Below are 57671 nucleotides of genomic sequence, written 5' to 3'. Positions count from 1 at the left end.
TTCCGATTAACATGATTAAATATTTGTATTGTCTTACTGATTCTATAACTTCTTTTTTCAAGTATGCTTTAAATGTTTCCATTTTCTTTCACCATCCTTATAAATATGTCTTCAAGATTGCTTTCTCTTATTTGAAATGATATTACTGGTATTTTAAGTTTTGATATTTCATCAATAATATTTCTTTTTGCTACCTCAATGTCATTAACATAAATACTCACCTTATCATTGTATATTTTAATACCTTCGATCCATTCTATGTTATTAAATTTTTCTTTGATATTTTGGGGAAATGTCTCAAAAGTAATATCGTATATTGGTTGAATATATTTTTGTTTTAATTCTCTAAGTTCTCCTGAAAAGATGATTATACCGTTATCAAGTATACCTATATAATCACAAACTCTCTCAGCATCGCTCAAGATATGGGTGGATAAAAAAATGGTTTTCCCATTTTTCTTCATATCTAAAATTAAATTAAGTATATCATGTCTACTTTCCGGGTCGAGAGCAGATGTAGGTTCATCTAAAAAGATTATTTCAGGATTATTAAAAAGTGCTACTGCAAGTCCTAACTTTTGTTTCATTCCTCTTGAATATTCTTTAATTTTTTTCTTTGCATAATCTCTTAATCTTACCGTTTCAAGAAGCTCTTCTACCCGCATTTTGACTTTTTTATAGGGTATGCCACTTATTTCCCCTATAAAATAAAGATATTCATATGCGGTCATGTAGTTATAAAAAGAAGGGTTTTCTGGAAGATATCCTATCTTATTCAATGTTTTTCTATTATTTCTCTTTAGCATTTTTCCATCAATGTATATTTCACCCTCATCATAATCGATAAGTCCTGTTAGAATATTCATTGTCGTAGTTTTACCTGCTCCATTTCGTCCTAACAATCCGTAAATTACGCTTTTTCTAACTTCAAAGCTTATTACTTTCAAAACTTCGTGGTTACCATATTTTTTTGTTAAATTAATAACTTTTATCATGATTTATTCCCTCTCTCTACCTATTATTAAAAATATTAAGCATCCGAGTATTTCTCCAAAAACTATAATTAAAAACCATACCCATTTGGGAAAATATTTAACTTTATCCTTTGAAAGCCTGTAAATTGAAAAAACAACAAGCCCCAATTGAATTATAATTAAAGGAAAAAGTAGTTTGATGAATTCAAAAGCACTTAATTTATCAACCATAATTTAATTCCCCCTAAAATTCTTTTAATTTTCTTGAACATTCCGGGCAATATCTCCAATCTTCTTCTATTTCTACACCGCAAGTTGGACATATTTTTTTTAAAGCATTACCACAATAAGGACAATATTTATAATTATTTTTTACTGTTTTGCCGCAGTTTGGGCATTTCAGATATCCATGCCTTGTTACAATAAGGTATATGATTAGAGAGGTGGGGAAATTTAGGAGTCCAAGAAGTCCCCATGCCCAATAATATTTTTCGCCTCTTTTTCTTGCATCCGTAAAAATCCAAGTTGCTTGAAGAAGTAGAAGAGGTATTACAACTATTAAGCTTTGTGCTATTTTTGACATTTTATCATCTCCTTGAAAGTCTTAATTTATAAAGTGGTATTAAAACCAATGGCAAATTAAAATAGAGAAAAATTTGTATATATACTAATAATTTAATGTCTAGATTTACAACAAATAATATTGAGGATAAGGAAAATATTAATGAAGTAGTTATAAATAGAAGGAGTTCAAGTTTGTTTTTGCGTTTGTTTTTTAGTTCATTTGCCCTTTCTATTAGTTCAGTAATATTTATTTGTAATTCACGTATATCAGATATAGTATCCAAGGTATCCATGTAATTTAAAGATAGCTCTAATTTTTTCCTGAAAGTACTGCAAGCAGAACAATTTTGAATATGGGAATTTAGTGTTGCATTGTCATCGGTAAATTCGTTATAATACATATCAATTATTTTATTTTTGATTTGACTACATTCCCTTTTCAAAACGCATTCCTTCTTTCTAATTCTGACATAATTTCTTTTATGGCGTTATGCAATCGTGAACGTACTGTTCCCACAGGACAATTCATTATTTTTGCAATTTCTTGATATTTGTAGCCATAATAGTGTTTCAAAATAAATACTGCTCGTTTTTCATAAGACAATTTCATTAAAATATCCATTACTTCGCTGTATTGAATATTTGTAATAGCTGTTTTTTCTATATCTTCCTCTTTATTTGCAATTATTTCTTCAATAAAATCAATGTTTTTGTATTTTCTTAAATAGTCTTTGTAGTTGTTAGTTGCGATTTTTAAAAGCCACGTAGAAAATTTTACTTCAGGATTAAATTTGCTTATATTCAAAATGGCTTTAAGTATTGTGTCGTGTGCCATGTCTTGGGCAAGTGCTGGATTGCCTGTCATTTTAATACAATATCCCACTAATATATTATAGTTTTGTACCAGTAATTCATTTAGAGCCTGTTTATTGCCATTTTTAGCTTTTTGTATTAATTCTTTTTCTTCCATCACCTGCCCACCCTTCTGCAAATTTAACGTATCGAAAACTAAAAAGTTCATGATTTTATTTTATCAAAAATTGGATATGTATTTTATGAAAATTATGATTTAATAGACCAAGATTAGATTATTATTTTTAAAAGATTGACAATTGCAACTACTTGCATAAAAATAGATATAGTGTATAATCGTGTTGAATAATAAAAAGTGAAGTTTTTAAAGGTTGAAAACAGTGGAGATTAATTAAATTTGTAAGGATGAGAACTTGGAGGAAATTAATGTGAAAATGATTTTAAAAATTGTGTGGCTTTTACTAGTGCTTTTTATAATCATAGGTATAATATTGGAATGGCAGATTATTTCTTTTGCATATAATGAAAAGCCAAAAAAATCGGATGTAATTATAGTTTTAGGTTGTGCTGTATATGGAGACATACCAAGCCCTTTTTTTAAAGCAAGGCTTGAGGAAGCCTTAAGGCTTTATAATGAAGGATATGGTAGATATATAATAGTCTCTGGTGGGAAAGGACCAGGAGAAAATATTTCTGAAGCGGAGGCAGGGAAAGGATATCTTTTGAAAAAGGGTATACCTGAAAAAGCTATACTCATTGATGACAAATCTTTTTCTACTTATGAAAATTTGCAGTTTTCCAAGGAAATTATGGATAAAAAATCTTTAAAGAGGGCAGTAATCATATCAAATAAATTTCATTTAAAAAGAGCAAGTGTAATAGCAAAAAGAGTTGGAATAGAAGCAAGTTTCTCAGGAGTATTTGTAAGAAGGTATATAAATGAAGAAATTTATGGTTTTTTACGTGAAGTAGTTGCGCTTTGGTATATATATTTAAAAAGGTAAGGGGATATATATGATTGTATCTTATTGTAAAATATATTTACGTGCAAATTGGGTTCATTCTTTAAAAGAAAAAAGAATGATTGTAAGAAGTATTGTAGGTAAAGTAAAAAGTCATTATAATGTTTCTATATGCGAAATAGAAAATCAAGATTTACACAAATCAATTGTCATAGGTTTTTCGGTGTGTGGCAGTGATGCTGTTTTAACAAATAAAATAGTTCAAGAGGTTGTAGATTATATTGAAGAAAATACAGATGCTTATATAGAAAATATAGAAATGGATACAATAAATGTGTGACTCCAAATGAATATGCTCATTTGGAGCTTTTATTTTGTGATTTTTATCACAGATTCTTTTGAGTTTTTAGCTTATCATAATTTGTGGGCAAAAACTTAGAAAAAGGAGGAAGTAAAATGAGTATGTTTTGTTATCAATGTCAAGAAGCCTCTCAGGGCATAGGGTGTACAGTGAGAGGTGTATGCGGTAAGACAGACGACGTTGCAAATCTGCAAGATTTGTTGATTTTTACATTAAAAGGCATATCTTTTTTAAATTTAAAAGCAAGAGAGGCAGGAGTAAATAAAGAGAAGACGGACAGATTCCTTTTTGAGGGATTATTTTCCACAATAACTAACGTTAATTTTGACAGAAACTTCTTTATTAACAAAATAAAAGAAGCTGTTGCATTAAGAGAAGAAATAAAAGAAGACCTCAAAAAGGCAGGAATTGAAGTAGACGAATCCTGTGAGGCAATAAGCTGGGTTTATGATACAGATGAAGATATAGAAGCAATAGCAGCTGAAGTAGGAGTTTTATCTACGAAAGACGAAGATATAAGGTCTTTGAGAGAGCTTATCACTTATGGTGTAAAAGGTATGGCGGCTTATGCATATCACGCATATCAGCTAGGATACAAAGATGATAATATATTTAGGTTTATGGAAAAGGCTTTAGCTAAAGTTTTAGATGACAGCTTAACTGCAGATGATTATGTGGCTCTTGCACTCGAGGCAGGAAAATATGGTGTTGATACAATGGCGCTCCTTGACAAAGCAAATACCTCGACTTATGGCCATCCTGAGATAACAAAAGTTAATATCGGTGTGAGAAATAATCCTGGAATATTGATAAGCGGTCATGATTTGAAAGACTTAGAGCAATTGTTAGAGCAAACTGCTGGTACAGGTGTAGATGTTTATACACATGGAGAAATGCTTCCTGCTCATTATTATCCAGCTTTTAAGAAATATCCGCATTTTGTTGGTAACTATGGAAATGCATGGTGGCAGCAAGATAGAGAGTTTGAGCTATTTAACGGACCAATTTTAATGACTACAAACTGCCTTGTGCCTCCAAAGGATTCCTACAAGGATAGAGTTTACACTACAGGTGTTGTAGGCTTTGAGGGAGTAAAATACATTCCAGAAGGTCCCGACGGAAAGAAGGACTTTTCAGAAATAATTGAACATGCAAAGAGATGCAAGCCACCTGTGGAGATTGAAAGAGGGGAAATAATTGGTGGTTTTGCTCACAACCAAGTTTTAGAGCTGGCGGATAAAATTGTAGAAGCGGTAAAGACAGGAGCTATAAAGAGATTTTTCGTAATGGCAGGCTGTGATGGCAGAATGAAGAGCAGAACCTATTATACCGAATTTGCTAAAGCTCTTCCTAAAGATACAGTCATTTTAACTGCAGGCTGTGCAAAATACAGGTACAACAAGTTAAACCTTGGAGACATAAACGGAATTCCAAGAGTTTTAGACGCAGGACAGTGCAATGACTCTTACTCATTAGCTGTGATAGCCATGAAGCTTAAAGAAGTCTTTGGTTTAAATGACATAAACAAGCTTCCTATTTCTTACAACATTGCGTGGTATGAACAGAAGGCTGTTATAGTGCTTTTGGCACTTTTATACCTCGGAGTAAAAAATATTCATTTAGGACCTACGCTTCCTGCTTTCTTATCACCAAATGTCACAAAAGTATTAGTTGACAAATTTGGCATTGGTGGTATCACAAACGTAGAAGATGATATGAAAATGTTCATGGGTGAGTAAAGATTACGGCTGCAAAATGCAGCCGTAATCTTTTGTCATTATGATTAATAATTAATCATAATGGTTAAAATTATACTTTCTTTTCTTTTTTAATGAACTCTTCTAAATCAGTAGTATTCAAACTCACTTTTATGTATCCTTCTATATCTCTCTTTCTTTCCTCAGGCAATGTTTCAAAGGCTTTAAAAATTATTTTATCCTTTTCACTGATGCTTTCAAACTCTTCTCTCGATAAGTATTTTTCCTCTTCTTCTTTTACATATTCTATTTGTTGGCCAGTAAGAAGCCAATCTATTGAAACATTAAGGGCGTTTTTTAACTTTATCAAAGCATTGGAAGAAGGCATTGATTTGTTGTTTTCAAGGTCACTTAAATTTCCAACAGATAATCCTGTGAGTTTGCTCAAAGCTGTTATAGTCAAATTATTTTTTTTACGAGCATATTTTATGCGTTCGCCAACTGTATCCATAACACTCCTCCTTTGTTTTTTCTGAATTACGATATTAGTATTGACATTTTCGTAATTCAGATATATATTTAAAATAGTTAATTTTTAATCATTATCTATTTTAACACAAATATTTTATTATTCCTACTGAATAAATATGCTAACTTTTGTTTGTAGGAAAAAACAAGGGGGTGCTTTGATGAAGAAAAGAAAGTTAACAGATTTTGGGAAATTAGTGAATGACAGATTGGCGGAACTGAATATGACACAAAAAGAATTGTCGCGATTGATAGGTACCAGTGAGCCATATTTAAGCATGATTTTACATGGTGAAAGGTCAGGGAAAAAATATATGGATAAAATAAAGGAGATATTAAAACTTTAAAAAAGAGTTTTCGTATTTTGTGAAATTTTTTTGATAGAAATTTTTTATAAATTTTTTTCGACAATTATAGTTCTAATATTGAACATAGACAGAATAATTTACAATTTTCGATATCGCAAAAAACACCAAATAGTTTTACATAGACTTGTTAAATGTTTGTTAAAGTAAAAAAAGTGTCTTTTCTGTCGATAAAAAATTTTCAAAAAAATAAAGGATTTTTTAGAAAAAAATAGAATATATTAATATGTATTGTAAGTTAATAATTAATCTTAAAAAATAAATTGGAGGGGATAGTAAGATGTATTACAGGAAAGTGAGCGAGTACATATCGACAAGGGAGGAAGAAAGGAGAAACATAACTACTCACTACACAGTGGTCATGTCAGAAATAAGTGTTTTTAACGGAAAAGAGGAAGTAAAATTGCCGTCGTATGGGATCAAAATTCTTCAAGAAATTTTTGATGGAGAAAAGGAGAAAATTGAAATAATAGAAGAAAAAGTGACAAATATAAGTCCTTACTTTGAAAAAGTGGACAAGCTAGCACAATTCTTTAAAGAAATGACGGTATCGCCTGTTCATCTGTATGAAGTAATTGACGATATGTGTGAAGATTATATAAGTGACTATGATAGACAAGCTAAATTGTGTAAGGTTGCTATTTAAGAAGGTGTCATGCCTTCTTTTATTTTTTTGAAGGATTTTGTGAATTAATAGAGAAATAATATAATGTAATTAGGATAATTGGAGGAACTGTATATATGGAACTGTTTGTGGGAACGGATATTGTAGAAGTTGAAAGGATAAAAAAAGCTTTTGATGCAAATTCTAAATTTTTGGAACGGTTATTTACTCAAAAAGAGATAGAGTATTTTAACAGTAAAAGGATGAAATTACCTCATATAGCGGGTTTTTTTTCAGCAAAAGAAAGCATATCAAAAGTCTTAGGAACAGGTATCAGTGGTTTTAGCTGGAAAGATATTGAAATATGTCACGATGAAAAAGGAGCCCCTGCCGTAATTTTAAAGGGGAAGGCTAAAAATATTGCAGACAAAAAGGGAATAAGGGATATAAAGCTGTCTATTTCTCATACGAAGACCTATGCTATAAGCTGTGCTATTGCTATTGGAGGTGAAAAAAATGATAGTGCTGACATCAAAACAGATGAGAGGAGTTGAAAAAATAGCTATAGAAAAAATAGGAATTCCTTCTATAGGTTTAATGGAGAATGCGGGAAGAGAAACAGCGCTAGAGGTGAAAAAGATTTTAGAGGAAGAGAATTTAAACTCTGTAATAGTCATATCTGGAAAAGGGAATAATGGTGGAGATGGCTATGTAGTGGCTAGAAATCTTCATAATTGGGGAGTCGATGTAAAAGTATTTTTAACTACAAGTTTAGGTGCTATTTCAGGGGATGCAAAAGTAAATTTAGATGCAATCCTAAATATGGGGATTTATGTAGCGGAAATTACTCAAAGAGAACATCTAAAATTTTTGGAAAAAACTATTAAAGACAGCGATGTGATTGTGGACGCAATTTACGGAATTGGGCTTAAAGGAGAAATAAGCGGCATAACAAAAGAGATTATAGAAATGATAAACCAAGCCAATAAAATTGTGGTATCTGTCGATATTCCTTCTGGATTAAATGCTGATACAGGTAAAGTAGAAGGATGCGCTGTTAGGGCTACTAAAACAGTTACTATGCAATTTCTAAAGCCAGGCTTATTAGTGTATCCGGGTGCCGATTATGCAGGAGAAGTTCGTGTTGCTGAAATAGGGATTCCTTACCGGTTAGCAGCAGAGGTAGGTTATAATTATAACCTTGTGACTTCAGAGGATGTAAAGCTTCCAAAAAGGCATGGAAATACTCATAAAGGAGATTATGGTAAAGCTTTGATTATAGCTGGTTCTAAAAATATGACAGGAGCAGCATATCTGTGTGCTAAAAGCGCTATTAAGGCAGGTTGCGGATTGGTGAAATTAGCAGTTCCCCAAAGTGTGCAATCAGTAATTCAGGGGGGACTTTATGAGGTTATAACCTATGGATTAGAGGAACAAAATGGTATTTTATCCCATAATGCTTTAAGTAGTGTACTAGAGTTAATAGAGGAAAGTGATGTTATTGCTATAGGACCAGGATTGACTCATGATAGAGATATTTCACAATTGGTATATGACATTGTAAAAAATACGGATAAGCCTGTAGTTTTAGATGCTGATGCTCTCAATGCTTTGGTAGGAAGATTGGAAGTTATACAAGGTAAAAAAATTATTCTAACTCCCCATTATGGGGAAATGTCAAGATTGACAGGCCTAGAGATTGATGAGATTAAGAATAATCTTTTTGAAGTAGCAAAAACTTTTATTGATAGGTACAAAGTGACACTTGTACTTAAAGGTGCTAAAACTGTAATAGCGACAAAAGAAGGAAGCATATATATAAATAGCACAGGCAATCCCGGGATGGCAACTGCTGGTAGTGGAGATGTTTTGACAGGAATGATTACAGCTTTTTTGGCTCAAGGGTTTAGCGAAGAAAAAGCGGCAATTTATGGGGTATTTTATCATGGGAAGGCAGGAGATATTGCTAAAGAATATGTGGGAGAGTATGGAATGACAGCGATGGATATCCTTGAGAACATTCCAGAGGCTCTTAAATGTGGTTTGTAAGAGGGTGAGAGTTGTTGAAAAAGAGTTTTTTTGTAATTGTTTTTGTGCTTATATTTCTTCTTTCAGGGTGTGGAGTAAAAACAAAAAAAGTTAAAGATCCTTTTATTTCTATTAAAGAACAATTAGACAAATTAGAAAGTTATACTGCCACAGCAATTGTAGAGCTTTATAACAACAAGATAGATAACAAATTTGCAGTTGTGCAATTTTACAAAAAAGGTAAATTTCGATTAGAAGTTTTAAAAGAAAGTGGGAGTCCGGATAAAATTATTGTATATGACGGCAAAAGAAGTTATGTGTATTTTGCAAAGGTGAATCAAGTTTTTGTAGCAGAAAATACAGAAGAGATTCCTTTGTATTCGATGATTACTTCTTTTATAAAAAACTATATTAATTCAGGTGGAGAGATAGAAAAAAGAGAGATGGATAAATTTTATTTAATAACAGTTCCTATTTTAGATAAAAATATTTTCATGTACAAAGAACAAATGGCTTTTTCTAAAGAGGATTTGACACCTAAAGAATTGACAATTTTTGATATTAATAATGAAATTTTTTCAAAAATTACTTATAAGGATTATAAATATAACCCTGAAATAAATGACAAGTTGTTTACTAAGGATAGCGTAACGACGTTAGCGGGAAATCTTTTAGATTCTCCAGTAATAGAAATAGATACAAAAGAGGTTTATAAATATTGCGGCATAAATCCTGTAATGCCTGTGTATTTACCACAAGGCTTTAAACTTTTAAATGTATTAGTGAATGTTAATGAAAATAATGGAGTTACTTTTGTGTATACTTCGGGTGGGGAGTTGATAGAAATTTTTGAGACTGTGGTTGACCAAAACGAAATAGTTAATGAAAAAGGATTTCTTTTGAGCGAAGGAGTGTATTATAAAGAAAAAGACAATGGGGAAAAGGAATATACTACGATGGTAAATGGTATGCAAGTAAAAATTACAGTAACCGGGGATTTGAATGAAGAGGAGATACTTAAAGTGATAAAATCCTTGAGGTGAAAAACAAGGGGGATTTTTAATGTTTGATAATATAAGGCCAACAAGAGCAGAAATATATTTGGATAATATAGTGCATAATTTAAGTGAAGTAAAGCGATGGGTGGGCAAGAAAGTAAAAATAATGGGGGTAGTGAAAGCCAATGCTTATGGTCATGGAGCTTGTCAAGTAGCAAAGGTTTTAATAGAAAATGGGGTTTCTTATTTGGCAGTAGCTACAATAGAAGAGGCGTTAGAATTAAGGGAATGCGGAATTAATATTCCCATACTCGTTATTGGATATACTCCTTTAACTCAGGCCAAAGAATTAATTGTGCACAATATAACTCAAACTGTTTTTGATATAAACTATGTTAAAGACTTAGAAAGAATTGCCTTAAATGTGGGTAAGAAGGCTAAAGTTCATGTAAAAATTGATACAGGTATGGGACGGATAGGATATACAGATTTAAAGGTAGCTGAAAAAGAGATAGAAAAAATGATGGAAATGGAAGGGGTAGAGGTAGAAGGCATATTTAGTCATTTTGCTACTTCTGATGAAAAAAATAAAACATATGCTGAAAAACAGTTTGATATGTTCAAAAAATTGTTGGAAAGGTTAAAAGAAAAAGGGATAAATATTCCTTTAAAGCATATAGCTAACAGTGGAGCAATTATTGACCTTAAATATACTTATTTAGACATGGTAAGGCCAGGAATAGTTTTATACGGCAGTTATCCTTCAGAAGAAGTCGAAAGACCATTGGATTTAAAACAAACTATGGGCTTTAAAACTAAAATAGTGCATATAAAAGAGGTACCTGAAGGTACTTCCATTAGTTATGGAAGGACATTTATAACTAAAAGAAAAAGCAAAATTGCCACATTGCCTGTAGGATATGCTGATGGTTTTAATAGATTACTCTCTAATAATCATCATGTCTTAGTAAAAGGGAAATATGCTCCTGTAATTGGGAGAATTTGTATGGACCAAACGATGATAGATGTCACCGATATAGAAGGAGTAGAACTAGGTGATGATGTAGTTATTTTTGGAAATCAAGAGGGAGAAAAAATAACAGCGGAGGAGATTGCTAAAAAATTAAATACTATACCTTATGAAGTATATTGTGGAATATCTAGAAGGGTGCCTCGAATATATATTTACAAAGGAGAGGTAGTTGAAGTAAAAAATTAATTAAAAATTTGACTTTTATAGTATAAAATTTACAAATGATTGACATCATTATATATAGTAATATATAATAAATTATATAAGTGCGTAAGGAGGTCCTAAAAGTGGGCGAAACAAAGCGAATACTTGTGAGCTTACCTCAGAGTTTATTAGAAGAGGTCGACGTTCTTGCCGCTATGGAAAACAGAAATCGCAGTGAATTTATAAGAGAAGCGATGAAATTATATATACGCGAGAGGAAAAAAGTTCAAATACGCGAGAGCATGAAAAAAGGATATCTCGAGATGGCAGCAATCAACAGTGAACTTGCGGAAATGGGCCTAACCGCAGAAAACGAATGTTTTACAGGATATGAAATGAAATTGAAAAAGTGTGATTGACTATGGTGATAAAGAGAGGAGATATCTTTTATGCCGATTTAAGCCCTGTAATAGGCTCTGAACAGGGTGGAATTCGGCCTGTACTTATAATTCAAAATGATATTGGTAATAAATATAGTCCAACAGTAATAGTAGCGGCAATTACATCTCAGATCAACAAAGCTAAATTGCCCACTCATGTTGAAATAAATGGGGCAGAATATGGACTTAACAAAGATTCTGTAGTATTGTTAGAACAAATCAGGACTATTGACAAAAAACGTTTAAGAGAAAAAATTGGCCATTTTGACCAGGAAATGATGGAGAAAGTCAATGAAGCTTTGCAAATAAGTTTAGGGTTGATTGATTTTTAAGGACTTATTTTAAGATAAGTTCTTATTTTTTGTGTGCGCCCGGCATGGGCGATAGCTAGGCGGTGAAAGTCCGCTGTGGGCTTGGTAGTGGGAACCACTAGCCGAGAGCAAGGGTGTCCATCGTGAGGTGGAATCTGAAGGAAGCTTAAGGCAAAATCTCGGTCTGATGAACAAGAACCAGATAAGAGGCTGAATTGGGATGGATGAGTTTGCACATCAAAACAAAGTCCAACACTACCCGAATCCCATACAGTAAATCTGGCAGATATATGAGATGAAAGCAATCGTTCTTACCCGAGGAGGTCTCAAGGATAAGTCATGGAAGTAAAATATGAAGTGACAACCCATACAGTGATGTATGGCTGAACCTTGAGAAGTCAGCAGAGGTCATAGTACTTATCTAGACATGAATAGATAAGGAAGGACTGAACATTAGGAGGTTTCGGAAATCTTATGAACTCGAGAGATATGCGAAGACTGCAGACAACTCAACAAAGAGGCTATCCGTTGGATAGAGAAAGGGAATTTCAAAAGACAACGGAAGTGCATAGTATATCATCGGCGTCAAGGGATGGAAGAAACGATGTACTAAGAATTGTACATAATTCCTAATGAACCGCCGTATACCGAACGGTACGTACGGTGGTGTGAGAGGACGCTGAATAAAATAATTATTCAGCTCCTACTCGATTGAAATATCATTTATTTTTTTATAAAATAGAGGTGGAAGAGGGGAATTATAGGAGGAAGAACAAATGAAAAAAGCTTATGCGCTTATATTGGTTTTTGTTGTGATTTTAGTGGCTTTGAGTGTTGGTTATGCTGATCAAAATCCTGAACCAGGAAGTCAGCAAGACCCCCTTGTCAGCAAAAGCTATGTTGATTCGCAATATAATCAGGTAAAAGCTTATGTTGATGATAAGCTAAAAGAGGCAAAGACAGGGGCAAGCTATGAAGTAGTTGAACTAAATGCAGGAGAGGTTTTGACAATGGAGGGCGGTACCCAAGCGATAGTTAGAATTGCAAATTCAGCAGTAATTGTTACAAAAACTGATGGAGTAGCGGACCTTACTGCAGGTACAAATTTGAAAGATAATGACCTTATACCTGCTAATCACCTTTTGCTTTTTCCACGCTCTGATGGCAGAGGCATAAAAGCGACAAAACACACATACATAGTTGTGATGGGGAAATATACAAAAAATTAACAGCGCTTTGCGCTGTTTTTTTATGCTCTAAAGAAATTTTTGTGATATAATATGAATAGTTACCCACCTTAAATGTTGATGTGTTACAAAAGCGAATGCAAAGGAGAGATTAATTTGAAGCTAAGAAAAATACTTGTAATATTTATTGCTATTTCTTTAGTAGTATCTATTTTCGTAGACATAAACAGAATAAGAGTAGAAAACAACTATGATACAGTAGAAATTGTAGGAGATTTAAAAAGCTTCAAATACCTTGCTTCTGCAACAGGCAAAGATTTGGTTTCTGTACTTTCTGACATGAAATCAGCTGGTCTTATAGGTGTTGCTGTAAATGAGGTTACTCTTGAAAGCCTTCAACAGTCTGGTAAAATTTCTTTGAGCCTTTTAAAAGACGTAGGAAATCTTTATTTGTTGTCTTCAAACTTAGGGAATGTAGCATTGGAAGACTACTTAAAGAGTCTTACAGATAAGGAAAGGGAGCAGTATGGAAACTACATAGTTGTTACAACAAAAGATGTAAAGATATTCAATTTTCTTAAAGAGGCTTTAACAAGAAGAGTACCTGAAGACGAATTAAAAGTGCTTGAAAAGAGAGGTAGCTATGCCTTTGTTATCAATAAACCCAAAGATGCTTTTATAACAAAGGGGTTGGGATTTGATGAAAGTGATTTAGAACTGGTAAAGTCTTTAGGCTTTGATGTGATACCGCGAATTGAGAATTTTACTGGGATAAAGGATAAAGATATAAAAGACTATGTTGATATATTGAAGAAATTTGATGTAAAAACTGTAATTTTTAATGGTACTGATGTCTTAGGAAATCCGGAAAAAATATCTTATGCTGCTTCTTTATTTAAGAAAAATGGCATAAACGTAGGAATTATAGATGTGCCTATGGGGAAAAAACTTCAAGATGGAATGAATAAATTTGCTAAGTTCGATGATTATAGGGGGATAAAAGTCTTTGGAGTTTCAGAAGCAGAAACTCAAAAATACGATACTTCTGAAATAGTAAATAGATGGTACAGAGGAATAATAGAGCGAAATGTGAGAATTATTTATATGAGAGCAAAAATAGATAATTCCAAAAGTGCAGCTTACAACATACAACAAAATCAATCTATGATTGAAGATATGACAAAATACATAAAAAAAGCTGGATTAAAAGCTGGCATTGCAAAACCTCTTCAACAAATTCATCAATCAAAACTTACAGAAATACTCATAAGTTTGGGAGTTATCGCTGGTGGCTTGTTGCTTTTACAGATGTTAGGAATTGGAGAATATGTGTTAATTTTATTAGGATTGTTGGGAGCTGTACTGACTTCTTCAGTGCTAGTAAGCAGATTTAACGATTTAGGGGTCAAAGCAGTAGCATTAGCTTCTTCTATAATTTTTCCTTCTCTTGGAATAGGATATTTTATAGACAAAATGAAAGAAATATTGGATAAAAAGAAAAATCTCAGTTTCAAATATACTTCTTTAAAAATATTTATTAATTCACTACTGATTTCTTTTATAGGAGCTCTTAGTATAGCGGCTATAATGGCTGATAGTAAATATATGTTAAAAATTGACTATTTTAGGGGTGTAAAAGTTTCTTTTGTACTACCTTTAGTGTTTTATGTTTTGTATTATATTATAAAGATATACAATGCTAATCACTGGAAGACTTTTATGGAGAGAATAAAGGAATTTTTAAATATAGATATAAAAGTATGGCATTTAGTAGCTATTGCTATAGCAGGGATTATCGGAATTATATACATTTCAAGGACGGGCAATGAACCTATTGTTAAGCCGACAGAGCTAGAGCTTAAATTTAGAGATTTTCTTGAACACACTCTTGTAGCAAGACCTCGGACGAAGGAATTTTTAATAGGTGACCCTGCGATTATATTGGGAATTTATGCTGCTTTTAAACGCTCAAAAGCGTGGACATTTATTATGGGGATATTTGCTTCGATAGGTATATTGTCGATTGTCAATACTTTTAGCCATATCGAAAGCGTGCTTACGATTGCGATAGAGCGCACGGTAATTGCATGGGTATTGGGGGCTTTAATTGGCATGATTGCTGTATTTATAGTGGACAAGATCTTAAAAAATATAAAAAGGGAGTATTGATATGAAAACAGTCATATCCGGCTATTACGGATTTGATAATATTGGGGATGAAGCTGTTCTAAAATGTCTGGTAGAAGGTTTAAAAGAAAGAGGTATAACAGATATAACAGTTCTTTCTAATAAACCTGATGAAACTTCTAAAAAGTACAACGTAAAAGCAGTAAATAGGAACTCTTTCAAAGAAATATACAAAGCGCTAAAACAGTCAGATGTACTGTTAAGTGGCGGGGGGAGTCTTATACAAGATAAGACCAGTAGTAAGAGTTTGTGGTATTATCTCGGAATAATGCTTATGGGGAAATTCCTTAGGAAAAAAGTGTATGTTATGGGACAAGGTATTGGTCCAGTTGATAAAAAGTTTAACAGATGGCTTACTGCAAGAATTTTAAATAAAGTTGACGGAATAGCTGTAAGAGACGAATTATCCAAAGAGTATTTGAAACAGCTAAATGTCAAAAAAGATGTGGTAGTAGCGGCAGACCTTGTATTAAATTTTTCTGGTGGTAATAATAGAGAAATTTTTGGCAAAATCCTCGAAAAAGAAGGGATTGATTTAAATTCTGCAGAATATGTTCTGATTTGCACGAGAGAATGGGGAAATTCTGAATTATCAAGGGTTGAGTTGGCAAGGGCTGCAGATTTTATTGCGCAGGATTATGGATATAAGATTGTTTTTCTTCCTTTTTATCATGAGGATATAGAAGAGAGCGATAGGGTTGCTACTTATATGAAAATGCCTTATGAAATTTTAACTGGAAAATACGAAATAGAAGAGATATTGAGTATTATTAGAAGCAGCAGCTTATTAATAGGTGTAAGACTGCATTCTTTGATTTTTGCGTTTATATCTTTGGTTCCATTTATTGGTATATCTTATGACCCTAAGGTGGAGGGTTTTCTAAAGTCTGTTGATGAAAGCAGTGCAGGAGATATTAATTCTTTTACTGCCGAAGACATTCTAAAAAAAGTAAGTTCAATTTTACAGCAAAAAGAAGAGTATATAAATAATATGTCTAAGCATTTAAATGAATTAAAAGAAAGAGCAAAAAAGAATTTTGACATATTATTTGAACATAATAAATTTGAGGTGTGAAGATGGAAAGATTGGATATATTTGGAGTGCCAATAGATCGAGTGACAATGAGACAAGCAGTAGAGATTTTAAACAATTTTTTACAAGAAGACAGACTGCACATTGTTGCAACACCTAATGCGGAAATTGTAATGATGGCGCAAAAGGATAAAGAATATATGGAAATATTAAATAATACTGACTTAAATGTTCCAGATGGAAACGGCATTGTTTTTGCTTCAAAAGTTTTTAAAAAGCCGATGCCTGAAAGAGTAGCAGGTTTTGACCTCATGATGGAATTTATAAAAGATATATCTTCTAAAAATACAAAAATTTATCTATTAGGAGCAGCTCCTCAAGTTGCAGAACAAGCTCGTGTCAATTTAGAAAAGTTATATCCGAGGGTCAAAATAGTAGGAACTCATCATGGCTATTTTACTCAAGAGGAAGAAAATAAAATCATAGAAGAGATAAATAATAAGGGTGCAGAAGTTCTTTTTGTGGCTTTAGGTGCTCCTAAACAAGAGAAATGGATATATAAAAACAGAGACAAATTAAAAGTAAAAATAGCAATGGGGGTAGGAGGAAGTTTTGATGTAATAGCTGGAAAAGTTAAGAGAGCACCTTACATTTATAGAAAATTAGGCTTAGAGTGGCTATACAGGTTAATTAAAGAGCCTTGGAGATATAAAAGGATGATGGCACTTCCTAAATTTGCTCTTAAAGTTTTGCTACACAAAGGAAAAGTTGACATGCGATAAGGGGATGTATTATGAAAGTTTCACTTAAGAAAATAATAATAGACTTTTTCTGGGTTACGATAGGTACCTTACTTGTTAGTTTGTCTCTTGACCTATTTTTGGCACCTAACAAAATTGCTCCTGGTGGAGTAAGTGGACTTGCAGTTGTTCTACAACATTTGTTTGGATGGCCAATTGGAGCAGTTACATTGGCAATAAATATTCCACTTTTTATCATTTCGACTAAAGCTTTAGGAACAGGTTTTGGAGCTAAAACACTTTATTCAACTATTTTATTAGGTGTTTCTATTGATGCATTAGCTTTTTTAAAACCTCTTACCCATGATACTATGTTAGCAGCAGTATATGGTGGTATAATAATGGGTGTAGGGTTAGGTATTGTGATAAAATATGGTGCAACAACTGGTGGAACAGACATGGCTGCTATGACTTTGCATAAATACATACACTTTTTAAGTGTGGGCAGAATATTGCTTATAATAGACTTTGTAATAATAACTTTAGCAGGCATAGTTTTTAGCCCGGAACTTGCCCTTTATGCTTTAGCTACTGAATTTATTTCTATCAAAGTTATTGACCTCATACAAGAAGGTAGTGGCGATGAGAGAATTGCTATAATTATTTCTGATAAGTATGAAGAAATTAGTAAGTCAATATTGGAGGGAATGGAAAGGGGGGTAACAGAACTAAAAGGAAGAGGGGGTTATTCAAAAAAGGACAAAAATGTTTTATTGTGTGTTGTAACTCGTAGGGAAGTTACAACCTTAAGAAGCCTTGTGAAAAGAATAGACCCCAACGCCTTCGTGATATTATCAACAGCTCATGAAGTTTTAGGAGAAGGATTTAAAAACATGTGAAATGGAGGTATTGGTATGGACAAAGAATTTTTGAAGCAAAAGGCAAAAGAAGTGAGAATAGACATTATAAATATGTTAGCAGAAGCAGGATCTGGCCATCCTGGGGGGTCATTATCTTGCGCAGATATTTTAACCTTGCTCTATTTTGATAAAATGAATGTAAAGCCTGACAACCCCAAATGGGAAGATAGGGATAGACTCGTTTTATCAAAAGGTCATGCAGCTCCTGCTCTGTATGCGGTTTTAGCTGAAAAAGGATTTTTCCCAAAAGAAGAGTTAAAAACTTTAAGAAAGCTCGGTTCAATACTTCAGGGTCATCCCGATATGAAATCCACACCGGGACTTGATATGACCACAGGGTCGTTAGGTCAAGGACTTTCCGCTGCAAATGGAATGGCATTAGCAGGTAAATTAGATAAAAAGGGCTATAGAGTCTATGCAATATTAGGAGATGGAGAATTACAAGAAGGGCAAATATGGGAAGCAGCTATGACAGCAGCCCATTACAAACTCGACAACTTGACTGCAATACTTGACTTTAACGGTTTACAAATAGATGGCCCAAACAGAGAAGTAAAAAACATAGAACCAGTAAATGAAAAATTCAAAGCTTTTGGATGGCACGTAATAGAAATAGACGGCCACGACTTTGAACAAATAGACAAAGCCATAGAAGAAGCAAAAGCTACAAAAGGAAAACCTACATTGATAATAGCTCATACAATAAAAGGGAAAGGCGTATCCTTTATGGAAAATCAAGTAGGATGGCATGGCAGTGCGCCTAATGAAGAACAAAGACAAAAAGCTATACAAGAACTTGAAGGGGGTGGAGTATAAATGGCTATGGCGACAAGAGAAGCCTATGGGAAAGCCTTAGTAGAATTAGGCGCAAAAAATAAAAATGTAGTGGTATTAGACGCAGACTTATCAAAATCTACAAAGACGGCAGATTTTCAAAAAGTATATCCAGATAGATTTTTTAACATGGGAATATCAGAGCAAGACATGATGGTAACAGCAGCAGGACTTGCTACCTGTGGGAAAATTCCTTTTGCCAGCACTTTTGCCATATTTGCAACAGGAAGAGCATACGAACAAGTGAGAAACTCCATAGGTTATCCACACTTAAATGTAAAAATAGCGGCAACCCATGCTGGTATAACAGTAGGAGAAGACGGGGCAACACACCAATCAATAGAGGATATATCCCTTATGAGAGGAATACCTGGGATGGTGGTAATAAACCCAGCCGATGCAGAAGAGACGAGACAAGCCATATTTGCGGCTGCAGAACACTATGGGCCAGTATACATAAGGTTGGGGAGGATGGCAGTACCAGATATACACGATCAAAACTACAAATTTGAATTAGGAAAAGGTGAAGTAATAAGAGAAGGGAAAGACGTAGCGATAATAGCGACAGGGATAATGGTAGCCATAGCGATTGAAGCAGCAGATAAACTAAAAGAAGAGGGAATAGAAGCGACAGTTGTCAATATCCACACAATAAAGCCGATAGACAAAGATTTAATAGTAGAAGTAGCTAAAAAGACGGGCAAAGTTATAACAGCAGAAGAGCACAGCATAATAGGTGGGCTTGGTTCGGTGGTAGCAGAGGTTCTTTCAGAGGAATATCCAGTGAAGATAAAGAGAATTGGAATAAGAGATGAGTTTGGACAATCCGGTTCACCTAAAGAGCTTTTAAAACATTATGGTTTGACAGCGGAGGATATTGTAAAAGCAGCTAAGTCATTTTAAAAAATGCCAGGATTTAACCTGGCATTTTTTATCTATCAAAGTATATGTTTTTGCCTGTAGCAGAAAGAGGAATGCCTATAACAATTTCTCCTTCAATTAATTTTAACCTTCTTGCACTTACACCTATTCTATACATAACTCGATTATCCACATTCAAGAGACTGGCGGTTTTAACTGCAGACCCTACTGCTATTCCTAAGTCGATGAGCCTCCAGGCACATATGGGACCTGCGAATTCTGTACCTTCTCTAAAATCCCTTAGACTAGTGCAAAGATTATAACCGCAGGCGCCGCAATTTAGTCCAACTTTTTCTGGTTTATTTAATGAAATTAAAAGTACTGCACTGGAGTTAGCGACGTTTTTTGCATCCCTGTCAAAATTTTTCTTTCCGGATTCTTCGCCATATTTCATCATATCCTCTTTTAACCTTACGAGGTCTTCACCTGTAATTACTTTTGTTTCTATAAAGTCTTTTCCAGTTGCTTTAGGTGCTGTTCTCGCTGATAATGCCATCAAATGAGCAGCTAATTCAATTACATCCATAATGTCTCCCTCCGTATTTTTAAGATGAATGCGTTATTTATTATAATTTTGCTATATTTTTTTGCTTTTTGCAAGAAGGGTTGATAAAATTTTATCAAAAATTATTATTATATTTCTTTTTGTGATATAATATATCTGAATTACTTTACAATTTATAATAGAATATCACAATGGGGGTATATTATGTATACTAAAAGCAATTGTCTTATAGCACAATCAGGTGGTCCTACAGCTGTTATTAATTCCAGTCTGTATGGAGCTATAATGGAAGCTTCACGCTCGGAGAAAATTGGTAAAGTTTATGGTGGGATAAACGGCATAGAAGGTATAATAAAAGGCAATATTATTGACATATTTGATATTCCCTATGAAAGAATAAAACAAATGAGATTTAGCCCTGCGGCTGCATTAGGGTCGTGCCGATATAGGTTAAAAGACTATTTAGAGGATGAAGAGGAATACAAAAAGTTAATAGAAATTTTTAAGAAATACAACATTAAATATTTTTTCTACATAGGTGGCAATGATTCTATGGATGCCGTTGACAAAATCAGTAAATATGCAAGAGAAATAGGTTTTGAAATAAATGTAATTGGAATTCCTAAGACTATTGATAACGATTTGATGTTTACAGATCATTCTCCTGGTTTTGGAAGTGCGGCAAAATATATAGCCACAACTACTTTAGAACTTGCTTTAGATGCGGAAGTGTATGAGACTAAGACAATTAACGTACTCGAAGTGATGGGCAGAAATGCAGGTTGGCTTACCGCTTCTTCTGCTTTGGTTAAAGAAAGATTGCCCCATTTGAAACAACTTATTTATCTTCCTGAGATACCTTTTAATGAGGAAAGATTTTTAGAGGATGTAAATAAAGCTTATAAGGAATATGGCAATGTCTTTATAACTGTATCAGAAGGACTTATGGATGAAAAAGGGAATTACATTGGAAGAAAAGAAAATGCTTATCATAAAGATGCTTTTGGTCATCCTCAACTGGGAGGAGTAGGAGACTATATAGAAAAGCTTGTAAAAGAGAAAATATATAAACGTGTCAAAATGACCAGACTTGGTGTAACGCAAAGATGTGCAATGCACTTGGCATCTAAAGTGGATTTTGAAGAAGCTGAAATGTTGGGGAGGGAAGCAGTAAAGTATGCGTTATGTGGTGAAACCGGGAAAATGATAAGCCTTGTAAGAGAAAGAAATTACCAATACACTGTTAAAACGGATATTGTAGATGTTGATAAAGTGTGTAACAAGGAGAAAAAAGTGCCTTTAAATTGGATAAATGAAGAAGGTAATTATGTCACTGAAGAATTTTTTGATTATGCAAGACCCCTTATACAAGGAGAAGTGAAGGTCCCTATGGTAGGAGGGCTACCTTATTATACAAACTTAAAATATGCGATATAAAAGCAGGAATAAAATCCTGCTTTTTAAAATTCTTCTGTTGTAGCATTGCTATATTGTTTATTACTTTCTATAAACACGATAAGTATTGATAATATAGGGAATAATAGATTTAAATAAGCATAGGGAAGGTAATCAATGACTTTTACTCCTAAAACTGCAGAAGGAAGCATTGCTGCTAAATTCCAGGGTATTATGCCGGCAAGTATCATGCCTGAATCTGCTATTGCTCTTACCATCATATCACTTTTCACGTTAAGATTTTTAAAGACTTCCAGCATTATGCGGGAAGGTAAAATTACAGAAAGGGCTTGATTACAAGTTATTACTGCCATTAAAGTGCTTAATAACATTGTGACCAAATAGGCAATTTTAGGGTTTTTAATTTTTTGGGCTTTTCTAAAAACTGCTTTTATAATTCCTGTTCCTTCTAATATTCCAGAAAGAGCGGTAGCAAAGGTTACTACTCCTATCATTGGGAAGATTGAAATCATACCTCCTCCTGAAAAGATAGATTTAAATTCTGGAATATTAGATATATTTCCCAACATAATGACTTTTAAAGAATCTATAGGGTTATAACCATTTAGTAAAGAGACAAAGTAGGAGAGAAGGACAGCAATTGAAAGATTTATCTTTGTAGAAATCCTGAAAAAAGCCAACGTTATAATCATTATAGGAGCTAAAAACAAGAAAAAGTTTATTTTATAATTTTTCAAAATTATAGCTGCAAGATTGTCAAAGGTGTGCGGCGAAGAAATATTAATGTGAAGACTTAAAAGATAGTACAATAAACCAGTTAATACAAAAGTAGGAATCGTGGTTTTAAAAAGAGATTTAAGTACATTGTATTGTTCAATTTCTCCCATATCTGACAGAAGAATAACATTTCCTGCAAGGGGAGAAGTCCTATCTCCTATAAAAGAACCGGATATTACTGCACCAGCAACTATTGGAGGAGAATAGCCAAAGCCATGGGCTAGTCCCATTATTACTATTCCAATAGTACTAGCGGTTCCTACAGCTGTACCTAAAATCATTGAGATAATAGAGGTTGTGATAAAAGACACCAACAAAAAAGCTTGTGGTTTTAAAAAGTGGGAGGCGTAGTAAATAAGAGCAGGAAGGGTTCCATTCTGTTTCCACAAGGCAACGAGGGCTCCTATCAAAAGGAGTATAATCATCACATTTATACCTTTTTTAATTCCTTTAATTGACATATTGATAAGTTCTTGAGGCGAAAAACCGTTTATCAAAACAATAGCAAAGGTTATTATATAGCTTATAAAAAGCGGTATATAGGGAGGTTGGTGAAAAACTAATACCATTGTCATGGTTATGGCTAAAATTAACAAAAAAGTTATAAGTGAGATTCTAAATTTGTTTTCCATTTTTCACTGCTCCTTTTAGTAATGAAGAAGTTATTTATAAGGTATTACGTGAATTTCTATATTTTTTGCTTTTTTAATTAACTTTATAACAGTAGAACCTCTAAAAAAGGTTTGTAGTCTTGACCTTTGAGAATGCCCTATTATTATTTGTGTAATGTGCATTTGCTTTGCAAATTTTAAAAGCTCATCAGACACGCTTTTTCCTGTCAATGTGTAGACTTCTGCCCCTAATTGTTTTGCTAACATAAAATGGCTTTCTAAAACTTCTTTATCTTTTTCAGTAAGTTTAGGTGCAAGAAAATGTGTACAGTTTACATACACTACTACCCAATCACATTTGAATCTTCTTGCTCTCCTTGCACCCCTTCTTATAAGCTTTTTAGATAGTGGATTTGGTGTTATACACACCATTATTTTTTCATTTGTTTCCCATGTATCAGTTATTCCATGCTCTTTCATATATTCTTCTAATTCTATATCTACTTCTTCGGCGGTAAGTCTTAGCATTAACTCTCTTAAAGCATTTAAATTTCCTTTTCTAAAAAAGTTAGATAGACACTCATCGACTTTGCTTACTGGATAAATATCTCCTCTTTTTAATCGATTAAGCAAAGCATCAGGAGTCAAATCTACAGCAACAATTTCATCTGCGTTATCGACTATGCTGTCAGGGATTGTTTCTCTTACAGCAACACCTGTGATTTGCTGAATAACGTCATTTAAACTTTCTAAATGTTGGATGTTAAGTGTTGTAATTACATTTATTCCATGGCGTAAAATTTCTTCCACATCTTCATATCTTTTTTTGTGCTTAGAGCCAGGCGCATTTGTATGTGCCAATTCATCTATTAAAACTACTTCTGGTTTACGAGCAATTATGGCGTCGGTATCCATTTCTTCTAATATCATGCCGTGGTATTCAATTTTTTTTCGCGGGATTATTTCTAAATTTCCTATTTGTGCTTCTGTCTCTTTTCTTCCATGAGTTTCCACATAACCTATTACTACATCTTGACCTCTTTTAAGACGCCTGTTGCCTTCATTGAGCATTGCATAAGTTTTTCCAACACCAGGAGCATATCCTAAGAATATTTTTAATTTTCCTCGCTGTTGCTTTTTTATAATTTCTAAAGCTTCTTCAGGAGTTAACCTCCTAAAACCTTCACTCATTAAATTTACACGCCCTCCACAGTTTGATTATATCTTTGTTTGAGCATAATGATTTTATACAACTATAATAATATGAATCTTATTAAAAATCAATAAAAAGAGAGAGCAATTGCTCCCTCACATTTTTTCAAACATATCTTTTCCTACTCCACAGTCTGGACAAACCCAATCATCAGGCAATTCTTCAAAAGGCGTTCCTGGTGCAATTCCTTGGGATGGGTCTCCTTCTTCTGGATCGTATATGTACCCGCATACTGTGCACTGCCACTTTTCCATAAAAAATACCCCCTTGATGTTTTCCTTTATTATAGCAGAAATTAGTAAAGAAAATCAAGGGGGAGTGTAAATATGGCAAATATACTAGCAGGTCATAGAGGGAGTTCCAAGGTACTCACTGACAATTTTCATAGCGCAGAATTTTCCGCACATACTGCAAGTTTTGGCTGTAGATATGTTTTTATTGACGCGATATTTAAAAGCTTTATCAGGGTCTATAGAAAGCTTTATTTGGTCATCCCAGTTTAAGGCTTTTCTAGCTCTAGCCATAGTTAAATCTTTTTCTTTAGCACCTTTTACGCCTTTTGCGATATCTGCAGCATGGGCAGCTATTTTTGCTGCAATAACGCCTTCTTTGACATCTTCTTTGTCTGGAAGTCCGAGATGTTCAGCGGGTGTAACATAGCAAAGGAAATCAGCACCAGAAGCTGCTGCAATTGCTCCTCCGATTGCTGAAGTTATGTGGTCATAACCAGGAGCTATATCAGTCACAATAGGGCCAAGCACATAAAAAGGGGCGTTGTGACAAAGCTGTTTTTGAAGTTTTACATTTGCTTCAATTTGGTCAATTGGCACATGCCCAGGTCCCTCTACCATAACTTGGACTCCTGCTTCGCGAGCCCTTTTGACAAGCTCACCAAGGATTATAAGTTCTTGAATTTGTGCTGCGTCTGTAGCATCTTCAAGACAACCTGGACGCAGTCCATCTCCTAAGCTTAGAGTTATGTCATATTTTTTAGCAATATCAAGGAGCCTATCAAAATGTTTATACAAAGGATTTTCTTTGTCATTATGGAGCATCCAAGCAATTGTAAAGGAGCCACCGCGGCTTACTATATCCATCACTCGGCCGTTGTCTTTAAGCTTTTTCAATGATTCAAATGTTAAACCACAGTGGACTGTAATAAAATCAACCCCGTCTTTTGCTTGTTCTTCTATAATTTCAAAAATGAATTCTTCAGGCATAGCTACAATGCTACCGTATTTGGATATAGATTCTACAGCTGCTTGATACATGGGGACAGTGCCTACAGGGACAGGGGAATTTTCAAGTATTTTTCTACGAGATTGGTTAATGTCGCCCCCTGTGCTTAAATCCATTACCGCATCTGCTCCAGCTTTTACGGCAACATTTAATTTTTCAATTTCTTTTTCAACTTCAGGGTATGCATCAGAGGTTCCTATATTGGCATTTACTTTTGTCGATAAACCCTTTCCTATGCCTCTGGGAATAAGATTTTTGTGATTGACATTTGAGGGTATGACTATCTCGCCTTTTTTGACTCCTTCTAAAATAAATTCTTCGTCAACTCCTTCATACTCTGCAACTATTTTCATCTCTTTTGTGACAATGCCTGAAAGGGCGTATTCCAATTGTGTCATAATAAAAACCTCCTTAAAAAAATAAATAAACCATGGGATTGCAGCCATGGCAGTTGACCACATCCCTACGCAGGTACTAACCTAACAGGTTCGATGGGTTAAAAGGCGACACCTTTTTCTCAGCCGGTTACGCCGGCACCCCATGTGGCAAATATTAAATTTTTATAATCGATAGGGTATAAATATTATACAATATTATTATACCACTAAAAAAAATCGGCGTATATTAAAATTTAGAAAAAATTTAAGGTTAGTTGTATAATTAAATGCAACAGATAAAAAAATAGAAACCATAGTGAAAATCATGTATGATATAGGTGTCAAATCAACATCATACAAGGAGGATTTTCACTATGGTTCATAATAATTGTACCACAAAAAAGCGTTCTTTTAAACACTTAAGTAGCTATGAACGAGGAGAAATCTATGCATTACTCAAGGAAGGAAGGAGTATTCGGTATATTGCTAAAAAACTTAATCGATCTCCAAGTACCATAAGCCGTGAAATTAAACGTGGAACTACTACACCCTAGTTTTGCAGCAAATTTTGAATTAATGTAACCCGAAACCATTTATATTACTAATGATTTCGGGTAAAATTTTTTTAAATTTTCGTCAAATTTTACTAGCGTTTTCTGGCGAATTGTGGTATAATAAAAATATAATCCTTCGTATTACAAGATTGTTGAGGTGTTTAAACTTGTATCTTAAAAAAAGTACGAACCGTAAAACAGGCAGAACTTATTTGTCAATTGTTAATAGTTATTATGATAAGCAAACTAAGCAATCTCGTACGTCCACAGTCCGCTCTCTTGGTTATCTGGATGAACTTCTAAAAGAATATGATGATCCAATTGCTTTTTTTACTGAAGAAGTTCGTAAGATGAATGAGAAGAATAATAACGAGAAGCTTTCTATTAATCTCCAGCTTTCTTTAAATGAATCTATGGATTCTAATTATAATGCTCGCAAGAATTTTGGCTATACTGCTTTGAGTAAAATTTATCATGAACTTGGAATAGATAAATTTATAAGAAACAGGCAACGACATTCAAATGAAAAATATGATGCAAATGCCATCATGAAACTACTGGTATTCTCCCGCTTGCTTTATCCTGCTTCTAAGAAAAAAACTTATGAAAACAAAGATATGTTCTTTGAAAAATTTGATTTTTCTTTGGATGATATATATAGAAGCCTTTCTCTGTTTAGTAAACACAGTGATGCTCTTCAGCTTTGGCTTCATGAACGTATTAAATCTTTGTATAATCGCAATACGGAGCTTGTTTATTATGATGTTACAAATTATTATTTTGAAATTGATAAGCAGGATAACCTTAGGAAAAAAGGTGTTTCAAAAGAACATCGTCCTGACCCTATTGTACAGATGGGATTATTTATGGACACAAATGGTATACCCATTACATATAAGCTTTTTCCTGGGAATGCTCCGGATAAAACTACTTTGATTCCCGCCTTAAGTAGAATTCAACGTGAGTATTCTTTAGGCAGAATTATTGTAGTAGCAGACAAAGGGTTAACTACTGGAGATAATATTTGGTACATTCTATCAGCTAAAAATGGTTATGTATTAAGCTATTCTATTCGTAGTGCAGACAAGGATTTTCAAGACTATGTTCTTGATGAAAATGGATATATCGACAAAGGTGATGGTTTTAAAATTAAATCAAGGCTTTATCCAAGAGAAATACAAGTAACTGCAACAAACGGGAAAAAGATAAAAAGGTAGTGGATGAAAGACAGGTTATTTTCTATAGTCCTAAATATGCAGCAAAAGCTAAGCAAGATCGTGAAGCTGCATTAATTAAAGCGATGGATTTGATTAAAAATCCTGCAAAATACAATAAATCAACAGCATATGGTGCTTTAAAATACGTAAAAAACCTTGCATTTGACCCTAATACCGGTGAAATATTGGAAAGTGTTCGTCAACATTTAGTTTTCGATGAAGAAAGATTACGTGAAGAGGAAAAGTTTGACGGTTACTATGCTATTGTTACCAGTGAATACAAAGAACCCCCTGAGAAAATCATTGAAATGTACCGTGGGCTTTGGAAGATAGAAGAATCTTTCAAGGTAACGAAAAGTGATTTTGAGAGTAGACCGGTTTATTTATCATTAAAGGATCACATTGATGCTCATTTTCTGACATGTTTTATATCACTTGTAATTGCAAGGATACTGGAGCATAGATTAAAGGGAAAATATTCTGTATCAGAGATACTTGAGAGCTTGAGAAGAGCATCTTGTAGTCATATTAAGGAGAATTATTATCTTTTTGACTTTTATAATGATGTTCTTGAGGATATAGGTAAAGAGTTAAGTATTGATTTTAGTAAAAAATTTATGAGAGCTGGGAGAGATATTACAATCTATAGGATATGCCCCAATTACTTATTATTTTCTTGGAAACTCCCAAGTTTGCCGTTTCCTCTTTACATATTATATTAAAACATGGCTGCGATGTATTTACTGTTTTTGCTGCACCTGATAAGTATTATACAATATTATTATACCACTAAAAAAAATCGGCGTATATTAAAATTTAGAAAAAATTTAAGGTTAGTTGTATAATTAAATGCAACAGATAAAAAAATAGAAACCATAGTGAAAATCATGTATGATATAGGTGTCAAATCAACATCATACAAGGAGGATTTTCACTATGGTTCATAATAATTGTACCACAAAAAAGCGTTCTTTTAAACACTTAAGTAGCTATGAACGAGGAGAAATCTATGCATTACTCAAGGAAGGAAGGAGTATTCGGTATATTGCTAAAAAACTTAATCGATCTCCAAGTACCATAAGCCGTGAAATTAAACGTGGAACTACTACACAACTTAGAAGTGATTTGTCTTCTTATACAAGCTATTTCCCTGAAACTGGTCAGGCTGTCTACGAAAAAAATCGTTCAAATTGTGGAGCTAAATTTAAAGCAGCTAAAGCAGAAGATTTTTTGAAATATGCTGAAAATAAAATATTACATGAAAAATGGTCGCCGGATGCAGTTGTAGGTTATTGTAAGAAGGACCCAAGCTGGAATAATAAAACCATTGTTTGTACTAAAACACTCTACAACTATATAGATAGAGGATTATTAAAAGTTAAAAACATTGATTTACCTTTAAAACTACGTTTAAAACCAAGGAAGAAGCAAAACCGTAAAAATAAACGTATTATGGGTAAAAGTATTGATTTTAGGCCTAAAGAAGTTGAAAGCCGTGAAGTTTTTGGACATTGGGAAATAGATACGTTAATTGGCAAGAAGTCTAATGACAAGGTCCTTTTGACATTAACAGAGCGTAAGACTCGCCATGAAATAATACTTCTTTTAGATGCAAAAGACAGCAAATCTGTTAAAGATGCACTATCAAAATTAAAAGATATATTTGGTGATAATTTAAACAAAGTATTTAAAACCATAACATCTGATAATGGTACAGAGTTTAGTGATTTAGAAAGTACTCTTTTAGAATATGGGGTAGAAGTATATTATACACATCCATATTCATCTTGGGAAAGAGCTACGAATGAACGACATAATGGTCTTATACGACGTTTTATCCCTAAAGGAAAAAGTATTAAAGATTTATCTATAGATACGATAAAGAGAGTAGAAAATTGGCTTAATAACCTTCCACGAAAATTGTTAAATTATAAAACACCTAAAGAATGCTTTTATGAGGAACTGGCAAAAATCTGTTAAGCCCATCTCTTATAAAGTATAGAGCTCGCTCGTGATTTGTCAAGGGGCAGGCTTCGCCTGACTTAAACCCTTGACAAATCACGACCTTCGCTCAATTTGTTAACTAAGATGGGCTTAAGGTTATATATGATTTGTCCCAAATCCTATATCTACATGATTTTCATTAAGTGTTGCATTTAATATTGCAATTTATAAAGAAAAAATTTAAGAAAGAGTACAAAAAAAGTTCTTGACTTTACAGTTTCAAAGTGATAACATAGATTACAACATGCAAAATTGAATATATTACACACAAACCTCTTATCAAGAGTGGTGGAGGGACTGGCCCGATGAAACCCGGCAACCGGCATTTATATGCGTCTGGTGCCAAATCCTGCAGGTTAGGGTGTCTAACCTGAGAGATGAGAGGAGTGGCGGATTATTAGGCCCTCTTCTCATTGAGAAGAGGGCCTAAAAATTTATTTGGAGGTGTGACATGAAAATAAAAATCGGATTATTAGGACTTGGAACAGTAGGAACAGGAGTATATAAATTGATAACTTCAAGAGGAGGTCATATAAGGGAGAGTACAGGGGTTTATCCTGAGATAAAGAAGATACTCGTGAAAAATCTCAATAAGCCAAGGAAAGTGAAGGTAGAAGGACTACTTACCCAAAATGCTGAAGAAATTTTGAAAGATAAAGAGATAAAAATAGTCATTGAAGCAATAGGAGGTATTTCTCCAGCTTACGAATATGTGAAGGAGGCTTTGTCTTCAGGGAAGCATGTAATCACTGCAAATAAAGAATTGATAGCTAAGCATGGAGAAGAATTAAATGAAATAGCAGAAAAGAATAGAGTATTTCTAAAATGTGAGGCAAGTGTAGGTGGGGCTATACCTATACTGCATCAAATTGATAGATTAAAAATTACAGATGAAATAGATTTTGTAGGCGGTATAATAAATGGCACTACTAATTATATTCTCACCAAAATGACTACTGAAGGTAGAAGTTATAAAGAAGCACTTAAAGAAGCCCAGCAATTAGGATATGCAGAAGCAAATCCCGATTATGACGTAAAAGGCTTTGATGCCCTTTATAAACTTGCTATATTAATGAGGAAAGTGTTCAATATAAACGTGCCAGTAAATTCTATAACCAGAAAAGGAATAGACGAAATCACGACTCAAGATTTAAATTACATCAATAAGTGGGGATATAAAATAAAATTATTTGCCTGGGGCCAAAAAGTCAAAGATGGCATCTTTGCAGGAGTGGAACCAGTTTTAGTCGAAGAAAATAATATTTTGTCAAGGATAAACGACGTAAATAATGCTATCATACTTAGAGGGGATAGTTTTGGTGAATATGTTTTTGCAGGAAAAGGTGCTGGAGAACTTCCTACAGGGGATGCTGTAGTGGCAGATTTAATTGATATATTGTTAAACTATGATATCAAAGATAATAAGAGGATAAACTTTCTTCCAATTCGTCAGGGAAGTTTTACAGATACTTTTTATATAAGGCTTGAAACTCATAAAGAAAATATTTTAGGTTTGAAAAAAGTTTTAAAGTTTTTAAAAGAACAAAAAGTATCAATTGTGGAATCTTCCTATGAAAACGGCACATTTACAGCTATTGTTAAAATGAAGAAAAGTGTTGAGACATTTACAGAAAAATTAGAAAAAATAACCGAGATAAAAACTATTTTTAAAGTTTTGCAAGAGGATATAACAGAAGAAGTAAGTAAATTTGAGGATTTTGTAGAAGTGATTTAAAAAAATTTTGTGAAAGGAGTTAAAAGTATGTCTAAAAAATATGGTTTTTCAACTTTGGCAATTCATGAAGGGTGGGAGCCTGACCCAACTACGGGAGCTGTAGCCCTTCCTATATATCAAACTTCTTCCTTTGCTTTTAAAAGTACACAACATGCTGCAGACCTCTTTGCCTTAAAAGAAGAAGGGTATATATATACTCGAATGATGAACCCCACAGTTGACGTTTTTGAAAAGAGAATAGCTGCATTAGAAGGTGGGGTAGGTGCCCTTGCTGTATCTTCAGGTCAAGCAGCTATAACGCTGGCAGTTACTAATATCGCAGGAGTAGGAGAGGAGATTGTATCTTCTACCAATCTTTATGGAGGGACTTATAATCTTTTTGCGACTACTTTGAAAAAGTTTGGTATAAATTTTAAGTTTGTGGACCCCAGTAATCCTGAAAACTTTAAAAGTCAAATAACAGATAACACAAAAGCTTTGTACGTTGAGACTATTGGCAATCCAAAGATTGACGTGGCTGACATTGAAAAAATAGCAGAAATTGCCCACACTGCAGGAATTCCTCTCATTGTAGATAATACTTTTGCAACTCCTTACCTTGCACGGCCTATCGAGTTTGGGGCTGATATAGTGGTACATTCGGCGACTAAATTTATAGGTGGACATGGGACTTCTATAGGTGGAGTTATAGTAGATTCTGGAAAATTTAATTGGGACAATGGAAAGTTTCCAGAACTTACAGAACCAGATCCAAGTTATCATGGTATAAGGTATGTAAAAGATGTAGGCGAAGCAGCTTATATTGTAAAAGCGAGGGTGCAGCTTTTAAGGGATTTGGGTACTGCTTTGAGTCCATTTAATGCATTTTTATTCGCACAAGGATTAGAGACTCTATCTCTTAGGATGGAAAGGCACAGTCAAAATGCTTTAAAAGTTGCAGAGTTTTTAGCTTCTCATCCCTACGTTTCGTGGGTGAATTATCCAGGACTTAAATCAAGTCCCTATTATGCTTTGGCACAAAAGTATTTGCCAAGAGGGCAAGGAGGAGTTTTGACTTTTGGCATAAAAGGTGGATTAAAAGCAGGCATTAAGTTTATAGAGAGTTTAAAATTATTTACTCATCTTGCTAATATAGGGGATGCAAAGTCTTTGGTTATACATCCAGCCAGCACGACCCATCAGCAGTTATCAAAAGAAGAACAGTTAGCTTCTGGTGTTACGGAGGATATGATAAGACTTTCTGTAGGGCTTGAAGACATAGAAGATATATTAGAAGACCTTGATAATGCCCTTTATGCATCGCAAGAATAGATAAGGAAAGGTTGATGTAAATGATAGTTGAGGAAAAAAAGGTTACACTAAAAGGGAAAAATATATTCACTACAGAAAGTGGATATAGCTTTGATGAACTTACTATTGTTTATGAAACTTATGGAAAATTAAATAAAGAAAAAAATAACGTGATACTTGTGGAACACGCTTTAAGTGGCAGTGCACATGCAGCAGGTATGCATCCTGGGAAAAATAACGTGGGCTGGTGGGACCCTTTAATTGGTCCGGGCAAGTATATTGATACAGATAAGTATTTTGTCATATGCTCTAACTTTCTTGGCAGTTGTTATGGAACGACAGGCCCTTCTTCTATAGACCCTAAAACAGGAAAACCTTACGGTTTAAGGTTTCCAAAAATTAATATAAGAGACATGGTGAGAGTGCAGAAACTTCTTCTAGATTATCTTGGCATAGACCGAATAAAAGTCGCTATTGGAGGGTCTATGGGAGGAATGCAGGCTTTAGAGTTGGCAGTGACATACCCGGATTTAGTGGATAAATCTATTGTCATAGCTGCTGATTATAAGCTTACTCCTCTTAATATTGCGTATAATCATGTAGGAATACAATGCATACTAAATGACCCACATTTTTACGGCGGTGATTACTATGATAAGCCCCATAAACCTGATAAAGGATTGAGCACTGCCAGAATGCTGGGAATGATAACCTACAAAAGTGGTGATTTATTTGACTATAGATTTGATAGGTTAAGAGATGAAAACAATTTTGAAGTGGAAAATTACCTCAACTATCATGGTTTGTCTTTTATAAACAGGTTTGATGCAAATTCATATTTATATATTTTATGGGCTATGAATGAACATGACATTACGAAGCCTTATGGTTCTTTGAAGATGGCACTTAAAAGGATTAAAGCGGAAATACTCATGATAGGGATAGATACAGATATGATTTTTCCTTCTAAGTACATGAGGGATTTCATTAAAAAACTTAATGCTTCAGGAGGGTGTGGCAAATTTGAAGAAATATCTTCAATGCAAGGTCATGACTCTTTTTTGGTGGATATAGATAAGATTGGACCTATTATTTCGGATTTTATAGAAGAAACATACAATAAAGAAATGGTTTGTGTATAATTGTAAAAGAACAGTCCCTTTTAAAAGGGGTTGTTCTTTTTTATGCTTTATTAATGTTATAATTAAAATATATCGTAATTTTATAAAGAGGTGATTTTGATGTCAAAAAAAGAAATAAAACTTGGCTTTATAGGGCTTGGCTTTATTGGGACAATCCATTCTATAGCTTGTTTTTCAATGCCTTTAATATTTAAAAACCTTCCTTTTGAAGTGAAACTTGGACCTGTGTACAAGAATAACATAGAAGATATACCACATTTTTTTGAAAAAGGTGTAAAAAGTATTGAAGAAATGTTGGAAGAGGGCGGCCTTGATGCTGTCGACATATGTACCCCTAATTACCTTCATTATGAACAGGCGATGAAAGTGATAGAAAAAGGCATTCCATTATATCTTGAGAAGCCAATAGGAGTTAACGGCAAAGAAGCCTATGAAATAATGGAAAAGGCAAAAGAAAAAAGGATAATACATCAAACAGCTTTAATGTACAGGTTTATGCCTGCGGTAAACCAAGCAAGGGATATGATAAAAAATGGTGAGATAGGTGAAATTTTAAATTTTAAGGCGTTGATGCTTCATTCGGGCTATATGGACCCTAAAAGGCCTATGTCTTGGAAAATGAAAAAAGCTACTTCTGGCGGTGGAGCAATAGTTGACATGGGGATACACCTTGTGGATGCAGTAAGATTTATGATGGGAGAAATAAAGTCTTTAAGAGCAAATTCTAAGACATATTTTAAAAAAAGGCCTGTATCCAAAGGCTCTTATATTTATGAGGAAGTAGATGTAGATGACTGGACAAATGTAGAAGTGGAAATGGAAAATGGAGGATGGGGAAGCATCGAAGCTTCAAGGATATCTCCCGACCTTGAAGAAGAAACTATATTTGAAATATACGGAACAAAAGGATCAATAAAAATATTCACGAGACAGCCACGTTATGCAGTATTATACAAAAAGCAAGAAAACGTCCAAATAATCGGCCATTATGATAAAAAAAGTAAATTTAGCGAGTATGTGGAGTCAATATATCCTCCAGAAAAGTATTCTCTTGGATGGATGGTAGATTTACATATGGCAAGCCTTATAAACTTTTTTACAAATATTGTAGAAAATAAAATTATCTACAGTGAGACGCCGACTTTTGACGAGGCCTATAAAGACCAATTGATTTTGGATAAAATATTATTATCAGCGGAAAACAAGGGAGAAATTATTAAATTATAAGATAGGGGTCAGGAAATGAAAATTACAGTAAAAGAAGAGTTTTTGAAGAAAATGGAGCAATTACTTAAAGAAGAGTATGAAGATTTTTTAAAGGAATACGACAAAAAGCCTCAAAAAGGATTAAGAGTGAATACATTAAAAATCGGCGTAGAAGAGCTTAAAAGAATTGTCCCTTTTGAGATAACCCCAATTCCTTGGTGCCCAACTGGGTTTTATTATGATAAAGAAGAAAAGGCAGGCAACCATTTGTACCATATTTTGGGGCTTTACTATATTCAAGAACCGACGGCAATGGCAGTTGTGGAGGTATTAGATCCTAAGCCAGGAGAAAAGATTCTCGATGTAAGTGCAGCACCGGGAGGTAAAACCACCCACATAGCTACAAAAATTGGCGATGAGGGAATAATTGTTGCTAATGAAATAGATAAAAAAAGAATAAAAGCATTGGTAGAAAATGTAGAGAGAATGGGGATAAGAAATATTGTCATAACAAATGAAACTCCTGAAAAGTTGACTACTGCGTTTGAAGGATATTTTGATAAAATTTTGGTAGATGCTCCTTGCTCAGGAGAGGGAATGTTCAGAAAAGACCCTACAGCGAGAAAAATTTGGTCTTTAAATAATGTGATAAGTTGCTCCATAATACAAAAAAATATACTTAGAAATGTAGCGTCGTTATTAAAACCGGGCGGTATTTTAGTTTATTCTACTTGCACTTTTTCCCCAGAAGAAAACGAAGGGGTCATAAAAAAATTTTTAGAAGAACGTCCTGAGTTTGAAGTTGAAGAAAGTGAACTGAGCAAATATTTCGACAGAGGACATCCCGAATGGGTGACAGGTCCTTTAGAGTTAAAAAAGTGTATGAGATTGTGGCCCCACAAAGTTAGAGGAGAAGGACATTTTATTGCGAAACTGAGAAAAAAAGAGGCAGATGTGCCAGACTCCAGATTTAAAAAAGCAAAGGGCAAAAGAAAACAAAAAGAATTACAATTATTTTACGATTTTGCTGATAAATATCTTAGTTTAGACTTAGATAATTTAAATATTGAAGTGCATAATGATTTTGTCTACCATGTACCAGAGGGTTTACCGGATTTGAGTAATATAAAGGTGTACAGATACGGTTGGCAGTTGGGAGAGCTTAAGAAAAACAGGTTTGAGCCTTCTCACTGGTTGTCAATGGGGATTAAAACTTCTCAAGCTAAAAGACATTTGGAGTTAACAAAAGAGCAAAGAGAAAAATATTTAAACGGCGAAACTTTTGAATTGGACTTAGAAGATGGATGGATTCTTTTTACTATAGAAGGATTTCCTGCAGGATGGGGCAGAATTGCAAAAGGGGTAGTTAAAAATTATTATCCTAAGTGGCTTAGAGATATAGAAGTATGGGAGGATACAACAGTTGAAATTAATAGTAAAAAATGATATAATTTTAAATAGGTGATAATAAATGTTATTAACTATAAAAAAGGTTAAAGAGCTGTACAATATAAGTAGAATTACTTTAATAAACTGGGAAAAAGAAGGATTAATAACTCCTGTTAGGACACCGAAAGGAAGAAGAAGATACAAAAAAGAAGACATTGAGAAGTTATTAGGTATGTTAGAAGAAAAGCCGAAATCCAAAGTAGTTTTGTATGCAAGAGTGTCCACAAAGAAACAAGAAGAATATCTTAAGAATCAAATTAGAAGACTTGAAGAATATGCCAAGTCTCAAGGATGGCAGTATGAAGTTATACATGAGATAGCAAGTGGAGTAAATGAAAACAGGAGAGGACTATTAAAACTTTTAAATAAAATCAAAAGAGGAGAAGTTGAAAAAGTTGTAATAGAATATCCTGATAGGCTAGCGAGGTTTGGTTTTGAATATCTCAAATTTTTCATGGAAAGCTTTGGGGTGGAACTTATAGTTTTAAACGGGAAAGAAAACGAGGAAGATGCAAATAAAGAGCTAGCAGAAGACTTAATAGCAATAGTAACATCTTTTGCAGCAAGAATTTATGAATAAATGGGTGGCAAAAAGCATGATAGTAATACAGGCTAAACTCATTTTTCTAAATCAAGAAGGCAAACAAATAGTATTAAACTTAATGAGAAGATGGTCATCCTGCATGAGATTTGCATATAAAAGGTTTCTAGAAGGCTATGATAGAAACACACAGGGACCTTCAGGGGATGTTTGCCTTAAACTCAAGGTATGTAGATGATGCAGTAATGAAAGCAAGAGGTGTATTAGAATCATCCAAAGAATTAAGGAGTAATCCAAAGAAAGTCATTTTTGGAGGAAGAGACTTATTTAGAAAACTTCAAAAGCGCCATACAAATGGGAAAGAATATCAAAAGCTAAGAACAAAGTGGCAAGAGAAGAGAAAAGGAAATCTCTATTCAAGAGGGGATAAAAGCAAAAAAGGAAATCTCAACACAAGGATAGAAGTAAAAGAAAATGGCACTTTCTTAAGGATAAATGTAGGGGAAAGAAAATATGTCTATGCCAGAATAGAAGCAGGATATAAAAAGAATAAGAGAAGAGAAGAGCTCCTTCAGGAAATCGCTGAATCAAACATACCCTACTCTGTAGAATTAAAACTCAAAAATGGCAATATATACGCCTATTTTGCTGTGGAAGAAGAATACCCAGAAATAAAAATAACAAAAGAAAAAGGAGCCATAGGGATAGATATAAATGCATATCCGTACAACATATCATGGGTAGAAGTAAATGAAAAAGGGAATCTAATAAACTATGGCAGTATACCAATGCCAGAGCTTGCAAGCGGAAATAAAAACAAAAAAGAATATTACAGATGGCAGTATGCTCACAAGATAGTAAAAATAGCAAAAAAAGAAAGGAAAAGCAATTGTAATTGAAGAATTAGAAATAAAAGAAAAAGGCAAAAGAGGGGACTTTTCAGGGAGAAAATCAAGAAGGATAAGACATAATTTTAGCTATAAATCACTTCTTTCAAAAATAAAAACATTAGCAAGAAGAGAAAGGATAGAAGTAATAGAAGTCAATCCTTCTTACACCTCAATAATAGGGATGTTAAAATATGCACCGCAGTATATGATAACAAAAGATATAGCAGCGGCCTATGTAATAGCAAGAAGGGGATTAGGACTACAAGAAAAGATACCAGATAATTATATAAAGTTTCTCAATACATTAACTGTAGATGAATTAGAAGAATTAAAAGAGCATGTAAAGAAAACAGTCAAAAACAAGCATTTAAAGAAAAAGCATTTAAGAGAGATAAATAGAGCAATAAAATTTTTACAAAGCCTTGAGAGTGAGTCAGGAAGGGTACTAAAACCTCTGGATGGAACAAGTTTTAGTGCCTATGATTTCTGGCGAGTTCTCAAGGTAGCGGTGGTAACTCCACTCTCCCCTGAGAAGGTCTTAAGAGACTTCTCTACCCTGAAGGGAGTATTAATTCAGGGTAAGTGGGGAGACCCGTAAGGGTGTGAGTTCCTGCTTCTTGGGGCAGGGGCTATGGCTTTCCCAAATACCGCCTGCTGGGGCTGGGAAAGTCTGAAAGGCGGGCTACAAATACCCCAGCTATCTAAACTATACACTTTTGTACAGTTTGGGTAACCAGGAATGAAATGATTAGGTGTTTATCATATTCACAAGGGGAAATTGTCAGTATTTCCCCTAATACTATTACAGAAAAAATTAACAATAAAAATCTTTTATGGGTTGATTTAGAAAACCCAACTGATTCTGAAATCAAAATATTAAGCGATGTTTTTAAGTTTCATCCTCTTACTATAGAAGATTGTCTCCATAGGAAGCAGCGGTCTAAAGTAGAAAACTACAAAGATTATTACTTTATAGTAATGAATGTTTTTAAAGGGAGAAAATTGGAAGAGGAATTTAGAATTTCAGAAATTTTTCTTTTTGTTTCTCAAAATTATATTGTTACAGTTCATTGGGGTAATATGGAAGTTGTGAATACTGTTTATGAAAAAGCAAAGAGCGCAGCGAATATTTTTGAGAGAGGAATTGATTTTTTGCTTTATAATCTTGCAGATGAAATTATAGATGATTATTTTCCTATTGTAGATGAAGTGGGAAATAAAATTGATGAAATTGAAGCAGAAATTTTTGAAAAAGAGAGTAAAGAAATTCAAAGTAAGATATTTCTTCTAAAAAAGAACATGTTGAAATTGAGAAAAATCATAACAGCGCAAAGAGAGGTTTTAAATACGCTTTTAAGGCATGACTTCGTTATAATAAAAGAAGAAAACAAATTGTACTTTATGGACGTTTATGACCATATAATGCGCTTGTTTGACTTTATTGATACTTACTATGACCTTCTCACTGGTACTTTAGACCTTTATATGTCTTACATATCAAATAGAATGAATGGGGTTATGAAGACTCTTACAATTATAGCGACTATAATTATGCCTCTAACCCTTATTACTGGTATCTATGGGATGAACTTTAAAAATATGCCTGAACTTAATACAGAATATGGTTATTTTGTTACTCTGGCGGTTATGGGAATTATAGCTTTTGCAGAAATTTTGTATTTTAAAAGAAAGGGATGGTGGTAATAAAAGCCTAAATATTAGGGGCTTTTATTTTTTTATGCTTTAAAATTTCAAACTTGAGGGAATAATATTTTTAGCACTAAATTGCAGTGAGGGAGTTGACATACTATGGAGTATGTGTTGATAGGAGCTATCTTGCTTTTAATAGCCGCGTTTGTTGTACATATTTCAAAAAAGCCTACATGGGGTAAGGAAGATTCTATAGGAGATTTTGACGATATTATTTTAAGTTCGGAGGAAATGGAAAAACATGCAGCAGAAATAGCGCAGAATCACAACATAATGAAGAGAACTAAATTATCCTATTTGCTAATTCCGCGGATGAATAAAAACTACAACTACATAAAGAATGTTTACAGAAATTTGAACAGCATTTTAAAAGAAGAGGATGTCTATATTTCTCAAGAAGAGGAGTGGTTGTTAGATAACTTTTATATAATCGAAGAGCAAGTTAAGGAAATAAGGAAAAGTTTGTCAAAAAGTTATTATTCGGGACTTCCAGGGCTTAAAAATGGTTTATTCAAAGGTTACCCAAGAATATATGCTATAGCCTTTGAGCTAGTTCTTCACACTGATGGGAAAATTGATGAAAAAGCCATAATTAATTTTATAAAGGCTTATCAGACAAAGGCTTTGCTTTCCAGCTCTGAGCTGTGGGCTTTAAGCCTTATGATACGTATTGCTTTGGTGGAGAAAATAAAAAAGATTTGCGAGAAAATTGTAGAAACTCGCCACCAAAGGGAAAAAGCAGAAAAGATACTCACATTGCTTTTGGAAAAAGAAATGAAATATGAAGAAGTGAAAAAGCTTATAAGGGAAAACATTAATGTTGCGGATAGATTTCCTCTTCAATTTATTGAACATTTGGTGAGTAGACTTAGAAAAGAAGGGAGTAATTCTGCTCACGTTATACAGTCTATAGAAAAGATTTTGATGGAATATGACACTAGCATTAACGATGTAGCAGAAAAGGCACATCAAATACAGGCAAAAAGGCAAATTTCTATAGGCAATGCTATTACCAGCTTAAAAACTGTTTCTTCTCTTGATTGGGCACAAATTTTTGAAAGTTTGAGTTCTGTAGAGCAAGTTTTGAGGCAAGACCCGGATGGTACATATCCTAAGATGGATTTTGAATCAAGAGATTATTACAGGCATGAAATAGAAAAAATAGCCAAATATTATAATACTTCAGAAACTTATGTTGCTAAAAAGGCGATTGAATGTGCAAAGGAAGTGACAGAACAAGAGGGAAAACTAGGGTATATAAACCATGTAGGATTTTACCTTGTAGGCAAAGGAAGAAGTATTCTTGAAAATAAGCTGAGTAACAAATCAAAAAGGACAATAAGCTGGGGAAAAATTGCCAAAAAATCTCCAGAGACTTTGTATGTAGGTTTAATTTTAATCTTCCTATTGGTGGAGGAGTTTTTTGCATTAAAATATATAGCAAATTTTTCTAATAAATGGGGGCTATTATTTATCTCTGGTGTAATTCTTCTAATACCTTTTAGTGAAATGTCAGTTCAATTAGTAAATTGGATTTTAGTGCATATTTTTAAGCCAGTAGTATTGCCAAAAATTGAGTTAAAAGAAGGTATTCCTGAAGATGCTAAGACAATGGTAGTTATTTCTTCTCTTTTGCCAGATGAAAAAAGGACAAAAGAGCTGATTGAAAACCTTGAGGTGTATTATCACGCCAACAGAGAAAAGAATTTGTATTTTGGCTTATTAGGGGATTTTAAAGACGCTCCTTTTGAGGTTATGTCGGAGGATGAGAAGATTGTAAAGTGTGCTTTGGAACAAATTGAAAAGTTAAACGAGAAATATTCTAAAAACGGCGAAAAGATATTTTACTATTTCCACAGAAAAAGAAAATACAATCAAATGCAAAAAAGCTGGATGGGCTGGGAAAGAAAAAGAGGAGCTCTTGTCGAATTTAATGAACTTTTAAGAGGGAAGGAAGATACGAGTTTTTATGTAGTTAGTGGAGATGTTGCCAAACTAAATATAAAATATGTAATAACTTTGGATGCAGATACAAATTTGCCTATTGATACTGCTAAAAAATTAGTAGGTACTATGTTGCATCCCTTAAACAAAGCAGTGATTGACAGAGATTATGGTGTAGTAGTAGAGGGATATGGACTATTGCAACCTAGAATAGGCATTGATATAGAAAGCGCAAATGCTACACTGTTTTCTAAAATCTATGCTGGAGAAGGCGGTATAGATCCATATACTACAGCAGTATCAGATGTTTATCAGGATTTGTTCGGAGAAGGCATATATACAGGTAAAGGAATATACGATGTAGATGTATTTAGAGAACTTTTAAGAGATACTATACCGGATAATTCTATTTTAAGTCATGACCTTTTAGAAGGGTCCTTTGTTCGAACCGGTCTTGTCAGTGATATAGAATTGATTGATGGCTATCCTGCTAAATACAATTCCTATATCATGAGACTGCACAGATGGGTAAGAGGGGATTGGCAGTTATTGCCTTATTTGAAATCTAAAATAAAAAATAGAAAAGGAGAAATGGTAAAAAACCCCCTTTCTTTAATAACTAAATGGAAAATTATAGACAACCTAAGAAGAAGTGTTGTTTCAGTTGCCTTGATGCTAATACTATTTTTAGGATTTAGCCTTTTGCCGGGAAGCAGTTTTTTATGGTTAGGGGTTGCGATTTTAACTGTATTCTTCCCCATTCTACCTGCTTTAGTTGACACTATTTTTAAAGGCCAGTTCAGATACTATTGGGAAAAAAGACATAAAGCCGTGATAACAAGCATAGAAGCCGCTTTTTATCAATCATTACTTAATTTTGTGTTTTTACCCTATCAAGCTTATATGATGGCAGATGCAATAGTTAGAACACTGACGAGACTGTATATAACTCGAAAGAATTTATTAGAATGGGTTACGGCTGCTGACATGGAGAAGCGACTTAGAAATGACTTTGCAAGTTTTTTTAAAAGAATGTGGATAGTTTTAGTAGAGGGATTAGCATTAGTTGCATTAGTTATGTATTTTAAACCCCAAGATTTAATTGGGGCAATAGTGCTTTTTTTCCTTTGGGCAATTTCTCCCTACATTGCTTTTTATATAAGCCAGCCAATAATTCCAAAAGAAAAAACTGTGTCACAAGAGGAAATGGAGGAATTGCGCTTAATAACGAGAAAAACCTGGAGATTTTTTGAAGACTTTGTGACAGAAAGCCAGAATTATCTACCACCAGATAATTTTCAAGAAGATCCGCCTAATGGGATTGCGGAGAGAACGTCACCTACAAACATAGGACTTTACTTGGTTTCAGTAGTTGGAGCAAGAGATTTAGGCTATATAACCACAACTGAGATGGTAGAAAGAATCAAAAAAACCCTCACTACAATTGAAAAAATGGAAAAATGGAACGGCCATTTGTACAATTGGTACAATACGAGGACTTTAGAGCCTTTAAGGCCCTATTATGTGTCTACAGTCGATAGCGGAAATTTAGTAGGTTATTTGATTACAGTAAAGGAAGCAATAGGTGAATTTTTAAATAAACCTCTTATAGATATTGAATTGGCAAAAGGCTTAAAAGATACTATCAAAATGTTGAATATAGAAGGAATTACTGAAGATATTTTTAGAAACATTTTAAATAAAAAAACTTTAATGCCATCTGATTGGGAGGTATTCTTAAGTAAAATTAGTGAGAAACTTTCAAGTTCACAAAATGAGTTAGAAAATATTGAAAGGTTAAAGAGCATAATTGGGGCTTTAAAAAGGGAGATGAAAGAATTTTTAGTATGGACAGAATTTGATGAAAGTGAGAAATCAAAAGAGATTTTTAAAAGATATAAGGAGATTTTTGAAGAACATTCATCTCCAAAAGAATTGGAAAAAGTCTATAAAAACTATTTGTTAGAAATAGAAGAAGTTTTTGAAAAGGCTTCAGAAGAGGAGAAAGCTTTGTTAAAAAGTCAAAAAGATGAAGTTGCCCAGGCTCTTAAGAAAATTAAAAACTTGGAGGCAGAGATTGAAAATATAAAGAGTACAATTGAAAATTTGGTAGAAAAAACAGAGTTCAGGCATTTGTATGACGAAAAAAGACAATTATTCTCAATAGGGTACAATGTTGAAGAGGAAAAACTTACAAAGTCTTATTATGATTTGTTGGCTTCGGAAGCAAGGCAAGCAAGTTTTATTGCTATTGCAAAAAGAGAAATTGATAAAAAACATTGGTTTAAATTGGGCCGGATGCTTGCCATTGAAAATCGTTATAAAGGCTTGGTATCTTGGTCTGGAACGATGTTTGAGTACTTTATGCCCCTTTTAATAATGAAAAATTACCAAAATACTTTATTGGATGAAACTTATGCATTTGCTGTAAGAGTGCAAAAAAATTATGCTAAAGAATTAGGAATTCCATGGGGTATATCGGAGTCCGGATTTTACGCTTTTGACATAAATTTGAATTATCAGTACAAAGCTTTTGGAGTCCCAAGTCTAGGTCTTAAAAGGGGATTATCCCACGACAAAGTAGTAGCTCCTTATGGGTCTTTGCTGGCTATTGGAGTAGATGTAGAAGGGGTGCTACAAAACATAAGGTTCCTTAAAAAAGAAGGAGTTGAAGGGAAATACGGTTTTTATGAAGCGATAGATTATACACCAGAAAGAGTTCCTTTTGGCAAGAAAAGTGCGATAGTCAAAAGCTTTATGGCTCATCACCAAGGTATGGCTTTTGTGGCTTTAGACAATTTTATAAATAACAATATAATGCAAAAAAGATTTCATAAAGACCCAAGTATAAAAGCTACTCAAATATTATTACAAGAAAAAATGCCAATGTATTTAGATATAACGAGGGAAGAAAGAGAAGAAGCAAGAAAAATTCAAAAAGTTCGCAAAGAAGATGGAGACTTTGTAAGGGTTTTAGGAGAATCAAAAACTTGGCTGCCAGAGGTTCATATTTTATCGAGCGGAAGATATTTTGTAATGCTTACAGAAAAAGGGACAGGATACAGTAAAAATAACAAAGGTATTTTCTTGACAAGATGGAGGAAAGACTTGGCGCAAGATTTTGGTACTTTCATATTTGTTCAAAATATAAACTCTAATACTGTATGGTCAGCCACTTACGCTCCTTTTTACGAAAAAGGTCAGAATTACAGGGTTGTTTTCTCTGCAGATAAAGCAGAATACTTTAAAAGAGTTGGAAATATAGATACTCACTTAGAGATAGTCGTTTCACCAGAGGATGATGTGGAGATAAGGCGATTGACTTTAAAAAATCATAGTAAACATCCAAGAATGTTAGAAATTACAAGTTTTGGAGAAATTAGCTTAATAGACTTGCCAACAGATGTGGCACATCCTGCTTTTAATAAACTTTTTGTAAAAACAGAACTTTTAAAGGAAGAAGATGCAATTTTAGTCTGCAGAAGGCCGAGGGAACAAGGAAAAAATAAACTATGGGCTGTACACAAGGTAGCAGTTTTAAGTGGAGAAATTGTGGGAGATACTCAGTTTGAAACTGATAGAACAAAATTTATAGGAAGAGGAAGGAGTTTAAAAAATCCAATTGCTTTAGAAGCTGATCAACCCCTTTCCAATACAGAAGGAGCAGTCCTCGATCCTATTGTAAGTTTAAGGAAAAGAATAAAAGTAATGCCAGGAGAAGTAGCAAAAATAGTATACATTTCTGCAATAACTGAAACTAAGGAGGAAGCCGTAAAAATTGCTGCAAAATATAAAGAGGAAAATGTAGTAGAAAGAGCTTTTGAAATGTCGTGGACAAGAAGTAGGGTAGAATTAGATTACCTTAATTTAAAACCCAGAGAATTAGGCCTATTGCAAAGAATGTTGGCTCACATTTTATTTGTGAGTCCTCAGCGTAAAGTTAGAGAAGAGATGATTTTGAAAAATGCAAAAGGTCAATCTGGACTGTGGGCATATGGGGTTTCAGGAGATTTGCCAATTGTGTTAGTAGAGATAGAAAAGATGGAAGAAATAGAAATAGTAAAATGGTTTTTAAAAGCTTATGAATATTGGAAAATGAAAGGGGTAAATATTGACCTTGTTATATTAAATAAAGATAAAAGCGGTTATCTCCAACCCTTACATGATAAGATAAAAGAATTAATTAATACCACCTTTTCTTATGACATTTTTGGCAAATACGGAGGAGTATATTTGTTACAGCAAAATAATTTAAAAGAAGAAGATATATATCTTTTAAATACTGCTGTTGCCCTTAAATTTGATGGGGGAAATGAATCTATTTACGACCAGATAATGATTAAAGAGACAAAAAACACTCCAAAACTTAAAAATTGGGTCAAAAAAGTACAAAATTTTGAAGAAATCAAATTAGAAGAATTACCATTAGATTATTACAATGGTTTTGGAGGGTTTAGCTATGATGGTAAAGAGTATATTATAAAATGGGAAGGTAAAAGTACTCCTGCTCCTTGGATAAATGTGATTTCCAACTCTTCTTTTGGTTTTCAGGTGTCAGAGGTAGGAGCAGGGTATACTTGGGCAGAAAACAGTAGGGAATACAAATTGACCCCATGGTACAATGACCCTGTTGTAGACCCCCATGGAGAGGTAATTTATTTGACAGATGAAGAAACAGGGGACAGATGGTCAATTACTCCTTTACCTGCTGGTAAAGCAAAAGTTCATTATATAAAACATGGTTTTGGGTATACTTCATTTGAAACAATATGCTGTGGGTTAAGCCAACAGTTAAAGATGTTTGTAGCAAAGGAAGATTCTATAAAGATAAATTTAGTTACCATCAAAAATTTAGGGAATGAAAACAGGAAACTTACAGTATCTTATTACATAAGGCCAGTTTTAGGAGTTACTGATGAGATTACTTTTCCGTATCTATTTACAAAGTACGATGAAAAAATAGGAGCATTAATGATTAAAAATGTGTACAATGAAGATTTTGCTAACAGATTAGCATTTTTGTCTGCTTCAGAAAAGATAAATTCATTTACAGGCGACAGGGCAGAGTTTATAGGAGTTGCTTCAAGTTTAACTTCACCCCAAGCATTAGAATATGAGGCTCTATCAAATTCTACAGGAATACCATTAGACCCCTGTGCTGCCATACAATTTCATGTAGAAATAAAAGCTAAAGAAGAAAAACAATTTACAATCTTATTAGGACATGGTAAAAACGAAGAAGAAGTAAAAAGGTTGATTTTAAAATATGCAAATGCTGAAAATTGTCAGAATGAATTCCAAAGAGTCCAAGAATTTTGGCAAGAGCTTCTAAGAAGGATACAGGTTAAAACTCCTGACAAGTCAATGGATTTACTTGTAAATGGATGGCTGCCTTATCAAACAATTGCATGTAGATTGTGGGCAAGGTCAGCTTTTTATCAATCGGGAGGAGCTTATGGCTTTAGAGACCAATTGCAGGATGCTATGAATATGGTATATCTAGAGCCAGAATTTACAAAAAATCAAATAATCAATGCGTGCCAGCACCAGTTTGTTGAGGGAGATGTGCAGCATTGGTGGCACCCTGTATTAAACAAAGGCATAAGAACAAAGTTTTCTGATGACTTGTTATGGCTTTCTTACGCAACAGCTGAGTATATAGAAAAGACAGGAGATTGGTCTATACTGGACATAGAAGTAAATTATTTAGAAGATTTGCCTTTAAAAGATGAAGAGGAAGAAAGATATTCAACACCTCGCATATCTGAAACAAAAAGCACAGTGTATGAACACTGCGTAAAAGCTATAGACTATTCGTTAAAATTTGGAGAGCATGGTTTGCCTTTGATGGGGTCTGGTGACTGGAATGACGGAATGAATAAGGTAGGAAATAAAGGAAAGGGAGAAAGTGTATGGTTAGGATGGTTTTTGTATACTATTCTTAAAAAGTTTTTGCCCATATGCGAAGCTAAAAAAGATGAAGAACATGCAAAAAAATATCAGGAAGTAGCTAACAAATTAATAAAAGCTATAGAAGAAAATGCGTGGGATGGCAGTTGGTACAGAAGAGCCTATTTTGATGATGGGACACCTCTAGGTTCTGCAGACAATTCAGAATGTAAAATTGACTCTATATCACAGTCTTGGGCTGTGATATCTAAAGCTTCTAAAGATATTAGAGCAAAAGAGGCAATGAAGGCAGTTATAAATTATTTGGTCAATGAAGAAGAAGGGATAGTAAAGCTTTTAGCACCTCCCTTTGATAACGGGGATTTAAATCCGGGGTATATAAAAGGATATGTCCCTGGAGTTAGAGAAAATGGCGGACAATACACTCATGCAGCAGCATGGGTAATACTCGCCTTTGCAGAGCTAGGAGAAGGAGATAAGGCATGGCAACTTTACGATATGATAAATCCTATAAATCACACCAGGACCCCCATTGAATGTATGAAGTACAAAGTAGAGCCCTATGTCATGGCGGCAGATGTGTATGCGGTAGAACCTCATGTAGGAAGAGGAGGTTGGACGTGGTATACAGGTGCAGCAGGTTGGATGTACAGAATAGCAGTTGAAAACCTCCTCGGCTTGAAAAAATACGGAGAAAAACTTATAATAGACCCTTGCATACCGAAAAATTGGGATAAATATGTGATAGAATATAACTATAAGAATACGAAATACCTAATAGAGGTAAGAAATCCCAATGGTGTTAACAAAGGTGTAAAAGAAGTATATATAGATGGGGAGCTTGTTACAGATAAGACTATTGATTTAACAAAGAAGGGAAATAGTCATCAGGTTTTAGTGGTAATGGGATAATAAGAAGCTATGACGACTTTTGTCATAGTTTCAATTTGTAGACAAACTTTCGTAAAGTAGATATTTTGCATAAGGAGCGACTTGTTACAAAGCGGTAACAAAACTTAGCGAGACCGAGGGTGGAGGCAGGGCCGAAGCCAAGGATGGCGGAGGCGGGCACCTGAGACAGGACGTCGATTGTGCCCGGGACCCTGCCGGAACCCGAAGGTAAAGCTTAGTTTTGTTGCTTTGGAACACTGGAGCGACGATGCAAAATATCTACTTTAAAAAATTTTTGACTTTGTCAACAAACTAAAGCTATGACGACTTTTGTCATAGTTTCTTATTATCATTTTGCTTTAAGTTACAATCTTAACTAATGCTTAACAATTTGTACACAAATTTTTAATAATTTTGTGATATAATTTCCACACTATGTAAAATGGAGGGTTGAGACGATCATGATGATAGAGCTAAAAAACGTCACAAAGGTTTACGGCACTCGTAAAGCAGTAGATGATATAAGTTTTTCAGTGGATAAAGGAGAAATAGTTGGTTTTTTAGGACCAAATGGTGCTGGCAAAACTACTACTATGAAAATGATAACAGGATATATGCCTCCTACCAGCGGTACTATAAAAATTGCAGGATATGATATTGTTGAACAGCCCATAGAGGCAAAGAAACATATTGGTTATTTACCAGAGGTACCTCCTTTGTATTTAGATATGACCGTAGAGGCATATCTCCATTTTGTGGGAGGTATAAAAGGTGTTCCTCCAAAAAAGAGAAGAGAAGATGTTGAACGAATTATACATGAAGTTGGTTTGACTGATGTGAGAAAAAGGCTTATAAAAAACTTGTCTAAAGGTTATAAACAAAGGGTTGGACTTGCACAAGCAATCATAGGAGACCCTGATGTTTTGGTATTAGATGAGCCGACAGTAGGTCTTGACCCTAAGCAAATTAAAGAAATAAGAGATATTATAAAAGAGTTAGGAAAAAAGCATACAATAATTTTAAGCACTCATATATTGCCAGAAGTTAGTATGGTATGTGACAGAGTTATTATAATAAATAAAGGGAAAATTGTTGCAATAGATAAGACAGAGAATTTATCAGCTGCATTGCAAAATTCAAGGAGATATTTTATAAAAGTGGAAGGGTCTTATGAAGAAGTAGTAAATAGTGTAAAAGAGATTGAAGGAGTAACTAATGTAGAAGCAGAAGTTGATTCAGATAATACGATAAAGTTGACAGTGGAATCTTCTGCTGATAAAGATGTTCGAAAAGATATGTTTTTTGCTTTTGCCAAAAAAGGCTTTCCAATATTAGAACTTAAAATGCTAAATTATAGTCTTGAAGAAGTATTTTTAGAACTTACAACAGAGGAGGAAAGTTACGATGAAAATGTGGGAAATACTAAAGAGGGAGCTTAAAAGCTATTTCTTTTCACCTCTTGCCTATGTGCTGCTAGGATTTTATCTTTTGATATCTGGATACTTTTTTTCAACCTATGTGTTATCTACTCATTATGCTATATTAACTCCAATCTTAGGTAGTATGGTCACTGTTTTTATGTTTATAAGTCCTATTTTGACAATGAGACTTATTTCAGAGGATATGAAGACGGGAACAGATCAACTTTTACTCACGTCACCCGTTACAGTTACTGATATAGTGATTGGCAAGTTTTTTTCTACAGTGTTTGTGTATTTGATAGCACTTGTAATAACTTTTTTATACCCCATTTATCTTAAATTGTATTCTTCACCAGATATGGGCTCTATCATAGCAGGTTATATTGGAGTGTTTCTAATAGGAGCAACTTTTATATCAATAGGGCTTTTTGCTTCTTCACTTACAGAAAATCAAATGATAGCTGGAGTAATTGGATTTGCTTTAATTCTTGTGCTTTGGTTGATTAGTTGGCTAGGAGACGTGTTTAGTGGAAAAGCAAAAACTATTTTTCAGAATCTGTCTTTCTTTGACAGGCTAAATAATTTTCTAAATGGATTAGTGAATTTAAGTGATGTGGTATTTTTCATAAGTGTAATTGTATTTTTTATCTTCTTGACAATACGAGTTGTGGATAAAAGACGTTGGAGTTAGGAGGAGAAAAGATGAATAATATAAGGCTAAAGTACGGGACTAATGCTTTTATAATGACAGCTCTTTTACTGGCTATTTTAATATTGGCAAATGTCATAGTCACGCAAAAGCCTGTCAAGTGGGACTTGACTAAAAACAAGCAATATACTCTTTCTGACCAGACAAAGCAGGTTTTGAAAAACCTTAAAACAGATGTAACTGTCTATGCCTTTTTCAAAGAGGGTACTACTTCAAGAGACACGGTAAAAAGCTTGTTAGACCAATACCGAAATGTTTCAAAGAGAATAATTGTCCATTTTGTAGACCCAGATAAAGAACCGGCAATTGCTCAAAGATATGGAATTACGGATTATGACACAGTGCTTTTTATTGCAGGAAGTGGTGCTAATGAAAAAAGGCAGATAGTAAATTCTTATGATATTTTTGGCTTTGGGAGTCAACCTAATACTGCTACTTTTAACGGGGAGCAACAATTTACTCAGGCTATAATTAATGTTACACAGCCTAAAAAATTAAATGCGTATATTCTTCAAGGTCATGATGAATTAAACAGCATTGACTATTTGGTGACTTTTAAAAACGCTTTAAGGGGAGAAGGATATAATGTAGAAGATTTAAATATAGGACAGGCAGGAGGAATACCAAAAAATACAGACTTATTAGTTATTGTTAACCCAAGAAGAGACTTTACTGATAAGGAAATGGTTGCTTTAAAAGAATACTTTGACAAAGGCGGAAAAGCAATTATTGCGATGGGGGCAGAATACGGGCCTTTGACTCAAAAATCTGTAAATGAGCTTTTGTCTACTTGGGGTGTAAAATTTGACAATGACGTTGTAGTAGATGCAGGAAGGAATTATTTTATGGACCCGCTTTCTCCAGTTCCTCAGTACAAATTTCATACTATAACTAATAAATTGGATTTATCAAACTTGTACGTTGTAATGCCAATGTCAAGAAGTATTTCTTATCCTGATAAACCAACAGAAAATATAACTATAGAGCAATTGCTTTCAACCAGTGATAAAGCTTGGGGTAAAACCGATTTTAACTCAAAAGATGCTAATTTTCAAAAAGGTGATATCAAAGGTCCTTTAAGCTTAGGCTTAGTTATATCCGATTCAAAGACAGGGATGAAGATTGTAGCTATTGGAAGTAGCATGATGTTTACTGATAAAATAATTACATTGGAAGCTAATAGAGACTTTTTAATGAACAGTGCTAACTGGTTAGCGGATAAGACAACACAGATTTCTATACGTCCTAAATCCCTTGAGTTTAATCAGATTTTCCTAACCGGCAAACAAGCTGCTATACTCTTTTATACCACAGTTGTAATTATTCCACTGGTAATGTGGATAATTGGAGGATACATGTGGTATAGGAGGAAAACATTATGAGAGTTTTTAAAACCACTATTGTTTTGCTGGCAATATTCGCTGTTCTTTTTGGCTACTATTTTTATGAAAGTAAGACCAATAAACCTGTTAAAGAGGACAACAAAATTTTTACCTTCAAAAATAACGATGTAAATTCTTTAAAAATAGAAAAAGAAGGGAAAACTTTAATTGATTTTAAAAAAGAAGGCGATACATGGATTATAAAAGAACCTATTGACTACAAAGCGGATAGCATTTATGTTGATGAATTATTAGACAGCTTGACATCTCTCACTTTTGATAGAATATTAGAAGGTGACTTATCCACTTATGGCCTTGACAAACCTTCTTATGCTATAAAAGTATCTTTGAAAAATGGAAAAAGCTATTCACTTTTTATAGGAAATAAATCTCCTGTAAAAGAAAATTACCAAGAGGGTTATTATGTAAAAACTGATGGAGATAAAATTTACAGAGTCAATGCTTCTTCTTTAGAGAATTTCTTTCTGACAGATGATTACGTATATAAATATATGGAAAAATTTGTAGTGTCTATTCCAAAGAATGAAATAACTAAATTAGTTTTCTACCAAGATGGAAAAGAGTATCAAATACAAAAAGGTGAAAAAGATAACTGGCAAATTGATGGGAAAGCTATTAAAGCTGATGATGTGGACAATCTCTTAGACGGAATAGTGTTACTTCAAATTAGTGGATTAGATGAAGGAAAAAATATTTCACAAGCAGATCAACCTTTTGCTTTTGATGTGTATGGCAAGGACAAAGTAGAAAAAATAAGTTTTGCTAAAAGAGATACAGAAAATAAATATGTATTAATCAACGGTATAGGGATAGGACAATATGTAACTTTGAAAGACATAAAAAATCTGCAAGATACTTTTGATAAGCTTATTAAGTAAAATTATAGAAAGGCAGAAACTGCATGCTTCTGCCTTTCTATAATTGTTCACGATGACCTTCTATCTTACCCATCAATTTGTTCTAATACAAAATCTCTAATTTTTTGAGCTATTTCAAAGGCTTTTTGTGCATCATTTTTACTAGGCATTCCATCAGGTAAGCTCCGCAACGGTGCATTAGGATATGTAAAACATATCAATTATTTTAGCGTCATTTTTAAATTTTGCAAAATCTTCTGAAAGTTTCATACATAGATTAAGTAGAAGAATAGTTTAATCACTATCTGCGTATTCTAACCACTGTTTATACTTTGCTTGTCCGTTTGTCATATAATACAACTCCTTTCTTCAACACTTCTTATGTATAAAATAAATGTCCACTTTCAATAAATTTTTTTTCTTCTTCAGGAGTATAAGCTAAAAAGTCTACTGGTACCTCTGGATTGGTAATCTGAGCTAGGTACAATAATCTATCTATAAATCTTAAATCTGTATCCATTATCACGACTAAGTCAATATCGCTCCATTCCTTAGCAGTACCATTAGCCATTGACCCGAAAAGTATTATCCTCTCTGGATTGCACTTTTCAATAATAATATTCGTTATCCTTTTTAGTTCATCTTCTAAAGAATACTTTAATAATTCAGTAGCTTCTATCATAAAAAACACCTCTTTTTGTCAATAAAAAGGTTTATAATCAGTTTCTATTCATATTAGTACTGTTTTTAAATCAATTACAAGATCTTCAAAAATAGAAACTTTAACTTTATTATCTTGTGTATATATGTCGGGTCGTCCATATCTTTCATTATCCTGTAAAATAAACACACTTAGGATTTTGTTTTCGGGTTCTACTATCCAATATTCTTTCACACCATACTTTTCGTACAAGTTAAACTTGTGGAGTTTATCTTTCTGCGCTGTTGAAGGCGAAATAATTTCGATTATCAAATCAGGAGCTCCCGTACATCCCTTCTCATCAAGCTTGGATTCATCACACACAACAACTATATCAGGCTGAACTACAGTCTTTATATCTTTCTCGTCCTTCTCATTTCCATCAGGAAACCTTACATCAAAAGGTGCCATATATACTTCACACGATTTATCTTTGAGATAATCAAAGAATTGATAGAAAAGCTGTCCCAAGATCCTTTGATGAGTTCTTGAAGGGGAAGTCATCAAGTAAATTTGGCCATCAATCAGTTCTATTCTTTCATTTTCTGGCCACGCTATATAATCTGCATAAGTATATATTTTATTTTCTTTTGGCAAGGGCATATTTAACACCTTCTTTCAAATTAGATTAAAAGCTTTTATTCCTCTTATGTAAATTGCCAAAACATCCACACCTTTTTCATCTAACAGCAAATACATTACTCACATTTAACCATTTAACTCCTTTTACATTTAATTATACCACAACAACCTTAAGTTTTCTTCAAATAATGTAAAATTTCACTTTTTGATTTTGCGCGTGGATTTACAATGCAAGCAGGATAATATTCAGTACGTTTCTGCCTATTTGTCTATGCTTGACATACATTGAAAATTAGGATACAATAAAAGAAGTACAGTTTATTACTTTATCACGTTACAAAGACATAGTAAATGGTGGGGTGTTTTAATGATATATTTGCCTGATGGTGTACAAGATTTTTTGCCGGAAGAATATAGAGTTAAGCGCAAAATAGAAGAAAAGTTTAGAGAGGTTTTTATAAAATTTGGCTATCAAGAGATAATGCCTCCTACTTTTGAATATAGCGATAATTTTTCTGTTTTGTTTGATGAAAACAATTTGTACAGATTTTTCGATAAAAAGGGAAATATATTAGCTTTAAGGCCAGATGTGACTACTCAAATAGCGAGAATTGTCTCTACGAAGTTAAAAGGTAGTTTCCCACTTAAGTTATGCTATGTCGCTAATGTCTATCGCTATGATGACCCTCAGGTAGGAAAAATGAGAGAGTTTACTCAGGCAGGGATTGAACTTATAGGTACAAATCATGAAGAATCTGATGCAGAGATAATAGCAGTTGCGATAGAGGCTTTAAAAAGTATTGGAATAGAGGACTTTAAAGTGGATGTGGGACAGGTGGAATTTTTTAAAAGAGTAGTGGAAGATTTAGAGCTACAAAATGAAGAAATAAACCTTTTAAGAGAGTTTTTGCAACAGAAAAATCAATCTGCGATAGAAGAATTCATAGAAGACAAAGGAATTAGGGGCAAAAAAGCAGAGTTTTTAAGTGAACTTCCTCTTTTATTTGGTGGCGAAGAAGTGCTTAAAAGAGCAAAAGAGCTTTACGATACTCCTAAACTGGGTGAAACGATAGATTACCTTGAAAGGGTATATAAAATATTAAAAGATTTTGGTATGGAAGAGTATATAAGTTTTGACTTAGGAATGGTGCAAAATCTTAATTATTATACTGGTATCATATTCAGGTGTTTTGTTAAAGGAATTGGTTATGCTATATGTACCGGAGGAAGGTATGATGGCCTTTTGGGGATTTTTGGAGAGCACATTCCAGCGACAGGTTTTGCTATAAGTGTGGAAAGGTCAATGTTAGCACTTCAAAAAGAGAAAAAAGATATTATCGATAAATCCTGGAGAGTCTTAATAAAATACAAGGAAAACTTAAGAAGTAATGCTTACAAGAAAGCCACTTTGTTAAGAGATGAGGGAAAAATTGTAGAGATGTATAGTTATGAAAAAGCGAAGCATGTTGATGAAAATAGCTTTGACGAAATTATAGATATGGGGGAATAACATGGAAAATATTTCTATTGCACTGCCAAAAGGCAGAATGGCGGATAGTGCTATAACTTTGTTTGAAAAGGCAGGAATTGCTGAGAATATTTTAAAAGATATTTCTCGAAAGCTTGTGGTTAATGACTATAAAAATTTAATGAAGTTTATGTTGGTAAAGCCAATAGATGTACCCACATATGTAGAGCACGGGGCAGCTGATTTGGGAATTTGCGGAAAAGACATTCTCTTAGAGCAAAAAAAGATTGCTATGAAGTTTTAGATTTAAAATTTGGTTTTTGTAAAATGGTGGTTGCGGGGCCTAAAGAGGCAAGGGACAGTTTTCTTACTAATAAAAGAGTTGCAACAAAGTTTCCCAATATTGCAGAAGAATTTTTCAGGCAAAAGGGAGAAAATGTAGAAATAATTAAGCTGAATGGTTCTGTGGAGCTTGCTCCTATCGTGGGGCTGTCAGAGGTAATTGTAGACATTGTAGAGACAGGCAATACTTTAAGAGAAAATGGTCTTATAGTCATTGAAGAAATTTTTCCTTCCAGTGCGAGATTGATAGTGAATAAAGCCAGTCTTAAAACTAAAAGCCAGAGAATAAAAGAGATAATTATAAAATTAAAAGAGGTTGTGAAAACTTTTGAGGAGGTTTAAAATGATTGAAATATTTGATTTTCGAAAGGGAATTGACAATGGTATTTTACAAAAGCTTCACAACAGAAGTAAATTAGAGAATAAAGAAATAGCAAAAAAAGTGGAAGAAATAATTTCAAACGTAAGAGAGAGAAAAGACAAGGCTTTGTTTGAGTATACTTACATGTTTGACGGAATAAATCTTGACAAAAGTACTGTAAAAGTTACGAAAGAGGAAATAAAAAATGCTTATAAAGAAGTGGAAGGAGAATTTTTAAAAGCGATTGACAAAGCTATCAAAAACATAACAGAATTTCATGAAAAGCAAAAACAGTCTACATGGATGGATTTTAAAGAAGGTATAGTTTATGGGCAGATAGTAAGACCTCTTTCTCAAGTTGGAATTTATGTGCCGGGGGGAACTGCTTCTTATCCTTCTTCAGTTTTGATGAATGGAATACCTGCAAAGGTGGCTGGTGTAGAGAAAATAGTGATGGTTTCTCCGGCTGGTAAGAAGGGAATAAACCCTTATGTGTTAGTGGCTGCAGACAAGATAGGAATAGAGGATATATATAAAGTTGGTGGCGCACAGGCTGTTGCAGCCTTGGCCTTTGGTACAGAGGCAATACCTAAGGTGGATAAAATAGTTGGCCCGGGAAATATTTTTGTCGCAATGGCTAAAAGAGCCCTTTACGGACATGTAGATATTGATATGGTGGCAGGCCCCAGTGAAGTTTTGGTGATAGCTGATGAGAGTGCTAATCCTAAATATGTGGCGGCGGACCTGCTGTCACAGGCGGAACACGATGTAATGGCATCTTCAATACTTGTCACAACATCTTTGGAGGTTGCGCAACAAGTAAAAATAGAAATTGAAAGGCAAATGGAATATCTTGAAAGGAAAGAAATAATTGAAAAGTCTTTAAAAAATTTTGGCGCGATAATTGTTGTAAATAATTTAAAAGAAGCAATTGGTATTGCTAATGACATAGCTCCGGAGCATTTAGAGCTTAACATTTCCAATGCCTTTGAAATAATTGGTGAAATCAAGAATGCAGGAGCAGTCTTTGTGGGAGAATATTCTCCAGAACCCTTAGGGGACTATCTTGCTGGCCCTAACCATGTGCTTCCTACTAGTGGAACAGCAAGGTTTTTCTCGCCTCTTTCTGTGACGGACTTTATCAAAAAGATGAATATTCTCTATTATTCTAAGGATTCTTTAGAAGAGGTAAAAAAGGATGTAATCACTTTTGCAAATTCAGAAGGGCTTACCGCTCATGCTAATTCTATAAAAGTGAGGTTTTAAAATGATTGAGAATTTGGTGAGAGAAGAAATTAAGGGATTTAAAAATTATAAAGTGCACAGTATTCCCTACAGATATAAGATGGACGCAAATGAAGCGCCTTTTGAACTTCCTGAAGAAGTGATAAAAAATATTCAAGAGATTGTAAAATCTTCTCAAGTAAATGTATATCCAGACCCTACTGCAGAAAAGTTAAAAGAAGAATTGGCACGATATTGCAAAGTTGAGCCTACAAACATATTTGTGGGAAATGGCTCGGATGAGATAATCCACCTTATTATGCTAGCTTTTGTTAACAA

The 57671-nt window shown here is 33.8% G+C and carries 50 protein-coding genes, 4 pseudogenes and 2 riboswitches (2 of these 56 cut by a window edge); of the genes and pseudogenes, 40 read left to right on the top strand and 14 right to left on the bottom strand.

Going from position 1 to position 57671, the window contains the following annotated elements:
- The 6 genes in view from THEWI_RS10365 to sigY are tightly spaced (at most 13 nt apart) and all read right to left on the bottom strand, a layout consistent with a single transcriptional unit that may run on beyond the window.
- A protein-coding gene (locus THEWI_RS10365) for an ABC transporter permease (protein ID WP_014063380.1) crosses the window boundary here: on the bottom strand, positions 1–82 show its beginning. It extends 677 nt beyond the left edge of the window; the window shows 82 of its 759 coding nt (coding positions 1–82); its start codon is at positions 80–82; the stop codon falls past the left edge of the window.
- On the bottom strand, positions 69–995 hold the full coding sequence (locus THEWI_RS10360) for an ABC transporter ATP-binding protein (RefSeq protein ID WP_014063379.1): 927 nt from the start codon (positions 993–995) through the stop codon (positions 69–71). The genes THEWI_RS10365 and THEWI_RS10360 overlap by 14 nt, the downstream gene beginning before the upstream one ends.
- Before the next feature lie 3 nt (positions 996–998).
- Positions 999–1205 carry a PLDc N-terminal domain-containing protein gene (locus THEWI_RS10355; protein WP_014063378.1) on the bottom strand — a complete coding sequence of 69 codons (207 nt, stop codon included), beginning with the start codon at positions 1203–1205 and terminating at the stop codon, positions 999–1001.
- A 13-nt stretch (positions 1206–1218) separates the two neighbouring features.
- A complete protein-coding gene (locus tag THEWI_RS10350; RefSeq protein WP_014063377.1) occupies positions 1219–1557 on the bottom strand; it encodes a zinc ribbon domain-containing protein in 339 nt (112 codons plus the stop codon).
- Between the two features lie 4 nt (positions 1558–1561).
- Positions 1562–1981, bottom strand: a complete 420-nt coding sequence (locus THEWI_RS10345; protein ID WP_014063376.1) for a hypothetical protein — start codon at positions 1979–1981, stop codon at positions 1562–1564.
- A complete protein-coding gene (gene sigY / locus THEWI_RS10340) occupies positions 1978–2508 on the bottom strand; it encodes an RNA polymerase sigma factor SigY (RefSeq protein WP_041589238.1) in 531 nt (176 codons plus the stop codon). The genes THEWI_RS10345 and sigY overlap by 4 nt, the downstream gene beginning before the upstream one ends.
- Positions 2509–2785: 277 nt before the next feature.
- Between sigY and THEWI_RS10335 the strand changes: the two genes are divergently transcribed.
- The 3 genes from THEWI_RS10335 to hcp all read left to right on the top strand — a co-directional run bounded on the left by THEWI_RS10335 (position 2786) and on the right by hcp (position 5413).
- Positions 2786–3355 (top strand): YdcF family protein, encoded by a 570-nt coding sequence (locus THEWI_RS10335; protein ID WP_425274184.1) that lies wholly within the window; start codon positions 2786–2788, stop codon positions 3353–3355.
- Between the two features lie 10 nt (positions 3356–3365).
- A complete protein-coding gene (locus THEWI_RS10330; protein ID WP_004403250.1) occupies positions 3366–3653 on the top strand; it encodes a DUF503 domain-containing protein in 288 nt (95 codons plus the stop codon).
- 116 nt (positions 3654–3769) lie between these two features.
- The gene (hcp, locus tag THEWI_RS10325) at positions 3770–5413 is read left to right on the top strand and encodes a hydroxylamine reductase (protein ID WP_014063373.1); all 1644 of its coding nucleotides are present in this window, start codon (positions 3770–3772) and stop codon (positions 5411–5413) included.
- 70 nt (positions 5414–5483) lie between these two features.
- Here the strand turns inward: hcp and THEWI_RS10320 are convergent, their stop codons facing one another.
- A complete protein-coding gene (locus tag THEWI_RS10320; protein WP_003867464.1) occupies positions 5484–5882 on the bottom strand; it encodes a helix-turn-helix domain-containing protein in 399 nt (132 codons plus the stop codon).
- 178 nt (positions 5883–6060) lie between these two features.
- Here THEWI_RS10320 and THEWI_RS10315 point away from each other — a divergent pair, with 178 nt between their 5' ends.
- From THEWI_RS10315 to THEWI_RS10240, 16 genes are all read left to right on the top strand, one after another.
- On the top strand, positions 6061–6246 hold the full coding sequence (locus THEWI_RS10315; protein WP_003867465.1) for a helix-turn-helix domain-containing protein: 186 nt from the start codon (positions 6061–6063) through the stop codon (positions 6244–6246).
- A 298-nt stretch (positions 6247–6544) separates the two neighbouring features.
- Positions 6545–6910, top strand: a complete 366-nt coding sequence (locus tag THEWI_RS10310; RefSeq protein WP_003867466.1) for a DUF6514 family protein — start codon at positions 6545–6547, stop codon at positions 6908–6910.
- Between the two features lie 95 nt (positions 6911–7005).
- Entirely contained in the window at positions 7006–7422 is a 417-nt protein-coding gene (gene acpS / locus THEWI_RS10305; RefSeq protein WP_003870027.1) for a holo-ACP synthase, read from the top strand.
- Positions 7385–8917 (top strand): bifunctional ADP-dependent NAD(P)H-hydrate dehydratase/NAD(P)H-hydrate epimerase, encoded by a 1533-nt coding sequence (locus THEWI_RS10300; protein WP_014063372.1) that lies wholly within the window; start codon positions 7385–7387, stop codon positions 8915–8917. The genes acpS and THEWI_RS10300 overlap by 38 nt, the downstream gene beginning before the upstream one ends.
- An 11-nt stretch (positions 8918–8928) precedes the next feature.
- Positions 8929–9939: a LolA family protein gene (locus THEWI_RS10295; protein WP_014063371.1), complete on the top strand. Its 1011-nt coding sequence runs from the start codon at positions 8929–8931 to the stop codon at positions 9937–9939.
- 19 nt (positions 9940–9958) lie between these two features.
- Positions 9959–11113, top strand: coding sequence for an alanine racemase (gene alr / locus THEWI_RS10290; protein WP_014063370.1), 1155 nt, complete (start codon positions 9959–9961; stop codon positions 11111–11113).
- Between the two features lie 101 nt (positions 11114–11214).
- Positions 11215–11490, top strand: coding sequence for a CopG family ribbon-helix-helix protein (locus tag THEWI_RS10285; RefSeq protein WP_003870023.1), 276 nt, complete (start codon positions 11215–11217; stop codon positions 11488–11490).
- A gap of 2 nt (positions 11491–11492) precedes the next feature.
- Positions 11493–11843, top strand: coding sequence for a type II toxin-antitoxin system PemK/MazF family toxin (locus THEWI_RS10280; protein WP_003867472.1), 351 nt, complete (start codon positions 11493–11495; stop codon positions 11841–11843).
- 453 nt (positions 11844–12296) lie between these two features.
- On the top strand, positions 12297–12455 hold the full coding sequence (locus THEWI_RS14275; protein ID WP_014062067.1) for a hypothetical protein: 159 nt from the start codon (positions 12297–12299) through the stop codon (positions 12453–12455).
- 143 nt (positions 12456–12598) lie between these two features.
- On the top strand, positions 12599–13051 hold the full coding sequence (locus THEWI_RS10270; protein WP_003870021.1) for a hypothetical protein: 453 nt from the start codon (positions 12599–12601) through the stop codon (positions 13049–13051).
- A gap of 114 nt (positions 13052–13165) precedes the next feature.
- Complete coding sequence (locus tag THEWI_RS10265; RefSeq protein WP_014063369.1) at positions 13166–15178, top strand: DUF5693 family protein; 2013 nt, start codon at positions 13166–13168, stop codon at positions 15176–15178.
- A 1-nt stretch (position 15179) separates the two neighbouring features.
- Positions 15180–16271: a polysaccharide pyruvyl transferase CsaB gene (gene csaB / locus THEWI_RS10260; protein WP_014063368.1), complete on the top strand. Its 1092-nt coding sequence runs from the start codon at positions 15180–15182 to the stop codon at positions 16269–16271.
- Between the two features lie 2 nt (positions 16272–16273).
- Positions 16274–17011 carry a WecB/TagA/CpsF family glycosyltransferase gene (locus THEWI_RS10255; RefSeq protein WP_014063367.1) on the top strand — a complete coding sequence of 246 codons (738 nt, stop codon included), beginning with the start codon at positions 16274–16276 and terminating at the stop codon, positions 17009–17011.
- An 11-nt stretch (positions 17012–17022) separates the two neighbouring features.
- Complete coding sequence (locus THEWI_RS10250) at positions 17023–17868, top strand: YitT family protein (protein ID WP_014063366.1); 846 nt, start codon at positions 17023–17025, stop codon at positions 17866–17868.
- A gap of 15 nt (positions 17869–17883) precedes the next feature.
- Positions 17884–18705, top strand: coding sequence for a transketolase (locus tag THEWI_RS10245; RefSeq protein WP_014063365.1), 822 nt, complete (start codon positions 17884–17886; stop codon positions 18703–18705).
- A complete protein-coding gene (locus THEWI_RS10240) occupies positions 18706–19626 on the top strand; it encodes a transketolase family protein (protein ID WP_014063364.1) in 921 nt (306 codons plus the stop codon).
- A 28-nt stretch (positions 19627–19654) separates the two neighbouring features.
- Here THEWI_RS10240 and THEWI_RS10235 read toward each other — a convergent pair whose 3' ends face one another.
- Entirely contained in the window at positions 19655–20170 is a 516-nt protein-coding gene (locus THEWI_RS10235) for a ferredoxin domain-containing protein (protein ID WP_004404453.1), read from the bottom strand.
- Positions 20171–20353: 183 nt separating this feature from the next.
- Here THEWI_RS10235 and THEWI_RS10230 point away from each other — a divergent pair, with 183 nt between their 5' ends.
- Positions 20354–21586 carry a 6-phosphofructokinase gene (locus THEWI_RS10230; protein ID WP_014063363.1) on the top strand — a complete coding sequence of 411 codons (1233 nt, stop codon included), beginning with the start codon at positions 20354–20356 and terminating at the stop codon, positions 21584–21586.
- Positions 21587–21609: 23 nt separating this feature from the next.
- On the opposite strand, the gene THEWI_RS10225 is transcribed toward THEWI_RS10230, so the two are convergent.
- The 4 genes from THEWI_RS10225 to thiC form a co-directional block, all read right to left on the bottom strand.
- Positions 21610–22974, bottom strand: a complete 1365-nt coding sequence (locus THEWI_RS10225; RefSeq protein ID WP_014063362.1) for a Na+/H+ antiporter NhaC family protein — start codon at positions 22972–22974, stop codon at positions 21610–21612.
- A 30-nt stretch (positions 22975–23004) separates the two neighbouring features.
- Positions 23005–24144 carry a universal stress protein gene (locus tag THEWI_RS10220; RefSeq protein WP_004404448.1) on the bottom strand — a complete coding sequence of 380 codons (1140 nt, stop codon included), beginning with the start codon at positions 24142–24144 and terminating at the stop codon, positions 23005–23007.
- Between the two features lie 117 nt (positions 24145–24261).
- Entirely contained in the window at positions 24262–24420 is a 159-nt protein-coding gene (gene rd, locus THEWI_RS10215) for a rubredoxin (RefSeq protein WP_014063361.1), read from the bottom strand.
- A gap of 84 nt (positions 24421–24504) precedes the next feature.
- Positions 24505–25803 carry a phosphomethylpyrimidine synthase ThiC gene (gene thiC / locus THEWI_RS10210; protein WP_014063360.1) on the bottom strand — a complete coding sequence of 433 codons (1299 nt, stop codon included), beginning with the start codon at positions 25801–25803 and terminating at the stop codon, positions 24505–24507.
- Positions 25804–25848: 45 nt separating this feature from the next.
- Positions 25849–25956: riboswitch (TPP riboswitch) on the bottom strand.
- A 200-nt stretch (positions 25957–26156) separates the two neighbouring features.
- Between thiC and THEWI_RS10205 the strand changes: the two are divergent.
- The 16 genes and pseudogenes from THEWI_RS10205 to THEWI_RS10130 form a co-directional block, all read left to right on the top strand.
- Positions 26157–26327, top strand: a pseudogene (locus THEWI_RS10205) (helix-turn-helix domain-containing protein); the annotation flags it as partial.
- A 176-nt stretch (positions 26328–26503) separates the two neighbouring features.
- Positions 26504–28275, top strand: a pseudogene (locus THEWI_RS15655) (IS1634 family transposase).
- 214 nt (positions 28276–28489) lie between these two features.
- A complete protein-coding gene (locus THEWI_RS10195; RefSeq protein ID WP_014062608.1) occupies positions 28490–29533 on the top strand; it encodes an IS30 family transposase in 1044 nt (347 codons plus the stop codon).
- Positions 29534–29830: 297 nt separating this feature from the next.
- Positions 29831–29941, top strand: a riboswitch (SAM riboswitch).
- 67 nt (positions 29942–30008) lie between these two features.
- Positions 30009–31292 (top strand): homoserine dehydrogenase, encoded by a 1284-nt coding sequence (locus tag THEWI_RS10190; protein ID WP_014063357.1) that lies wholly within the window; start codon positions 30009–30011, stop codon positions 31290–31292.
- 27 nt (positions 31293–31319) lie between these two features.
- Complete coding sequence (locus THEWI_RS10185; RefSeq protein WP_014063356.1) at positions 31320–32603, top strand: homocysteine synthase; 1284 nt, start codon at positions 31320–31322, stop codon at positions 32601–32603.
- Positions 32604–32623: 20 nt separating this feature from the next.
- Entirely contained in the window at positions 32624–33724 is a 1101-nt protein-coding gene (gene metX / locus THEWI_RS10180) for a homoserine O-acetyltransferase MetX (protein ID WP_003871217.1), read from the top strand.
- Between the two features lie 99 nt (positions 33725–33823).
- A complete protein-coding gene (locus tag THEWI_RS10175) occupies positions 33824–34951 on the top strand; it encodes a Gfo/Idh/MocA family protein (RefSeq protein WP_014063355.1) in 1128 nt (375 codons plus the stop codon).
- Between the two features lie 15 nt (positions 34952–34966).
- Positions 34967–36376 (top strand): RsmF rRNA methyltransferase first C-terminal domain-containing protein, encoded by a 1410-nt coding sequence (locus THEWI_RS10170; protein ID WP_014063354.1) that lies wholly within the window; start codon positions 34967–34969, stop codon positions 36374–36376.
- Between the two features lie 25 nt (positions 36377–36401).
- Entirely contained in the window at positions 36402–36959 is a 558-nt protein-coding gene (locus tag THEWI_RS10165; RefSeq protein ID WP_014063353.1) for an IS607 family transposase, read from the top strand.
- Positions 36960–36975: 16 nt separating this feature from the next.
- Positions 36976–38408 (top strand): annotated as a pseudogene (locus THEWI_RS10160) (IS200/IS605 family accessory protein TnpB-related protein).
- 146 nt (positions 38409–38554) lie between these two features.
- The gene (corA, locus tag THEWI_RS10155) at positions 38555–39514 is read left to right on the top strand and encodes a magnesium/cobalt transporter CorA (RefSeq protein WP_004404430.1); all 960 of its coding nucleotides are present in this window, start codon (positions 38555–38557) and stop codon (positions 39512–39514) included.
- A 105-nt stretch (positions 39515–39619) separates the two neighbouring features.
- On the top strand, positions 39620–48286 hold the full coding sequence (locus tag THEWI_RS10150) for a glycoside hydrolase family 94 protein (protein ID WP_014063352.1): 8667 nt from the start codon (positions 39620–39622) through the stop codon (positions 48284–48286).
- Positions 48287–48726: 440 nt separating this feature from the next.
- Entirely contained in the window at positions 48727–49704 is a 978-nt protein-coding gene (locus THEWI_RS10145; RefSeq protein WP_014063351.1) for an ABC transporter ATP-binding protein, read from the top strand.
- The gene (locus tag THEWI_RS10140; protein WP_014063350.1) at positions 49670–50377 is read left to right on the top strand and encodes an ABC transporter permease; all 708 of its coding nucleotides are present in this window, start codon (positions 49670–49672) and stop codon (positions 50375–50377) included. The genes THEWI_RS10145 and THEWI_RS10140 overlap by 35 nt, the downstream gene beginning before the upstream one ends.
- Positions 50378–50388: 11 nt before the next feature.
- Positions 50389–51777: a GldG family protein gene (locus THEWI_RS10135; protein ID WP_014063349.1), complete on the top strand. Its 1389-nt coding sequence runs from the start codon at positions 50389–50391 to the stop codon at positions 51775–51777.
- A complete protein-coding gene (locus THEWI_RS10130) occupies positions 51774–52676 on the top strand; it encodes a DUF4340 domain-containing protein (RefSeq protein ID WP_014063348.1) in 903 nt (300 codons plus the stop codon). The genes THEWI_RS10135 and THEWI_RS10130 overlap by 4 nt, the downstream gene beginning before the upstream one ends.
- Before the next feature lie 358 nt (positions 52677–53034).
- On the opposite strand, the gene THEWI_RS10125 is transcribed toward THEWI_RS10130, so the two are convergent.
- Together THEWI_RS10125 and THEWI_RS10120 are read right to left on the bottom strand one after the other, a co-directional pair.
- On the bottom strand, positions 53035–53337 hold the full coding sequence (locus THEWI_RS10125; RefSeq protein WP_014063347.1) for a nucleotidyltransferase domain-containing protein: 303 nt from the start codon (positions 53335–53337) through the stop codon (positions 53035–53037).
- A 48-nt stretch (positions 53338–53385) separates the two neighbouring features.
- Positions 53386–53958, bottom strand: a complete 573-nt coding sequence (locus THEWI_RS10120; RefSeq protein WP_014063346.1) for a Uma2 family endonuclease — start codon at positions 53956–53958, stop codon at positions 53386–53388.
- A gap of 346 nt (positions 53959–54304) precedes the next feature.
- Here THEWI_RS10120 and hisZ point away from each other — a divergent pair, with 346 nt between their 5' ends.
- The 4 genes and pseudogenes from hisZ to hisC form a co-directional block, all read left to right on the top strand.
- Positions 54305–55447, top strand: coding sequence for an ATP phosphoribosyltransferase regulatory subunit (gene hisZ / locus THEWI_RS10115; RefSeq protein ID WP_014063345.1), 1143 nt, complete (start codon positions 54305–54307; stop codon positions 55445–55447).
- A gap of 1 nt (position 55448) precedes the next feature.
- Positions 55449–56089, top strand: a pseudogene (gene hisG, locus THEWI_RS10110) (ATP phosphoribosyltransferase).
- Between the two features lies 1 nt (position 56090).
- Entirely contained in the window at positions 56091–57374 is a 1284-nt protein-coding gene (gene hisD / locus THEWI_RS10105; protein WP_014063343.1) for a histidinol dehydrogenase, read from the top strand.
- Between the two features lies 1 nt (position 57375).
- Positions 57376–57671, top strand: partial view of a histidinol-phosphate transaminase gene (gene hisC / locus THEWI_RS10100; protein ID WP_014063342.1) — the start only. It continues 760 nt past the right edge of the window; only the first 296 of its 1056 coding nucleotides appear in the window; the start codon lies at positions 57376–57378; its stop codon lies off the right edge, out of view.

This window comes from Thermoanaerobacter wiegelii Rt8.B1, assembly GCF_000147695.2.
In the GTDB taxonomy this organism is placed as follows: Bacteria; Bacillota; Thermoanaerobacteria; order Thermoanaerobacterales; family Thermoanaerobacteraceae; genus Thermoanaerobacter; species Thermoanaerobacter ethanolicus.
This window is presented reverse-complemented; position numbering and strand designations above follow the sequence as displayed.

Excerpts from the sequence above, each read along its gene's own strand:
- THEWI_RS10360 (WP_014063379.1), bottom strand. The coding sequence starts at position 995 with ATGATAAAAGTTATTAATTTAACAAAAAAATATGGTAACCACGAAGTT.
- THEWI_RS10355 (WP_014063378.1), bottom strand. The coding sequence starts at position 1,205 with ATGGTTGATAAATTAAGTGCTTTTGAATTCATCAAACTACTTTTTCCT.
- THEWI_RS10350 (WP_014063377.1), bottom strand. The coding sequence starts at position 1,557 with ATGTCAAAAATAGCACAAAGCTTAATAGTTGTAATACCTCTTCTACTT.
- sigY (WP_041589238.1), bottom strand. The coding sequence starts at position 2,508 with ATGGAAGAAAAAGAATTAATACAAAAAGCTAAAAATGGCAATAAACAG.
- THEWI_RS10335 (WP_425274184.1), top strand. The coding sequence starts at position 2,786 with ATGATTTTAAAAATTGTGTGGCTTTTACTAGTGCTTTTTATAATCATA.
- THEWI_RS10330 (WP_004403250.1), top strand. The coding sequence starts at position 3,366 with ATGATTGTATCTTATTGTAAAATATATTTACGTGCAAATTGGGTTCAT.
- hcp (WP_014063373.1), top strand. The coding sequence starts at position 3,770 with ATGAGTATGTTTTGTTATCAATGTCAAGAAGCCTCTCAGGGCATAGGG.
- THEWI_RS10320 (WP_003867464.1), bottom strand. The coding sequence starts at position 5,882 with ATGGATACAGTTGGCGAACGCATAAAATATGCTCGTAAAAAAAATAAT.
- THEWI_RS10315 (WP_003867465.1), top strand. The coding sequence starts at position 6,061 with ATGAAGAAAAGAAAGTTAACAGATTTTGGGAAATTAGTGAATGACAGA.
- THEWI_RS10310 (WP_003867466.1), top strand. The coding sequence starts at position 6,545 with ATGTATTACAGGAAAGTGAGCGAGTACATATCGACAAGGGAGGAAGAA.
- acpS (WP_003870027.1), top strand. The coding sequence starts at position 7,006 with ATGGAACTGTTTGTGGGAACGGATATTGTAGAAGTTGAAAGGATAAAA.
- THEWI_RS10300 (WP_014063372.1), top strand. The coding sequence starts at position 7,385 with ATGATAGTGCTGACATCAAAACAGATGAGAGGAGTTGAAAAAATAGCT.
- alr (WP_014063370.1), top strand. The coding sequence starts at position 9,959 with ATGTTTGATAATATAAGGCCAACAAGAGCAGAAATATATTTGGATAAT.
- THEWI_RS10280 (WP_003867472.1), top strand. The coding sequence starts at position 11,493 with ATGGTGATAAAGAGAGGAGATATCTTTTATGCCGATTTAAGCCCTGTA.
- THEWI_RS14275 (WP_014062067.1), top strand. The coding sequence starts at position 12,297 with ATGAACTCGAGAGATATGCGAAGACTGCAGACAACTCAACAAAGAGGC.
- THEWI_RS10270 (WP_003870021.1), top strand. The coding sequence starts at position 12,599 with ATGAAAAAAGCTTATGCGCTTATATTGGTTTTTGTTGTGATTTTAGTG.
- csaB (WP_014063368.1), top strand. The coding sequence starts at position 15,180 with ATGAAAACAGTCATATCCGGCTATTACGGATTTGATAATATTGGGGAT.
- THEWI_RS10255 (WP_014063367.1), top strand. The coding sequence starts at position 16,274 with ATGGAAAGATTGGATATATTTGGAGTGCCAATAGATCGAGTGACAATG.
- THEWI_RS10250 (WP_014063366.1), top strand. The coding sequence starts at position 17,023 with ATGAAAGTTTCACTTAAGAAAATAATAATAGACTTTTTCTGGGTTACG.
- THEWI_RS10245 (WP_014063365.1), top strand. The coding sequence starts at position 17,884 with ATGGACAAAGAATTTTTGAAGCAAAAGGCAAAAGAAGTGAGAATAGAC.
- THEWI_RS10240 (WP_014063364.1), top strand. The coding sequence starts at position 18,706 with ATGGCTATGGCGACAAGAGAAGCCTATGGGAAAGCCTTAGTAGAATTA.
- THEWI_RS10235 (WP_004404453.1), bottom strand. The coding sequence starts at position 20,170 with ATGGATGTAATTGAATTAGCTGCTCATTTGATGGCATTATCAGCGAGA.
- THEWI_RS10230 (WP_014063363.1), top strand. The coding sequence starts at position 20,354 with ATGTATACTAAAAGCAATTGTCTTATAGCACAATCAGGTGGTCCTACA.
- THEWI_RS10225 (WP_014063362.1), bottom strand. The coding sequence starts at position 22,974 with ATGGAAAACAAATTTAGAATCTCACTTATAACTTTTTTGTTAATTTTA.
- THEWI_RS10220 (WP_004404448.1), bottom strand. The coding sequence starts at position 24,144 with ATGAGTGAAGGTTTTAGGAGGTTAACTCCTGAAGAAGCTTTAGAAATT.
- rd (WP_014063361.1), bottom strand. The coding sequence starts at position 24,420 with ATGGAAAAGTGGCAGTGCACAGTATGCGGGTACATATACGATCCAGAA.
- thiC (WP_014063360.1), bottom strand. The coding sequence starts at position 25,803 with ATGACACAATTGGAATACGCCCTTTCAGGCATTGTCACAAAAGAGATG.
- THEWI_RS10195 (WP_014062608.1), top strand. The coding sequence starts at position 28,490 with ATGGTTCATAATAATTGTACCACAAAAAAGCGTTCTTTTAAACACTTA.
- THEWI_RS10190 (WP_014063357.1), top strand. The coding sequence starts at position 30,009 with ATGAAAATAAAAATCGGATTATTAGGACTTGGAACAGTAGGAACAGGA.
- THEWI_RS10185 (WP_014063356.1), top strand. The coding sequence starts at position 31,320 with ATGTCTAAAAAATATGGTTTTTCAACTTTGGCAATTCATGAAGGGTGG.
- metX (WP_003871217.1), top strand. The coding sequence starts at position 32,624 with ATGATAGTTGAGGAAAAAAAGGTTACACTAAAAGGGAAAAATATATTC.
- THEWI_RS10175 (WP_014063355.1), top strand. The coding sequence starts at position 33,824 with ATGTCAAAAAAAGAAATAAAACTTGGCTTTATAGGGCTTGGCTTTATT.
- THEWI_RS10170 (WP_014063354.1), top strand. The coding sequence starts at position 34,967 with ATGAAAATTACAGTAAAAGAAGAGTTTTTGAAGAAAATGGAGCAATTA.
- THEWI_RS10165 (WP_014063353.1), top strand. The coding sequence starts at position 36,402 with ATGTTATTAACTATAAAAAAGGTTAAAGAGCTGTACAATATAAGTAGA.
- corA (WP_004404430.1), top strand. The coding sequence starts at position 38,555 with ATGATTAGGTGTTTATCATATTCACAAGGGGAAATTGTCAGTATTTCC.
- THEWI_RS10150 (WP_014063352.1), top strand. The coding sequence starts at position 39,620 with ATGGAGTATGTGTTGATAGGAGCTATCTTGCTTTTAATAGCCGCGTTT.
- THEWI_RS10145 (WP_014063351.1), top strand. The coding sequence starts at position 48,727 with ATGATGATAGAGCTAAAAAACGTCACAAAGGTTTACGGCACTCGTAAA.
- THEWI_RS10140 (WP_014063350.1), top strand. The coding sequence starts at position 49,670 with ATGAAAATGTGGGAAATACTAAAGAGGGAGCTTAAAAGCTATTTCTTT.
- THEWI_RS10135 (WP_014063349.1), top strand. The coding sequence starts at position 50,389 with ATGAATAATATAAGGCTAAAGTACGGGACTAATGCTTTTATAATGACA.
- THEWI_RS10130 (WP_014063348.1), top strand. The coding sequence starts at position 51,774 with ATGAGAGTTTTTAAAACCACTATTGTTTTGCTGGCAATATTCGCTGTT.
- THEWI_RS10125 (WP_014063347.1), bottom strand. The coding sequence starts at position 53,337 with ATGATAGAAGCTACTGAATTATTAAAGTATTCTTTAGAAGATGAACTA.
- THEWI_RS10120 (WP_014063346.1), bottom strand. The coding sequence starts at position 53,958 with ATGCCCTTGCCAAAAGAAAATAAAATATATACTTATGCAGATTATATA.
- hisZ (WP_014063345.1), top strand. The coding sequence starts at position 54,305 with ATGATATATTTGCCTGATGGTGTACAAGATTTTTTGCCGGAAGAATAT.
- hisD (WP_014063343.1), top strand. The coding sequence starts at position 56,091 with ATGATTGAAATATTTGATTTTCGAAAGGGAATTGACAATGGTATTTTA.